Source organism: Acinetobacter sp. RW6 (assembly GCF_041956835.1).
GTDB classification, from domain to species: domain Bacteria; phylum Pseudomonadota; class Gammaproteobacteria; order Pseudomonadales; family Moraxellaceae; genus Acinetobacter; species Acinetobacter calcoaceticus.
Map to the genome: position 1 here is coordinate 576,715 of NZ_CP167121.1, position 57,671 is coordinate 634,385.

The following is a 57,671-nucleotide window of genomic DNA, read 5'->3' on the forward strand; positions in this document are numbered from 1 at the left end:
AACACACTTTAACGCTGCCTTACAACGATATTGCCGCACTAAAAGAATGTTTTGCTAAATTTGGTCATGAGATTGCGGGTGTAATCATTGAACCTGTCGCAGGTAACATGAATATGGTGAAACCAATTGATGGTTTCTTACAAGCCATTCGTGATGTGTGTGATGAATATAAATCTGTCTTTATTATTGATGAAGTCATGACAGGTTTCCGTGTTGCATTAGGTGGCGCTCAATCAGTTTATAACGTTAAGCCAGACTTAACGACCTTAGGTAAAATTATTGGTGCTGGCTTACCCGTAGGTGCATTTGGCGGTAAACGCGAAATCATGGAATGCATCGCACCTTTAGGTGGCGTATACCAAGCAGGTACTTTATCTGGGAATCCACTCGCTATGCGTGCTGGTATTGAGATGTTCAAACATCTTCGCCAACCAGACTTTTACAGTAACTTATCAGCTCAACTTGAAAAGTTACTTGCTGGTTTACAAGCAGCAGCTGATGAAGTGGGTATTCCATTTAAAACTCAGCAAGCTGGTGCAATGTTCGGATTGTATTTTACCGATCAAGAAGACATTACAAGCTTCGACTCTATGTTGGCGTGTGATATTGAAGCTTTCAAAAAGTTTTTCCATGGCATGTTAAAGCGTGGTGTAAACTTGGCACCGTCAGCATTTGAAGCAGGTTTTATTTCATCTGCTCATTCTGATGAAGATATCGAATATACGATTCAGGCTGCAAAAGAAACATTCGCTGAAATGAAGTAAGCAAAAAGGCCCGTTTAAAACGGGCTTTTTAATTTGAGCTATTTTTTATTTGTAGAGAACAATGTTTTATCCTTTACCTCGAAAAATCCAATTAGCAGCAAATACTTCAAATTGGCCGATTGAGTCTACGCAAAGTATTTTGTTGATGGTTGGGCTAAATGAATTTAAAGTTTTACCGGATTGGGCAGGGCAGCCACTAGCCGATCATTTAGAATTGCTAAGTAAAAGAGCACAGGCGCTCGAAATTCCAGTTATTTTTATTGATGCATCTCAGCTTCAGCAAACCATGTTGCAGCTTGGTCAGCGGCTGTCATCAAATAGTAAAGCCCAAGTTGTGATGGCAGGCAATTTGTCACCTCTTTTTAAACAGGTCATGCAGCTTGTTTTATCTATTACCGATTATGTAGCTATTGTAAATGATGCGATCTTGGCGGCTAATCTAGAGCAACATATCCAATGGGTTGAAAAGATAAGTTTTGACCATATAAAACATTTAAATACACAGACCTTAATGCGCTCATGGTCTTTAAGTGCGCCGTCTGAATATATTCTGTCGGATAAAGGAATTTTATTGGCAATTGCTGAACAGATTGGACGGCACCCTATGGAAATTCACCCTGAAATTGATCTAGGAAACTACGAATTAAATCAATCTGCTGTGAATTATCTAGTCGACCTATGGCGTGCGAACGGTGCAAGCCTGAGCGCTGAAGAGGTGATGCAAGCACCTACCTTGCAACATATTATGCAGTTATTGAAGCATTGACTCACCATAGACCCAACGTGCGCCATAATATTTGCAAATTATGCTGTTAATTTACCCGAACGGCATTGTAATTCGGACGTAAGCTTTTTATTATTGCCCGCTTGTTTTTCATCTTACCTTGGGAATACAACTTTGAGTGATTTTCTAAGTGAACATCTGATCTATCGTGATGATGATTTTATGGTGATTCATAAACCTTCGGACATCTTGAGTGTTCCGGGTAAGGGTGATTTACATGATAGCGTTTTGACAAGGTTGGTTGCGATTGAACCTAAAACTTTGCTCATTCACCGTCTAGATCGAGACACTTCCGGTATTTTAGTTTTTGGTTTATCCAAGCGTGGTCAAAGTGCGATTGCGCGTCAATTCCAAGACCGTCAGACTTCAAAAATATATGAAGCACTAGTTGCTGGTCATTTAGAGGGTGAGGGGACTGTAGATATTCCTGTTATCTATGATCCAAGCCGACCACCTTTACATATTGTCGATGCTTCTCACAATAAGCCTGCTTTAACCCATTGGCAGGTTCTAGAAAATTTTCAGATTCAGGGACAACCTGTAACGCGTGTGAAATTAACACCAATTACGGGTCGATCCCATCAACTCCGTGTACACATGCAATATCTTGGGCATCCAATTGTAGGTGACACGCTGTATGCAACACCGGAGCAGCAACTTGTTCCACGTTTGTGTTTGCATGCCAAACAGTTAAGTTTTAATCATCCTGTCACAGCAGAAACATTAACTTTTGACTGTCCTGTACCGTTTTAATGTAAAAAATTTTAATGCGTGATTTTTTGTAGCAAAACGATTTAATTGGTTTTTGCTTCAAAATTTTGCTTTAAAGACTACATAAAAAGATGCAAAAATAAGCTAATTTGCATCGTACAATATGTAGTGCGAACTTGAGAGAAAGGTGGAAAAATTGCAGCAGTATGCTATTGGTCAACGTTGGCTATCAGACACAGAGACTGAGCTCGGTTTAGGTGTACTTATTGATGTAGATGAAAGATCTGTCAGCATTTTATTCCCCAAAAGTGATGAGACACGTGTATATGCACGTAATAACGCTCCACTATCTCGTATCATCTTTAACACAAATGATGAAGTTCAAGATCAAGAAGGCAAGAAGTGGATTGTTGAATCTGTTGAAGACCGACATGGCGTTTTGCGTTACAACGTTGTTCGTACATTAGAAAATGGTGAACAAGATCGTAAAGCGCTGAATGAAACACGTATTGGTGCGCAAATTCAGTTGTCGAAACCTCTAGATCGTTTGCTTGCAAGTCAGGTTGATTATAAAGAGTGGTATGACCTGCGTATTGAAGCGATGCTTATGCAAGCACAAATGCAGAATAGCCCTCTACGTGGCATGGTTGGAGCGCGTGTTGGTTTAATTCCACATCAGCTTTATATCGCACACGAAGTTGGTAAACGTTTTGCACCTCGTGTTTTACTTGCTGATGAAGTGGGCTTGGGTAAAACAATTGAAGCTGGCTTAATCATCCACCAACAGCTTAAAACCGGACGCTCAGAACGAATTCTTATTTTAGTCCCTGATTCTCTACAGTATCAGTGGATGATTGAAATGCGCCGTCGTTTTAATTTGCAATTTTCTCTGTTCGATTTAACACGTACCGCATCTATTAAAGAACATGACCCAGAACTCAATCCATTCTTAACTGAGCAATGTATTATTGCGAGTGTTGACTTAATGGTTGACCATGATGATTTGCGCGAGCAAGCCATTGAAGCTGGGTTTGATTTACTCGTGGTCGATGAAGCACATCATTTGATGTGGAGCGAAGAAGAAGGCGGGAATGACCGCTACGATTTAATTGAAGAGCTAGCTGAAAATACGGCTGGGGTATTGTTGCTTACTGCAACACCTGAACAGCTTGGTGTAGAAAGTCATTTCGCACGTTTACGTTTACTTGATCCGCAGCGTTTTAGTAGTTTAGAGCGCTTCTTGGATGAAGAAACTCAGTACCAGCAGACTGCAAAAATTGCTGAAGTGCTGATGTCTGATCAGCCTTTAGCGCCTGAGCATTTATCTGCTTTAGAGGGCTTGTTAGGTCATAGTATTGAAGACCAGCCTGAACAGCGCTTTAGAGCAATTCACGAATTATTAGACCGTCACGGTACTGGACGTATTTTATTCCGTAATACGCGTGAAGCCATTCAAGGTTTCCCTGGGCGTGATTGTCAGCCAGCACCATTACCAGCACCAGAAGATTGGTCAAAAGATGGAAAGCTGCGTGAGCAAATGTGGCCAGAAGAAGCACATCTTGATGGTTCATGGATGCAAAATGATCCACGTGTGCTATGGGTAATGGAAGTTCTGCGTAAAGATCTCAAGCATAAAAAAGTGCTTTTAATTGCGCGTAGTGGGCCAGTTGTTGAAGCTTTAGAAAATGTGTTGCGTTTGCATGCGGGCATCCGTACAGCCATGTTCCATGAAGGCATGAGCTTACTTGAACGTGACCAAGCTGCTGCTTATTTTGCTGAAGAAAGCTATGGCGCACAAATTCTACTGTGTTCGGAAATTGGTTCGGAAGGCCGTAATTTCCAATTCGCCAGTGATCTAATTTTATTTGATCTACCAGCTAACCCAGATGTTTTAGAGCAACGTATCGGACGTCTAGACCGTATTGGTCAAGAAAACCGAATCCAGATTCATGTGCCATATCTTGTGGGAACAGCTCAAGAACGTATGTTCCGTTGGTACAATGAAGCACTTAATATTTTCAGCAATATTTCGCCAACAGCACAAACGTTGCAAGAAAACTTTATTGTTGAATTAAAAGATTGTTTGCTTGCCGACCAAGGCCAAACATTTGAAGATTTGCTTGAAGAAGTGAATGTTCAACGTCAAGCCTTAGAAGCTGAACTTCAAGCAGGGCGAGATCGTTTACTTGAATATAACTCATGTCGTCCAATCGTGGCGCAAGAGATTGTTCAGGCTTTAGAAGATTATGATGACAACACAACGCTTCCGATGTTTGTGAAGCGTTTCATGTCATCAACCAATATCGACTTTGATGAGCAAAGTAACGGTACTGTGATTATTCGTCCAACAGACCAAATGCAAGTGCAAGGTTTAGCGCTAGACGAAGAAGGCATGACAGCAACGTTCTATCGCGATCAAGCACAGCTTCGTGAAGATGCTCAATATTTAACTTTAGAGCATCCATTCATTGAAAGTGTAATGGAAATGATCCGTACACAATCATTTGGTAGTACCAATGTTGCTGTACTCAAATCTAATGCGTTAAAGCAGGGTTCAGTATTAATTGAAGTGTGGTTTAAAGTCGATGTAGTGGCACCTAAGGCGTTGAACTTACCATCGAGCTTGCCTAAGCAGCTTATTCGTGTACTGTTAAGCGAAAATGGTCAAGATTTGTCTGAGAAAATTGATCCGACTATCTTAAAACCATATTTACACCATTTAGATGGCAATAGCTGTCGTCAAGTGGTTAAAGCTCGCCGTGATATCATTGAGGAACGTTATAAACAAGCGTTAGATATCGCGAAAGTTGATTTGCCACAGCTTCAGCAGCAAGCAAAAGAACACTATGGTAATAAATGGCAATATGAAATTGACCGTTTAACTTATCTAAAACAGTTCAACCCAAGTATTCGTCAAGATGAAATTGAACGCTTACAAAAGTTGCAAAAAGAAGGCTTGAGCTTGCTTGATGGTTTAACTGTTACACCAGAAGCAATTCAAGTATTAGTTGTGGTTAAGCCATAATTAATTCTAAATAAAAAAGCGCCCTCTAGGCGCTTTTTTTATAGATCGATTTTGAATTAGATGAGACCAGCATCTTTTAGTTCTAGTTTTAAATATGCATAAAAAATTGGAGCCGCGATTAAACCGCCTAAGCCAAAAATTGACTCAAATACCAGCATTGCCAATAAAATCTCCCATGCATTTGCATTGATTTTATGGCCAATAATTTTAGCATTAATAAAATATTCAAGTTTATGAACGAGAACGAGATAAAGTAATGCTGCTCCTGCTAGTCCGAGTGAAACAGTAAGAGCGGCAATGAACGTTAATGTGTTGGAAATAAGATTACCTAAAATTGGAATCAGTCCAAACATGAAGGTCAAAATAGTGAGAGTTTTGGCAAAAGGAAGGTGGACTCCCCAAAGCGGTAGTAAAATAAACGCAAACAAAATAAAGAGCAGGGTATTAATTGCTGAAATTTTTATTTGTGCAAAAACAACATTTTTAAATGAAATTGATAATTTTTGAATACGTTGAATCAGAAGAGATTTAAAAACAGGCTGGGGCTTACGGTGGTGAAAACCATGTATAGCGACCAAAATACCGATAATGAGGCCCATCACCATAGTCACGAAGTTATGCAAAATATCGGAACTGGTATTTTTTAATATGGTCACGTTATCTTTCATAAACGCAAAGATTTCGTCTTTTAGTTCTGTCACGCTATCGGGAATATAGCCTGGAAGATATTTGCTAATTTCAGCTTGTAAATGTAGTAGGGTTTGATCGACTTTGCTGTTGATATTATGGATGCCTACACCTTTTAAATCATGAACTACAAAGCTAATCAGACTTGTAATGAAAAAACCAATAAGTGAAATAGTGACAATACTTAATAAAATACTAATAAAAATGCGGGCTCTTTGACCATCAATATAACGTTCTACAACCGAGCTTAAGCTAATAATAATTTCATAAATAAGAAAGCCTGCAAAAAAACTTGCTAATAGGTGTAATGGGATAACCGAAAGCAAAAAGATGCCCATAAGAATGTAGCTTGCAATCAGACTTTGACGATTATTCAAATTTTGCATGTTGATCCCTGAGATCGTTGGGAATATAGGAGAAAGAGCAAATGGAATAATTATTTATACTCTCGCAAGCTATTCGCTTCAATCGGTGAATTATATTTTTATTGGAAAATAGAGGAGTTAGATGTAAAAATGGCCTGTTCATCAACAAGCCATTCTTTAGATAATTTTAACGAATTTTTGCTTCATCCAAATGACGTGCACCCTCTAAAATCATTCGAATCATGATCATGGTCTGTTCGGCAAGTTCTGACCTTTGCTCAATAGGAAGGTCAATCGCTTTTGCCCCCATGTGAAACACAAGTTGAGTAATGGCTTTTGCAACAAGTTCAGGGTGGTAGAGGTGGTTGTTATTTAAGCGCTCCAACCGAATTAAATCTTCTTGCAGCTCTTGTTGAAAGAAATTTAATTGACGTTCAACTGCGGCTTTATAAGATGCAGAGCCTGTAAAGCCTTCACGTAGTAATAAACTTAAGTTACCCTCATCAGCATCGAGCTGCTGAAGAAAAATATCGACAGAACTACGAATAATACTTTCTTGTAAGGATGCGCGTAGGCGAGCGTGGCGAATAATTTTACGTAAGACAATACCAGCACGATCAATTAAAGAAATCGCTAACTCATCAATATCTTTAAAATGTCGATAGAAACTGTTTGGCGCAATTCCGGCCTCTCGTGCTACTTCACGTAAACTTAATGAAGCAATACTTTTTTGTGGACCAATAAGATTCAGAGCAGCCTGAAAAAGTTCTTCTTTAGTAATCGTCGCTTTTCTTCCTACAGAACGCGTAGCTGTTTTAATTTCAATGACATCTTGTTGTCGAGGTGTGTCATTTAGGCTCTGAGAAAGTGAAGATTGGGTCATGCTGTTCAATATATTTATAAACTGTCAGGATTATAGCCTTAAGAAGGTGAAATTGTGAAATTGTAATTAAAAGTACATGTGTATATACAAATATATATACATGTGTATAATAATTAAAAAAGAGCGATAGAGCCTCCAGCTATGCACGTAATCGAAAAGAGAAATTCTCTATTCAATTCATTGACACAAGCCATCTTTGATAGAGATACGGCTAACTTCTGGCTACAAAAAGTTAATCCTTTATGGTCTGTAAAACATGGGCTTGTTCAAATTGTAAAAAAAGAATTTGTCGCTCATGACATGGTGAGTCTTACACTAAAATGTAACCGTTTAGTGAAAATTGGTGTTGCTGGTCAACATCATCCTGTTATTGTTGAAATTGCTGGACGTCGTTATGAACGTACTTATAGCTTGACGCAAATTGACGAACAACATTTACGTTTAACGATTAAAAAAGTGGCTGATGGTATCGTTAGTAACTGGTTTATGACTGAAAGCCAAATTGGTGATGTTTTTGAGCTTGGTCAGCCTTATGGCGAGATGCAACAAAATATCAAAACACCAAAATTAATTATGCTTGCTGCGGGTAGTGGTATTACACCAATGTTGAGCTTAATCACTGCAATTAAACAGAGTCAGCAGTTAGATAAAGTTCAAGTACAACTTTTATATTGGGTAAAGCAACGCTCAGATGCAGCTTTTATTGAATATTTTGAACAAGTTGCACAGCAATTCCCAAATTTTAGTTATCAGATTTTTTATACACAAGAAACACCAAATGATGAGCGTTTAAATGCAGAGCATTTGGGATTAGTAGACGATTTAGAAAACAGCACCGTATATGCGTGTGGGCCTTCAGGTTTTGTGTCGACAGTGGAACAGCTTTTTGAAAAAGCACCGACTGTATTAACAGAAGCTTTTAGCTTAACTCAAGATAGTACGGCTGAAGTTGGTTATGTAAATGTCACATTAACCCAGTCTAATAAGGTCATTGCAATTCCAAAAGGCCAATCAATTTTGGTCAGTCTTGAACATGAAGGCATTAAGCCAACACATGGTTGCCGTATGGGAATTTGTAATAAGTGTGTTTGTAGCAAAGCTCAAGGTTTTACTCGTAACTTACTCAATGGTAGTGAAAATACAGAGCCAAGCCAATTACTCAAAATTTGTGTGAACTCAGCACAATCCGATCTAGTTATTGATCTTTAAGAGAGAACTTTTATGAATATGCCAGTGAAAGTCGAATATTTTAAAAATCCTAAAAATCGAGATTTGACGCCTGCAGAACTTGACGCATTTGCAAAAGAGCTCGATCAGATCAAACAAGAAGTATTGGATGATTTAGGTGAGAAAGATGCAAAATATATCCGCCGCGTCTATGCAGCGGTTCGCTATAGCAGCTTTTTAGGGCGCGCATGCTTGTTTGCAGGTTGGTTCCCGCCAGCATGGGTTTTAGGAACAGGTCTGTTAGGCTTTTCTAAAATTATGGAAAACATGGAATTGGGTCATAATGTCATGCATGGCCAATATGACTGGATGAATGACCCTAAATTTAATGGTCAAACTTACGAATGGGATACCGTTGGTACTTCTGATAACTGGCGTCAAACTCATAACTATAAACATCACACTTATACCAACATTAAAGGTATAGATGATGACATTGGTTATGGTTTGCTTCGCTTATTCCCAGAGCAACGTTGGAAACCAGGTTTCTTGCTTCAACCGGTTTATAGCATTCCATTTTGCTTATTGTTCCAATGGGGTGTAGCCATTCAGAACCTTGAAATTGGTCGTGTTCTCTACAAACGTAAGACCAAAGCAAAGTTTTTAGAAGAGTTAAAACCAGTGAATAAAAAGATTGGTACTCAGCTCTTCAAAGATTACGTTTTTTTCCCATTAATTGCAGGCCCAGCAGCTTTACCTGTATTTACTGGCAATCTGGTTGCGAATGGCCTTCGTAATATTTGGACGTTTACGATTATTTTCTGTGGTCACTTTACTAAAGATGCAGAAGTATTTCCAAAGTCTGTTTTACAGGACGAAAGCCGTGGTCATTGGTATATGCGCCAGATTCGTGGTTCTTCAAACTTAAAAGGTTCAGAAGCATTACATATCTTAAGCGGACATTTGAGTCATCAGATTGAGCATCATTTATATCCTGATGTTCCAGCGCGCCGTTATCGCCAAATGGCTCCAAAAGTTGAAGCTGTATGTAAAAAATATGGTCTGAACTATAACAACGCAAGTTTGACCAAACAGTTTGGTCAGGTTGTAGGTCGTATCTTGAAATATGCCTTACCATTTAAAAAATAAATAAAAAAGCCCTGATCAGTTCAGGGCTTTTTTTATTACTTCTTTTTAGAAATCCACATGGTAATCGTAGCTTGGAAGACTTTCTCTTTCTGAGAATCATAGACTTCTACATTCACTAAATATTCTCCAGCTTTATCCCAGTCATAATTTTTTTCTACAGGCGTTGCAACTGCAATTAAGTCTGTTTCTGCCTTTTTTAAATATTCGACAGTCATACCTTTGGGAATCCAGCGATGTGTGGAAGGCACAGTAACTTCTGTCATTGTGCCACCCGCAAGTTCAGCCATATTACACATCGCAATCGCATGAACTGTTCCAATATGATTGAGAACAGAACGCTTTTTCTTAATTGCTATTTCACAATAATTAGGTTTTAACTCGATAAATAGCGGTGAAATACTGCCGAAATAAGGTGCTTTTAAACATAGCATGCGTGAGAAAGTCCATTTTCCTTTTGGAAAAGCAGACACTTTGTTCCAAAGTTCTAAAGTAGTTGCCATGGTTTAAAGCTCCATATTAAGAAAACAGAATTTTGTTCTGTTAAAGAATATAATTCTGTTTACAAAAGAGAGTCAAGTCATTCAGAATATCTCCGATAACTGGTTAGGGAACAAACAATGCAATCTGCACAAGAGCTATTAGAACGGTTATATCCAGGCAGAAGGGCTGCTTTAAAAAGACAGATTTTATTAGATGCTTTGTCTTGTTTCTTAGAAAATGGAATTGAAACTACAAGCATTGAGATGATTCGTTCGAAATCTGACAGTAGTGTAGGAGCTATTTATCATCACTTTAAAAATAAAGAAGGGATTGTTGCGACTTTATTCTTTGCAGCTTTAGATGATCAAGCTGCACGAAGAGATGACTATCTGGAGGGCACAGAATCCCTTCAAGACGTTTTATATGCTTTTATTCATAGTTACATTGATTGGGTAAGTGAACAGCCAGAGTTTGCTAAATTTTTAATATCTGCTCGTTTTAGTGTGATGCAAGGTGAAGACCAAGAACGTCTTGTTCAGAAAAATAAATTAAGAAATCAAAAGATATTTGCCGAGATTTCAAATTATGCTGAGGCTGAGTTTTTAAAATCTATACCTCATGAGCTATTACTTTCATTAGTGATTGGATCTACAGAAAATTACTGTCGTGCATGGTTGTCCCAAAGAGTTCCTTCCAACCCTAAAATTTATAAAGATATTTTGGCAAAAGCTGCTTGGGATTCTTTGCAAAACTTGAGTTGAATATTTTGATCAGTAATAAAAAAAGCCGCATATTACATGCGGCTTTTTTTGATGAAAAGAAATTATTTAAATTGAATTGAACCGTTTGCATTTACAGTAATTTTAGACTCACCAGCTGCCATGTCTTGAGCAGGAGCCGCTTCGGCAGCAGCAAACTTAGCCATGCTTGCACGCATTACAGGCTGTGGGAAATAGTTGTTAGTGTTTAAGTTTAAGTTAACGAGCGAGTATTGGCTTTTATTCCATGCTTGCGTCAACATTTGAGCACGTTGTTGAAAGTTTTTAGAAGCTTCTACCATCAACTCGTTTTCAACTTTTTTACGTTGATCATCTGAAACTGTAAAATTAATTGATTGAGTTTGGAAGCCTTGCTGTAATTCATTTACTAGCTGGCTTGCTGCTTTAAAGTCTTTACTTTCAAGACGAATTTCAGCGCGACCACGCCATTCTTTTAGCTTATTACTATCGTTATCGTAAATTGGGTAAGTGCTTTGAGCACCAGTTTCCACTTTTACTTGCGGATATTTACGGGAAACCGCAAGTGCCTGATTCATGAGTTGATTAATTTGATTTGAAAGTTCAGCTGGTTGTTTGTTACTTTTTTCAATATATAAAGTTGCATGCATTTCATCATTAGAAACTTGACGAGAAGCTTCAGCTTGTACATTCACAATATTATAGTTCAGAGCATTATCATCCTGAGCAAAAACTAAAGGGCTAAGGAGGGAACCTAAAAGAAGGGTTGAGACAGCTAAAGTACGCATAAATTTTTCCTTTAAAAATTAATATGAATTTAATTTTTTTCATTAAGAAATGTTAAACATAACTTGTGCATAACTTTTGCAGATTTTGTGGCGTATTTGTAATATTTAGATCAGGTTTTTTAAATTTTGGTAAATATAAAGTTCTCTAAAAATAAAGACTTAAAATTAAAGTGTTTCAATGTAACTTAAAAAATCAAAGTAATATAAAAAAAGAATATTTTCTTTAGGTTGTCACATAGTATGATGATAATTCATCTTAACTATTGGGATGATACATTTTTTCAATAAGATTAGATGAGTAAAGTACATAAAAGACGTTTTTTTTCTTGTAAAATTAGGTATCATCGCGCTCCTAGTTACAAGATATAAAATAAGTGTCTTTACTAGTTCTATAAAGCACCGAGTCAAAGGACCCATCGTCACCAGACTTATTTCTTTCTACCCCTATCAGAGATGGTAATCCGATATGAGCGTTACTTCCGTTAACCCTGCCACTAATGCTACTAACGAATATTATTTGACTCGCCAAAGTCAAATGGAATCAAATGTTCGTAGCTATCCACGTAAATTACCGTTAGCGATAGCGAAAGCACAAGGATGCTGGGTTACTGATGTTGAAGGTACACAGTACCTTGATTGTTTAGCTGGGGCAGGTACATTGGCTTTAGGTCATAATCATCCTGCGGTGATTCAAAGTATTCAAGATACATTGGCAAGTGGTTTGCCATTGCATACTTTAGACTTAACCACACCTTTAAAAGATGCATTCACTGAAGCATTGTTAGCATATTTACCTGGTGGTAAAGAAGAATATTGCTTGCAGTTCTGTGGTCCTGCTGGTGCAGACGCAACTGAAGCAGCAATTAAACTTGCTAAGACTTACACTGGCCGTAGTTCAGTGATCAGTTTCTCTGGCGGTTACCATGGTATGACCCATGGTGCACTTGCTATGACTGGTAATTTAAGTGCGAAAAATGCAGTTAACGGTTTAATGCCAGGCGTACAATTCATGCCATATCCGCATGAATACCGCTGCCCACTTGGTTTAGGTGGTGAAGCTGGCGTTGACGCTTTAACTTACTACTTTGAAAACTTTATCGAAGATGTTGAAAGCGGTGTAACAAAACCGGCTGCTGTTATTCTTGAAGCGATTCAAGGTGAAGGCGGCGTAGTTACAGCTCCAGTAAAATGGTTGCAAAAAATCCGTGAAGTGACTGAAAAGCACAACATCGTTTTAATTTTAGACGAAGTTCAAGCTGGCTTTGCACGTTCAGGCAAAATGTTTGCATTTGAACATGCAGGTATTGAACCTGATGTTGTTGTAATGTCTAAAGCAGTGGGTGGTGGTTTACCACTTGCAGTATTAGGTATTAAACGTAAATTTGATGCTTGGCAACCTGCAGGTCACACGGGTACTTTCCGTGGTAACCAACTTGCTATGGGTACAGGCCTTGTTGTACTAAAAACGATTACTGAACAAAATCTTGCTCAAAATGCGCAAGAACGTGGTGACTATCTACAAGCTGAATTTAAAAAATTAGCTCAAGAATTCCCATGTATTGGTAACGTACGTGGTCGCGGTTTAATGATCGGTGTTGAGATTGTTGACGAGCGTAAACAAGCTGACCGTATTGGTTCGCTTCCTGCGGATTCTCAATTAGCTGCTGCAATTCAAACTGCTTGTTTCAACAATAAACTATTGCTTGAAAAAGGTGGCCGTAACGGTACAGTAATTCGTTTACTTTGCCCGCTTATCATCACTCAAGAAGAGTGTGTTGAAGTAATTGCTCGCTTTAAGAAAGCAATTGCAGAAGCATTGGTTGCAGTACGAGGCGCATAAGTATGGTGGATTTTGCAGAACATCGTAAAGCGTTACTCTGCAATGATGCACAATCCATTGCTGACTATGAGTCAGCAATGGGCGAAGCGGTAAAAGCCGTTTCAGCATGGTTGCAAAATGAAAAGATGTACACAGGCGGTAGCATTAAAGAATTGCGTTCAGCGATTTCTTTCCAGCCTTCAAAAGAAGGTATGGGTGTACAAGAATCACTTCAACGTATGATTGAGCTTTTCTTAAATAAAAGCTTAAAAGTACATCATCCGCACTCATTGGCACATTTGCATTGTCCAACGATGGTAATGAGCCAGATTGCGGAAGTACTGATCAATGCGACTAACCAGTCTATGGACTCATGGGATCAAAGCCCAGCCGGTTCATTAATGGAAGTTCAGCTTATTGATTGGTTACGCCAAAAAGTAGGTTATGGTTCTGGTCAGGCGGGTGTTTTCACTTCTGGCGGTACTCAATCTAACTTAATGGGTGTATTGCTTGCTCGTGACTGGTGCATTTCGAAAAACTGGAAAGACGAAAACGGTAATCCGTGGTCTGTACAGCGTGATGGTATTCCAGCTGATGCAATGAAAAACGTCAAAGTCATTTGTTCTGAAAATGCGCATTTCTCTGTGCAAAAGAACATGGCAATGATGGGCATGGGCTTCCAGTCAGTTGTCACTGTTCCTGTGAATGAAAATGCACAGATGGATGTAGATGCTCTCGAAAAAACGATGGCGCATTTGCAATCAGAAGGCAAAGTAGTTGCTTGTGTCGTTGCGACAGCAGGTACAACTGATGCTGGTGCAATTGATCCATTGAAGAAAATCCGTGAAATTACCAATAAATATGGTTCATGGATGCATATCGATGCGGCATGGGGTGGTGCATTAATTCTGTCAACAGACTATCGTGCAATGCTCGATGGTATTGAGTTGTCTGACTCGATTACCCTTGATTTCCATAAGCATTATTTCCAAAGCATTAGCTGTGGTGCGTTCTTGTTAAAAGACGAAGCGAACTATCGCTTTATGCACTACGAAGCTGAATATTTGAACTCTGCTTATGACGAAGAACATGGTGTACCAAACCTTGTTTCTAAGTCATTACAAACGACTCGTCGTTTTGATGCATTGAAATTGTGGATGACAATCGAATCACTTGGTGAAGACCTATATGGTTCAATGATTGACCATGGTGTAAAACTTACTCGTGAAGTTGCAGATTACATCAAGGCAACGACAGGCTTAGAGCTTTTAGTTGAACCACAATTTGCTTCTGTATTGTTCCGTGTTGTACCGCAAGGCTATCCAGCTGAGTTGATCGATAGCTTAAACCAAAACGTAGCGGACGAATTGTTTGCTCGTGGTGAAGCAAATATCGGTGTAACAAAAGTTGGTAATGTACAGTCATTGAAAATGACAACATTAAGCCCTGTTGTAACATTCGAAAACGTTAAAAATCTTTTAGGTCAAGTATTGGCTGAAGCTGACCGCATTAAAGATGCGATTGCTTCTGGTAACTATGTACCACCAATCGACTAATTGAGTTGATACTAAAAAAGCCCGGTTTATTGCCGGGCTTTTTTATTACATATTATTTTTATTAAAAGTGTGTATCAGAAGAGTTATATATGCACAAACCATGCATATTTTCAAAAAACAAAAATAATTATGCATGATTTATGGGGAGCAAATTTCTTATTGTATTGGTATGTTCCCGATTTTTTTGGTCGCATTGATATATCTATATCGTACTTACTTTAAATAATCCTGCTTTAACTGAAAATAAAGTAAGTGGCTGTAATTACAATTAAGACAAGGAAGAAGAAATGCAACAAGCGAATATGCTGAATGAATTTAAACTTATTATTGGCGGTCAACTTTGTTCAGGTGAACAAGGTGAACTAGAAATTATTAACCCTGCTAATGGCTTAACGGCTGCACGTTGTGCAAAAGCATCGGTTGAGCAAGTGAATCAAGCAGTGAGTGCGGCTAAACAGGCATCTAAAGCATGGCAAATGGTGTCGCACGATGAACGTAAATCAATTTTAAACAAGATAGCTGACGGTATTGAGAAGCACGCTGAAATGCTCGCAGAGCTGGTTGTGCTTGAACAGGGTAAGCCATTGGCACTCGCGCAAATGGAAGTGCAGGGCGCAATTGGTTGGACTCGTTATGCAGCTGCTATGGATTTACCTGTTGAAATTATCGAAGACAGTGAAGCCAAGCGTATTGAACGTCATCGTCAACCATTAGGTGTCGTGGCTTCAATTACCCCTTGGAACTGGCCACTCATGATTGCGGTCTGGCATATCATGCCTGCATTACGTGCCGGTAACGTTGTCATTAGTAAACCTTCTGAATACACACCACTATCAACTTTGCGTTTATGTGAAATCATTCAGCAAGAAGTTCCGGCTGGTGTTATTTCAATTGTGGTGGGTGCTGGCGAGATTGGCGAAGCATTATCTTCCCATCCTGATGTACAAAAAGTTGTGTTTACGGGTTCAACTCGAACTGGACAGCACATCATGACGGGTGCAGCTCAACAACTAAAACATTTAACTTTAGAGCTCGGTGGTAATGATGCGGGTATTGTATTACCTGATGCAAATATAGATGAAATTGCAGCTAAGATTTTCAATAGTGTATTTTTAAATGCGGGTCAAACGTGTGCTGCGTTAAAACGTTTATATGTACATGAAAGTCAATACGATGCTTTATCGCAAAAATTAGCTGACATTGCCAATGCTCAGATTGTTGGCGATGGAATGGAGCCTTCTACAACGTTTGGTCCAGTACAAAACCAAATGCAATATAACAAGGTGAAAGCTCTTATTGCAGAAGCAATTGAACAAGGTGCAAAAGCACTTTCAGGTCAACAGCAATTACCAGAGCAGGGTTATTTTATTGCGCCTACTATTTTGACTGAAGTTTCTGAATCTTGCCGTGTGGTCCAAGAAGAGCAATTTGGTCCAGTGTTACCTGTCTTAAAATATACAGATATCAACGATGCAATTGCTCGCGCCAATGATAGTGAATTTGGTTTAGGCGGATCAATTTGGTCTTCTGACATTAAAGCTGCTCAGGTTTATGCTACTCAGCTTCAATGCGGTACGGTTTGGGTCAATACACATGCAGAGGTTCTCCCTCATGCACCTTTTGGCGGCTGGAAAATGTCAGGCTTAGGTGCTGAGTTTGGTTTAGAAGGCTTGCTTGAAAACACAATTGGACAAACGCTACATATTAGTAAAGTCTAAATATTAATTTTAAGGCGGATGATAGATCCGCCTTTTTATTCTAAATTATTTTATTAAAAAGCCTAAGTTGCTTAAGTCGTGTGATGGTAGCCGTGACTTTTGGGTTTGATTAAAAAATGATTCTGTTCTTTGATTTTTTTTAGAACAATGTAAGACTTTATGTGGCCAATAAAATTATAAGAAAGCAATCTTTCAGTCACAAATTGAGAAAGCTGTTCTAAATTCTCTGCAACTACTTTTAAAATAAAATCAGCATCGCCACTAATTGAAAATGCATCCTGAATGTTGTCTTCAGCTTCAATTAACTCTTGAAAAGCCTGCTGCGATTTTGCCTCGTGTGTTCTTAAATTAATATGAATCATCGCTGTAACTTCCAGTCCTAGCGCTTGTTGCTGGATGCGGGCGGTGTAACCTAAAATTATGCCTTTTTGCTCAAGCAGCTGTCTTCTTCTAGAACATTGGGAAGCAGATAAACCGATTAAATCTCCAACTTCCTGATTGGTGAGCCGTCCATTCTTTTGTAATGCCTGAATGATTTGCCAGTCGAACTTATCCATTGCATAAAATCCTTTTATGATACACAAATCATGTATTTTTATTAAAATGCGTTTTCATTATGCACGAAATCTAAAAGGTAGATGAAATATTATTTTTCTATGGAATAAAAATTGGTCTCAAAGGATATAGAGCAATGTTCATAGAAATCGGTGACTTTTTAAATCTTCGTCTAAAACAAATGGGTATCCAACATCTCTTTGGTGTACCTGGTGATTTTAACCTCTCATATCTAGAACAAGTTGAAGCAGATCCAGAACTCGAATTTATTGGAAATTGTAATGAATTAAATGCTGCCTATGCAGCAGATGGTTATGCACGAATTAACGGTTTTTCTGCCTTGGCAACCACTTATGGTGTAGGTGACTTAAGCGCCATTAATGGTATTGCTGGTGCTTATGCAGAAAATGTACCTCTTATCCATATTTCTGGTATTCCGCCTTTACATGCAGTTCAAAAAGGTACTTTGATTCACCATACGTTGGTTGATGGCAATTACGACAATATTATGAACTGTATGAAAGAGTTCACAGTTGCTCAAACACGTTTAACTCCAGCAAATGCAGCCTTTGAAATTGATCGTGTATTACGTCAGTGTTTCCTTGATCGCCGCCCTGTACACATTCAATTACCTGGAGATATTACTCACGTTAAAATTGAAGTGTCTGAGCGTCCGCTCGACCTAAGTTATCCAGCTGTTGAACCTGAATTATTGCAAACTGTGGTGAGCAAACTCTGTGACATTATTGCGAATGCTCAAAGCCCAGCGCTTCTTATTGATAATGAAGCTTCAGTTTTTGGTGTAACTTCACTTTTAAATGATTTATCTCAAAAATGCTCAATTCCATTTGCTGGTATGAATACTGCAAAAAATATTATGGATGAGGGTTCACCTCGTTACATCGGTACTTATGTGGGTGGGGCAAGCCAGCCACATGTTAAAAATATCATTGAACAATCTGACTGCCTAATTGGTATTGGCGCACGTTTTACCGACGTCGGTTCAGCTGTATTTACTCATCAAATTGCGACCAAGAATTACATCGAAATTAAATCTTATGGCTTAAATATTTTTGGTCAGGATTTTCCAGGCATTGAGATTGGACAGTTACTTGTCGAGCTAAATAAAAAAGTTGCTCCACGTAAATCGTCAACGCCTCTTCTTGAAAAACAGCCACAGAAAGTAGTTGAAGCCCCAGCACAACAAAAGCTAAGCCAAGATGTACTTTGGAACTATATTGCAGGTTTCTTAAAAGAAGATGATGTAATTATTGGAGAGGTGGGAACTTCAAACTCAGCTTTGTCTGGTTTAAAACTTCCAGCTACAGCTAAATATATTGCTCAGCCACTTTGGGGTTCAATCGGTTATACCTTACCGGCTTTACTTGGTAGTTTGCTGGCTGCTCCCGAACGACGTCAAATTCTATTTATTGGTGATGGTTCATTCCAGCTTACGGTACAAGAGCTCTCTACAATTATTCGTCATGGTTTAAAACCCATTATTTTCTTGCTGAACAATGGCGGTTACACCATTGAGCGATTAATCATGGGCGAAAACGCTGCCTATAACGATGTACAAAACTGGAAATATACTGAAATTCCAGCCGTATTTAACGGTAAAAAAGGCCATACCACCTATGTGGTTGAAACTGCTGGACAGCTAAAGAGTGTTTTAGACAATGTTCATCAGAATGATCAATTAACGTTTATTGAATTAAAACTACCAGCAATGGATGCGCCGGTGAGTTTGAAAAAATTTGCTTCTGTGATTGCTCGTTTTGATTACGGTGATCGCGGTTACGAAATTTTAAAGGAGCGTTCCCAGCCTATTAAATGTAAGGATGCAAGCTCGTTTTAAATAGAAGACAGGACAAGTCTTCTCAAAAATTAAATGGACTCATATTAAAGCAAACTTATGTCCGAAGGTCGGTTTCTGATCTTCGGATATGGTGCTGAATAAAGGTGTACAGGAAGTGACACCAACATTGGAGATAATGTTATGGATTCAAACAATAAGCACGAGTTAAAACAAGGCTTATCCAATCGGCATATTCAACTCATCGCGCTCGGAGGTGCGATCGGAACAGGGTTATTCTTAGGTCTTTCTCAAACGATCAAACTGGCAGGTCCTTCAATTTTATTAGGATATGCAATTGCTGGAATTATCGCTTTCTTAATTATGCGTCATTTAGGTGAAATGGTTGTTGAAGAACCAGTAAGCGGTTCATTCAGTTATTTTGCAAACAAGTACTGGGGCAAAATGGCTGGTTTTATGTCTGGCTGGAACTACTGGGTGTTGTACGTACTGGTAAGCATGGCTGAACTCAGTGCAATTGGAACCTTCATTCAGTTTTGGTGGCCTGAAATTCCCACTTGGCTGACTGCTTTATTTTTCTTTATTTTAATTAACGGCATTAACTTGGTAAATGTCCGCTTTTTTGGGGAATCCGAATTTTTATTTTCCTGCATTAAGATTGTTGCAATTTTAAGCATGATTGGTTTTGGTACCTACCTCTTATTTACAGGTTCTGCTGGTCCGCAAGCAGGTATTGCAAATTTATGGCAACACGGTGGTTTCTTCCCGCACGGAATTCACGGTTTTGTCATGGCTTTGGCCGTCATTATGTTTGCATTTGGTGGCTTAGAGTTAATTGGTATTGCTGCGGCTGAAACTAAAAAACCTGAAACGACTATTCCAAAAGCAGTGAACCAGATTGTTTACCGTATTTTAATTTTCTATATCGGTGCGATTGGAATTTTACTATGCCTTTACCCTTGGAATATGGTTGCAGAAGGCGGTAGCCCATTTGTAATGATTTTCCAGTCATTAAATAGTAATGGTGTTGCGAACGTTTTAAACTTTGTGGTCTTGATTGCTGCCATTTCGGTTTATAACAGCTGTATTTATTGTAATAGCCGTATGTTGCATGGTTTAGCAGAGCAGGGTAATGCCCCAGCTATCTTGAAAAAAGTAAACAGTCGTGGCATTCCAGTTCCAGCAGCAGTAGTATCTGCATCGATTACAGCAATATGTGTGATCGTAAATTACCTAATTCCAGGTCAAGCTTTTCAGCTCTTTATGATGCTGGTTGTGGCGGCACTTGTCATTAATTGGCTTATGATTTCAGTGACTCATTTGAAATTCACTAAAGCAATGAAATTACAAAAACGTCAAACCAAATTTCAAAGTATTCTTAGCCCATGGAGTAATTATTTAACCATTAGCTTTGTATGCTTTATTCTTATTATTATGGCAATGACGCCAGATATGAGACTTGCCGTTATTTTAGGTCCAATCTGGTTGGCTGTTTTAGCGCTTACATATTTCTTAAAATATCGTAAAAAAATGGTTGCGATGCCAGAAGTACAATCGAGTTGATTGTTTAAATTGACAATGATATTGCGGTTACCTGACTTAGAGGAGGTAACCCTTTATCTTTTGTCATATTATTTTAATGTTACAAAGAAATTATTATTTTTAGAAATATTTTAATAAAAACTTCCTTAATCAAAAAATATTTTAATCATTAAACTAAAGATAACTAAATTATCGTTTTTTAATAAATTTATAACATCTTTATTTTTTATATTTTATAAATACAAAAATCTTATATTTTTAACGAGTGTAATAATACAGACTAATATACAAGGTAAAATACCTACTAGGATTGAATTAAATATTTGATAATAGATAAAAAATAATAATGTGACAATTAACAATATCGAAATCATTAAAGCGTCATCATACTGTAACTTAATTGTCATATTTTCTATTCACAATGCAGCTATCTAAGAGCGTACAAGCACTCAACAAAAAGTGACGTACAACCTATTGCATTAATGAGAGAGAACAGAATGCGCTTAAATCCACGTCAAATCGCAATTGCGTTAGCAGTAACTGGGGCAGCTGTAACAACGACTGCAAATGCAGCTCGTGATACGATTCAAATTGCTGGTTCTTCAACTGTATTACCATTTGCCAGCGTTGTAGCTGAAGAGTTTGGTAATACTTTCCCTCAATTTAAAACTCCTGTAGTTGGTTCTGGCGGTTCTTCTGCTGGTTTGAAACAATTCTGTCAAGGCGTTGGCGATAACACAATCGACGTTGCAAATGCTTCTCGTAAAATTAAAAGCACTGAAATCGAAGCTTGTAACAAAGCTGGTGTAAAACAAATTCAAGAAATCAAAATTGGTTACGACGGTATCGTATTTGCGTCTAACTCACACAAAGCAGCTTATAAATTAAAACCTTACCATGTGTTTGCTGCTTTAGCTGCACAGTTACCTTCAAAAGGTAAATTGGTTCCAAACCCATATACAAACTGGAACCAGATTGATAAATCTCTTCCAAATGAGCCAATTACACTTGTAATTCCTGCATCTAACCACGGTACTCGTGAAGTTTTCCAAGAGAAAATGGTTGATGCTGGTTGTGAATCGTATGAATACTTCAAGAATCTAGATAAAGATGCTCAGAAGAAAGCATGTTCTACTTTCCGTAAAGATGGTCGTGTAATTGAAATTGCTGGTGACTACACAGAAACATTGGCTCGCTTAAAGACTTCTCCAAGTGCAGTAGGCGTGTTTGGTTTAAGTTTCTATGACATGAACCGTGACAAGTTACGTGTGGCGACAGTAAACAATGTTGTTCCTTCTGAGAAAACTGTATTGAACGGTACATACCCTGTATCTCGTCCATTGTTCTTCTACGTGAAAGGCGAACATTTAAAATCAGTTAAAGGCTTACCGCAATATGTAGAATATTTCGTAAGCAAAAAAGCAACAGGTAAAGGTTCTAAAGCTGAGCGTGATGGCTTAATCGCAATGTCTGATGCTGAACGTGCAAAAGTTTTGGCTGACTTTAAAGCAGGTAAAACTGTTAAATAAGTTAGTTTGAATGGGGGCTGGTGATCTTGAGAGTTCATCAGCCTTTTTGTCTAACTTGTTTTTTCCAAATTATGACAATTGAGAAAACAGTGGAGAGTACATGAATCTGCTACTTATCGGTGTGTTGTTAGCCCTTGTGGCAATCGCATATCAACTTGGGCTAAGAAAGAGCCGTAGCCTAGCAGGTAAGGGAAGCAACTCGGCGACGTTACATTCTCGTCCTGGTTATTATGGTGCACTGGTTGGACTTTGGTGCGGTATCCCTGCTTTTTTAATTCTGATCATTTGGAGCTTGCTTGAACCAAGTATTTTAAACCATATTATTTTTAATAATATTCCTGCGTCTATAAGTGCTTCACTTGATGAAGCTGGCAGAAGTGTATTAGTTGACCGTGTTCAAGCGATTGCTTCAGGTTTTGGGGTAAGTGATAAACCAGCAGCCTATGAATTAGCGGCTGCTCAACAGTTCGCAAAATTTCAAACCATTGGCTCTTTTGCCAAATTCGCTGTTGTCGTTTGTGCAGCTTTATTGGGGTTAGTTTGGGCAAAGAAAAAAATTAATCAACAATATCGTGCGCGTAACCAAGTTGAACGTGCCATTAATGTTGCTTTGATTTTATGTTCTGGCGTTGCGATTTTAACAACCATCGGTATTGTGATGTCGATGTTTGGTGAAGCAATGCACTTCTTCCGTTTTGTAAGCCCACTTGATTTCTTCTTTGGGACAGAGTGGAACCCAGGCTTTAGTACTTCAGGTAATGTTGAAGGTAGTTATGGTTTACTGCCATTACTTTGGGGCACACTCATGGTCAGCGGCATCGCCTTATTGGTTGCCGTACCTGTAGGACTCATGATTGCTATTTATTTAGCTGAATATGCTTCGCCATGGTTACGTTCATGGGCAAAACCAACAATTGAAGTTTTAGCGGGTATTCCAACAATTGTTTATGGTGTTTTTGCCATGATGGTTATTGGACCATTTTTCAAGACAGCTGGTGCTTATGTGGGGCTTGAAATTAACGCGACCAGTGCTTTAACTGCTGGTTTCGTGATGGGGATTATGATTATTCCGTTTGTTTCTTCTTTATCAGACGACATTATTACCCAAGTACCTCGTGCATTACGTGACGGTTCTTTAGGACTTGGAGCAACTAAGTCGGAAACAATTCGTCAAGTCGTTTTACCCGCTGCGTTACCAGGTATTACGGGCGCCTTTTTATTAGCTGTCTCTCGTGCCGTAGGGGAAACCATGATTGTGGTTTTGGCAGCAGGGAACAGTCCACTTTTACATGCAAATCCATTTGAAGCTGTTTCGACAGTGACCGTTACGATCGTAAAACAGTTAACTGGTGATACTGACTTTGCCAGCCCACAAGCTTTGGTTGCATTCGCGTTAGGTCTAACACTCTTTGTGATTACCTTATGTTTAAACATTGTTGCACTGTACATTGTGCGTAAATACCGTGAGCAATACGAATGAGTACATCAAATACATCGTCTCCTATGGATCAGAACGTATTTGATCCAAAAGTTGCTGCTGAATTAAGTGAACGACGTAAACAAGTCATCGAAAAATCTTTGGCTAAACGTCATCGTAAAGAAAAAGCTTTTCGTTATGCTGGATTCTCGGCAGTCGTAATTGGACTTGCATTCGTTGCACTCTTGTTTAGCAGTATTTTGGCAAAAGGTTTACCTGCTTTTTGGCAAACGAGTATGAATGTTCCAATTTACTTTGATCCGAAAGTGATTGATGCAGGTCCGGTACCTGTTCGTGGGCAGGGGGAAACACCTGCACATTATCAAGAGCGTTATATCGACTGGCAAACCAAAATGGGTATGGTGGATTGGGATGGCATTATTGTAAATGGAATGATTGCCAAAGATCCTACACTTGCTAGCCAGCGTGATTACTTAAGTAGTCTTTATGCAAGTTCAGAAGCTTATCGTTTACGTGACATGGTGTTTGCAGACCCATCACTCATTGGTAAAAAAGAAACTCTTAATTTCTTGGGCGATGCTAATGTCGATGTCTGGTTAAAAGGTAATATTGACCGTTCATTACCAGATGATCAGCAGCAGCTTGATCCGGAAGTGCGTAAACTTGCAGATGAGCTAAAAGCAAAAGGTGTTCTTGAAAATACGTTCAATTTGAACTTGTTTAAGAATCCAGACTCGCGTAGTTCACCAGCAATTAGTGGTCTTGCAGGTGCATTCATGGGTTCATTATTCATGATGCTGATTGTGATCATTATTGCAATTCCAATTGGTGTTGCCAGCGCAATCTATCTTGAAGAATTTGCTCCAAAGAATCTTATTACAGACATTATTGAAGTCAACATTAATAACCTTGCTGCTGTTCCTTCAATTGTGTTTGGTTTACTCGGTGCGGCAATTTTTATTGGCTGGATGCATTTGCCTTTATCTGCTCCGTTAGTAGGTGGTTTAGTTCTCAGTTTAATGACATTACCAACAGTCATTATTACGACTCGTGCTTCATTAAAAGCAGTACCACCTTCTATTCGACAAGCTGCACTTGGTTTGGGAGCTTCTAAATTTCAGACCATTTTCCACCATGTTCTACCATTAGCGTTACCAGGCATTATGACTGGCGCAATTATTGGCGTTGCTCACGCACTTGGTGAAACAGCACCTTTACTTTTAATCGGAATGAGTGCATTCGTTGCAAGTATTCCAACAACCCCATTTGATCAAGCAACAGCGTTACCTGTCCAAGTTTATTTATGGCAAGGTAATGAGTTGCGTAACTTCTTCGAAGGCCGTACTGCCGCTGCGATTATCGTACTCCTTGCATTAATGATTGGTTTAAACAGTCTTGCAATTTGGTTACGTAAAAAGTTCGAAGTGCGTTGGTAATAGAGGATAAATCATGAATACTATTGATATTACGAATTCCTTAGAAAAGGATAAGTTAGTGAACACTGAACAATCTCAATTTACAGATAAATCGCAAAATCATGGCACTTCGTATGTTTCGCATTTTGAACCACATACTTCAAAAAAGCAGAACTCAACCGAAATCAAAATTAGTGCACAAGATGCCCATGTTTATTATGGTGATTTTGAAGCGATTAAGGGTATTGACCTCGATATTTACAAAAACGAAGTTATTGCCTTTATTGGACCGTCAGGCTGTGGTAAATCTACCTTTCTTCGTACGATAAACCGCATGAATGACACCATTGATGGTTGCCGTGTAACAGGTAAGATCACACTCGATAACCACAATATTTATGACCCAAACCTTGATGTCGTATTATTACGTGCTCAGGTTGGTATGGTGTTCCAGAAGCCAAATCCATTCCCTAAAACTATTTTTGATAACGTGGCGTATGGTCCAAAACTTCATGGTCTAGCACGTGATAAATATGATCTTGAAGAAATTGTTGAAAATAGTTTGCGTAAAGCGGGTTTATGGGACGAAGTGAAAGATCGTTTGAATCAACCGGGTACTGGTTTGTCAGGTGGTCAGCAGCAACGTTTATGTATTGCACGTACGATTGCAGTAAGTCCAGAAGTCATTTTAATGGATGAGCCATGTTCTGCGCTTGACCCAATTGCCACAGCAAAAATTGAAGAATTGATTTCTGAATTGTCGAATCAATATACAATTGTAATTGTGACTCACTCTATGCAACAAGCAGCACGTGTTTCAGATCGTACTGCCTATTTCCATTTAGGTGATTTGATTGAAGTCAACTCAACTGAAAAAGTCTTTACTCAACCTGACCATCAGTTGACGGAAGCCTATATTACTGGACGCTTCGGTTAATTAGTAATTCATACAAAAAAAGAGCCATGTGCTCTTTTTTTTATTTTATAAATGAAAATGACTCTATTTTGCAAAATCGCTATTGAATTTTAATCAAAAGGACCACATCTTAAGGCTATAAAAGATAACTTATGAGCTTAGAATTTTATGTTATTCCATTTGCCTAAACTCCCTGCAGAAATACGTGTTAGTCATTTAAATGCACGTGTAAATGAACAGAGAAAAAAAATTGCACAAACTACTGCAAGCCGTTTAGAACTTTTACAATTGGCTCAACAACTTGCTAAAGAAGCTAAAATCCGCCGTAAAAATAATCAGAAAATCTTTGTGTTGGATTTTAAAGGTGATATTCAAGCTTCAGCAGTTGAAAACATACGAGAAGAAATTACTCTCATTTTAGCAACTGCTAAAGCAGGGCGTGACCGTGTTGTCGTTCGCCTTGAAAGCCCCGGAGGCATGGTACATGGTTATGGTCTAGCAGCAGCTCAATTGGTGCGCTTACGCGATGCAGGGTTCCATCTGACCATTTGTGTAGACAAAGTGGCAGCAAGTGGCGGCTATATGATGGCATGTATCGCAAATGAAATTATTACTGCACCTTTTGCTATTGTCGGTTCAATTGGCGTAGTTGCTCAAGTTCCAAATTTTAATCGTCTTTTAAAACAACATAATGTTGATTTTGAGCTTTACACCGCAGGGCAGTATAAGCGTACTGTAACTATGTTTGGCGAAAACACCCCTGAAGGTAAAGCGAAGTTTGAAGAAGAGCTTCAACAAACTCATGTGTTATTTAAGCACTTTGTTGAAAAGTATCGACCACAGCTTAATGTTGATAAAGTCGCTACAGGTGAACATTGGTATGGTGAAGATGCGCTTAATCTTAACCTTGTTGATAAATTACAAACATCTGATGAGTATCTATTAGCTTTATTAGCACAGCATGATGTCTATGTGATTAACACTCGTAGAAAAGCGACCTTAGGTGAAAAGTTGGGTTTGCAAGCGGCACAAATGGCAGATAGTTTGATTCCAGCTGTAATGAATAAAGTGATGGAAAACCTTGCAAAAGCAAATGCGACGCTTGTGCAGATGCGTGATCCAAAACTATAAGTTTTTGTGATTCACATTTTGATAAAAAACCAGCTTAATATGCTGGTTTTTTTATTGAATTAATAAATAAATCCAGCTTTTTAAATATCTTTAGCTTTTTAATAAAAAGTCAAAAATAATTATTGATAAATATACTTTTTGAATTGTGATAAACACATGGTTTTGATATTTTAAACAGCAATAAAATAGCTTTTAGATGAATCATTTAAAAAGTTAAACATTTAAAAAATATAACTGAAACTCAGGGTAGGAAATAATGACAAGAATAATTGTGGCATCCAAAGAGGGTTTGGACGTTCTGCAAGATGGTCAGTTCAATAAGGTAGTTTTAAGCAAACCTACTATTATTCAAATTGGTGTAAGTCAAAAAGATATAGCATCGATGGAAAAGCAGGGGGGGAGTCTCGTCATCCATTTAAAAAATGGAGAGACCATTGTCTTAGAAAATTTCTTTAATGAAGCAACAAATACAACAGACCATTCACTTGTTTTTCCAACTGAACACGGAAAATTTGTTGAAGCACAATTTGATGCACAAGGTAAGGTTATAGATTATACAGGTCTAAACCATGTCACAGATTTAGCCTATACCAGTACTAGCCAGCCAGCCTCAACAATGGCGGTTGATGATTCTCCAACTTTTTCGATGGGCAATGTGCTAAAAGCAGGATTAGCAGTTTTAGCCGCTGAAGGTTTATACCTTTGGGCTTTTGATAAAGATGACAAAGATGATTCACCTGTAGATAACGTGGCTCCTGTTGCCCCGACTGCCACTGTGGGCGATGATACTGTTACTGTGACAGGAAAATCCGAAGCGAATGCAAAAATTTATATTAAAGATGCTGCTGATAATACGGTCGCAACGGGTGTTGCAGATGCAAGCGGAAATTTTACTATTAAACTTGATAAGCCTTTAGCAAATGGAAATAAACTAAAAGTTGTGGCTGAGGATGCGGCTGGTAATATTTCTAAATCAGGTGAGATCATTGGGAAGAAGGATACTATCGCTCCAGATGCTCCCCAAACTCAGCTGAGTGATGATGGCTCATTGGTAACTGGTAAAACTGAAGCAAATGCAAAAATCACTGTTTATGATGCTAGTGGTAATGTACTAGGCACTGTAACTGCGAATAAAGATGGTATTTTTTCTTTAAAGCTTACTCCTCCATTGACGAGTGACGCGGGTGGGAAAGTTATAGCTGAAGATGCTGCGGGCAATAAATCTGAACCAACTAAAATTATTGCTGGAAAGGATACTTTCGCTCCAGATATTCCTTTAGTTGAAGTGAATAAAGAAGGAACAGTGGTTGAAGGAAAAGCAGAGGCTAATACAAAAGTTCAAATAAAAGATGTAGATGGTAAGGTGATTGGAACTGGTACGGCCAATGCTCAAGGTGAATTTCAAATCACGCTTTCTCCAGCATTAAAAGAATCACAAAAGGCAACAGTTGTTGTTGAAGATGTAGCAGGTAATACGTCGAAGCCTTTAGAAATTTCTATAGGTTATGACACCATAGCGCCAGATAAACCAACTGCTCAAATTAATGCAGAGGGTACTACGATAACAGGAACTGCTGAAGCCAATGCGAAAGTACAAATAACAATGGGTACGAAGGTCATTGGTACAGGAACAGCAGATGCAGACGGAAAATTTACAATTACTATTTCGCCCGCTTTAACAGATAACAATAAAGCGACTGTTACGGCAATAGATGGTGCGGGTAATAGTTCTGAAACAGTTCAAATTACAGGTACAAAGGATACAACTCCTCCCGCTAAGCCTGTTTTAACAGGTTTGGATGATGATGTGGGGGCTTTAAAGGGGGGAATTACAGCAGGTTCTGAAACCGATGATGCCAAACCAAAATTTACTGTTCAAGTTGAATCCAATGCGACTTTAACTATTTATGATAATGGTGTAGCAATTTCGATTATTAAAATAGGTGATTTAGGTACTAGTAAGACTTGGTCATTTACACTTGATAAAGATTTAGCACTCGGGAAACATACCATTACTTTAATGCAGACAGATTCAGCAGGACTGACGAGTGAAGTGAGTTCACCCTTTACCTTTTATGTAGTCGCGCCAAAGACCGCCAGTTTAAGTGACGCAGTAGTTGATACTGCTCATACAGAAACTGTATCTGTTGCTGATAGTGTTGGGTTAAATACATTAAAGCTAGTACAAAGCACAACGAATGAAACAGATAGTCAGCAGCAGAAATCTGTGCAATTAGATGATTTGTTAAAAAGCTCTTCAACTAATGAATCAGACCCAATTGCAAAAATTTTATCTGCAACAGAGTCTATACCAGTGGTGAATGAGCAAAGTGATATAACTACTAATGTTAGTCAAACAACTGCCAATATTGAGCATCTTTTACCAAATACAACTTCTTCAGTTTTATCAAATCTTTTAGATCAGACTTATCCAGTAGTCTAAATATCCTTTAAAAAAAGCGCTCATTGAGCGCTTTTTCTATTTATGAATTATTTATTTTAGGTGCCTTTATAAGAGCAGCCACTCCATAAATTATTGCCCCAATAGTCGCTAATAGCATATCTTTATGAGCATCCCACATGTCGCCTTGTTGCCCATTATAATTTTCGGCTTCTTCTGGAGATAAACCAATTGCAATCACCCATTCAATGAGTTCATAAAAGACGCTAGATGCCATCACGAACTGGATCACAAGTAAAAACAGAGTAAAAGGTCGTGCTGTAGGCAACCAAACTTGAAAAACTCGATAAATAAGAGGGTAGAGTAAAACACCATATGCAAGATGTACTAAACGATCATACATATTACGGGACCACCCCATGTATTGATCTAGATTAAAATGGAACACCTGTTGAATCCAGTCATTGTAAGGAACATATGAATACAAGTAATGTGCACCGATAATGTGAATCAGTAAAAATAGTAAGTAGAGAGTAAAGCTTAAAAAATCGAGTCCAATCTTTTTAAAAATAATAAATAGTAGAACCAACATAAAAACAGTCCCTACCTGATGAAGTAAATAAGCTTCAAATTCAAGGGGGTGAATGCTTGAGAGTAAGATGGCAATAAATATGAGGACTAGAGCAACATAGTGTTTAAGTTTGAATTGTTTTTCGATCATTTTATAAATAGGACTTTATTGTGCTTTATATCAGTGTAATAAAAAAGCGAAGCCGAAGCTCCGCTTTTTTTAACTTTTCAATTAGATTTTGCTAATTAAGTCATTGATCTGTTTTGCTTGTTCAGCAGCATTACCTGTGTAAGTTCCAGGAGTAAGCTCTGCTAAACGTGCACGCTCTTCGCTTGGCACTTGAAGAAGTTCCTCACCATTTACGAAATTAACCATCATGTCGCGAGTCATTGCTTGACCACGAGTTAATGCTTTTAACTTTTCATATGGCTTTTCAACGTTATAACGACGCATAACAGTTTGAATTGGCTCTGCTAAAACTTCTTGAGCTTGGTCAAGATCTTCCAGTAAACGAGCTGCATTGAGCTCAAGTTTACCAACACCTTTTAAACACGCATCAAAAGCAATTAAACTTTGCGCAAAACCAACACCCATATTACGAAGTACAGTCGAGTCAGTTAAGTCACGCTGCCAGCGAGAAATTGGTAATTTTTCGCCTAAGTGAGCTAATACGGCATTCGCAATACCTAAGTTACCTTCAGAGTTTTCAAAGTCAATTGGGTTAACTTTGTGTGGCATAGTTGAAGAACCAACTTCACCATCTTTTAATCTTTGTTTGAAGTAACCTAAAGAGATGTAACCCCATACGTCACGGTTAAAGTCGATTAAAATCGTGTTGAAGCGACGTAACGCATCAAACAACTCTGCCATGTAGTCATGTGGTTCGATTTGTGTCGTGTACGGGTTGAATGCTAAACCTAAAGATTCAACAAAAGCTTGAGCATGTGCAGCCCAGTCAACATCTGGATAAGCAGAAAGGTGAGCATTGTAGTTACCTACAGCACCGTTGATTTTGCCTAGTAGCTCAACATTTTCAAATTGCTTGATTTGGCGAGCTAAACGGTATGCAACGTTCGCCATTTCTTTACCCAAAGTTGTTGGGCTTGCAGTTTGACCGTGTGTACGTGACAACATTGGTTGTTCAGCATGAGTCGTTGCTAAAGCAGAGATCGCATTTAAAATTTGCTTCATGCTTGATACTAAAACTTCGCGGCCGTTTTTAAGCATCAGTGCATGAGACAAGTTGTTAATGTCTTCTGATGTACAAGCAAAGTGAATAAACTCACCCGCATTTTGTAATTCAGTAATACCTGCAATTTTCTCTTTTAAGAAATACTCAACAGCTTTTACATCATGGTTCGTTGTACGTTCAATTTCTTTAATGCGGTTAGCATCTTCTTCAGAAAAGTTGCTAACAATTGCATCTAAAGCTGCATTTGTTTCATTTGAAAAAGGAGCAACTTCAACAATTTCTGGACGGTTAGAAAGCGCTTGTAACCAACGCACTTCTACAGTGACACGAGCATGAATTAAACCAAACTCAGAAAGAAAAGGGCGTAGCGCATCACATTTGCTGGCATAACGTCCATCTAATGGTGATAGTGCGGTTAAAGCGTTCATAACGATTCCTTAATGTTGGAATAAACATAAAACCAAAAATAATCTCTTTACAGCCTTAGATGACTTGGTACTGTAAACGAGCAAGTGCTTGAATATCTTGTAGCAACTTACGCTTGCTAAAAATCATGTTCCACGAACTACCACCGAGTTGTCGCCATAAATGGGCCATTTGCAAGCCAGTAAACAGACAAGCACGGATGCGGTTAGTATGGTTGGTATCTTTAAATGCTTCTGCATTACCACGAACGAGAATGCGGGGGTTAATCTGCCCAGCAGTATCGACATAAGTTTGAGCCAAATTGGCTAAAATGCTTGGGTGTAAATAGTTATTATCAAAAAAAGAAAGCTGTTTTAAAATCTTTTGCTGAGCTTTTTCAATGATTGCGACGTATTCTGGGTTGCTATAGACCTTCTTTTCTAATTGTAAAAGGGACATCGCGTATGACATCGGAAGCTTGGCAGTGCCCATTTTTGGAAGGCGAGATTTTGGCATATTTGTAAAAGGTTGGGTAATACAATTTTCGAGTGTTTTAAGCCCTAAAGAAATATCTGCCAACTGATTAAAAAAATCTAATGTTTGGACACCATTGTTGAGTGTAGGGCGAATATTTAAACTCGCTTTGATTAACAGCTCAAAATAGAAGTTACCACTTTCACCAATACTCTGTTGACCCGTTAGGGCTGTCATATGCGTGAGCTGGGTGGCCTGAAATACCCCAGCCAAGGCAAGGGCACGGTTTTGGCGAACATTCAAGGCTTGTGATTGTTGAAATGGTAACTCCACCATGCCATTCATTCCCTTAAATAAAATTTGGTGTAGGGGCATTTGTATGGTGAATGACACCCCCGCCTAAGCAAACTTCATCTGAATAAAATACAACGCTTTGACCTGGTGTAACAGCACGCTGAGGTTCATCAAACTCAACTCGTACACCGTGTTCACTATTTTCATCATTAAAAACTGTACATGCCTGATCAGGTTGGCGATAGCGTGTTTTAGCTGTACAGCGTAAACCTTCAGCTGGAATATTCTGTTCGCCCGCCACCCAGTCAATTGACTCACTCCAAAGCTGTGTGCTTTGCATGAGTGGGTGTTCATGTCCCTGACCAATAACTAGGCGGTTATTGGCAATATCTTTATGTAGTACGAACCATGCACCTTCAGCTGCACCTTTCAAACCACCTAGACCAATTCCGCCACGTTGACCGAGCGTATAGTACATCAGACCGTGATGTTCACCAACTTCTTTACCTGTATCAAGTACAATTTTTCCAGGTTGAGCGGGCAAATATTGTTTAAGGAAGTCATTAAATCGGCGTTCGCCAATAAAACAGATTCCTGTAGAGTCTTTTTTCTTGGCTGTAGCAAGATCAAGCTCTTCAGCAATTCTACGGACTTCTGGTTTTTCGATCTCACCTACCGGAAATAGGGTTTTGTTAATTTCTTTACCATGAACAGCATGCAAGAAATAAGTTTGATCTTTGTTATTGTCTACGCCACGCAATAATGGCGCGTATGCTTCGCCTTTCGAGTTATATGCGGTTTCACCACGACGTGCATAATGACCAGTCGCGATAAAATCTGCACCTAAAGTTATGGCATGATCTAAAAATGCACGGAACTTAATTTCTTTATTACATAAAATATCTGGGTTTGGCGTGCGTCCAGCTGCATATTCAGCTAAGAAAAGTTCAAATACACGATCCCAATATTCCATAGCAAAGTTTGCTGTGTGTAGCTTAATGCCTATTTTATCGGCTACTGCTTGAGCATCGGCTAAATCTTCCATTGCCGTACAGTATTCCGTGCCGTCGTCTTCCTCCCAGTTCTTCATGAAAAGACCTTCAACTTGATAACCCTGTTGAAGTAAAAGTGCTGCAGAAACAGAAGAGTCTACACCACCAGACATACCGACGATGACACGTTGTTGCATAGGACTAGGCATCCAAATGAGAAGTTAATGAGGGAGAGAAAGGGTGCTCATAAATAAGCGATAAAGGATAATGGTGGCCTTTCATGGCATCTTCAACTGCTTTTAGTACGAGCGGACTACGAGCACGAGCAGATTCTTTGAGCTCATCTTGTGTCATCCACACAGCAGCTACAATATCTGTATCGAGTTGAGGATTGCTTTCAACCTGAGTCACATGTGCTAGAAAACAGAAGCGGTAATAGGTACGATCCGGAAACATGGGCGGGGTATAAGTATAAATACCGAGCAAGGCATCAATTTCAACATGATGACCCGTTTCTTCAAGTGTTTCACGAATGGCTGCTTCTGTTAATGACTCACCGCATTCCACATGACCAGCAGGTTGGTTAAATACGGTGTGTACAAAACCTTCGCTATGCTCTTCAACAAATAGATAGCGTCCGTCTTTTTCTACGACTGTAGCAACAGTGACATGAGGAGTCCATGCGGCCATAAAAAAGCACCATGATTTAAAAGACGTATAATACGAAATTTAGGGGTTTTTGGCTACGGTGATCTGCTAAACGATATGAGCAATATCTACAAAACCATATCGTTTAAAAAATCAGAATTTTATTACTAGCAGTTAATAACGCTAATTAATCTTGGGCTGCTTTATGATTATTTTGTACTTTTACATAATGTCTTGCCGAATAAGGAAGAAATGCTAATTCTTTTTCGGTAAGAGGTCGTACTTGCTGTACAGGGCTTCCTACATATAGATAACCACTTTTTAAGACTTTACGCGGTGGAACCAAACTTCCTGCGCCAATCATCACATCATCCTCAATAATCACGTCATCTAGAACAACGGTATTGATCCCGATTAAAACACGGTTACCGATGGTACAGCCATGCAAGGTGACATGATGGCCAATCGTTACATCTTCACCAATAACAAGAGGTGAGCCATTAGGTTTTGCATCATTTTTGTGGCTAACGTGCAACATACAATGGTCTTGTACGTTACTATTTTTACCAATTTGAATACAATTTACGTCGCCGCGAATCACAGCAAAAGGCCAGACAGAAACATTTTCAGCTAAGCTCACTTCACCGACTACAACAGCCATATCATCGATATAGCACGTTGTATCAACTTGAGGGCGGTGTCCAAGATAAGGACGGATGTTCTTTGCCATGAGAGGTATCAACATAGAATTTAGACGAATTATAAAATAAAAAAGCACTCAGGCTAAATAGCATGAGTGCTTAATTCAACTATTCAAAAATTAGAATAAGTTGCTGAAGAATTGTTTAACATGGTCGATTAAGCGTGCAAAGAAACCTGCTTCTTCAACTGGCTTTAATGCAACTAATGGCTTTTCAGCAATTACTTTGCCATCTAAGCTAGCAACGAGTTTACCCACGACTTGGCCCTTTTGAAGTGGCGCATTTAAGTTAGGTTGAACCACTAACTGAGTTTTAATGCCGTCAGCTTTACCTTTAGGCATCGTCACACTAAAGTTTTCAGCTAAACCCACTTGAACTTCATCTTCTTTACCAAACCAGACTTTCGCTTTTGCAAGAACCTGATTGGCTGGCTGAACATTTGCTGTTTCAAAGTTTGCAAAGCCCCAAGCCAATAAAGCACGTGTTTGGTCTGCACGTTCAGCCATGCTTGGAGTACCAAAAATCACCGAAACTAAACGCATTGGACCGCGTTTACTTGAAGTAGTTAAGCAGTAACCAGCTTCATCTGTGTGGCCTGTTTTTAAACCATCTACACTTGGGTCTGTGTAAAGCAAGGCATTACGGTTACCTTGTTTAATACCATTAAAAGTAAATTCTTTTTCAGAGTAGATTGGGTAATATTTTGAGCTGTCTTTAATAATATGTTGTGCTAAAACTGCCATATCTTTTGCAGTTGAATAGTGGCCTTCAGCTGGCATACCAGTTGAGTTAACAAACTGGGTATTTACCATGCCGATACGTTTTGCTTCCTGATTCATCATGTGAGCAAAAGTGCCTTCATTTCCGGCAATATGTTCAGCCATTGCTTTTGATGCATCATTACCTGACTGAATAATAATACCGCGAAGCATTTCTAGAACAGTTGCTGTACCATTTAAAGGGACATACATACATGATTCAGAGCTACTTCCTTTACACCATGCAGACTCGTTCATACGAACCTGCTCATTTTCAGTCAGATCACCTTTTAATAATTTTTGTTCAATGATGTAACTAGTCATCATTTTAGTCATAGATGCAGGTGCAAGCTTTTCGTTTTCATTTTTAGAAGCAAGAATTTGTCCTGTCTCGTAATCCATTAATACATAAGACTTATTATTTAATTCTGGCGGAGCTGATAAGACAGTTGCTGCATAAGAAAAGCTTGGCAAGAGGAGTAGTGCAGCAATAGCGCTTTTTCGAGTCATTCTATGTAATTCCAATATCTTGTATGAAGCAGAAGAGCCTAGCATTTTAGGATAAAGCAAAGCCGACTTCTATGGGGGAAATCGGCTTTTTCAAACAGTATTGTAACTCAAGAGTTTTTTGCTAATTTAGTTTTGCGATTGATATGCTTTCACGTCTTGGCAAACCAATGTGTTTTGCTCATCGCCTGCTGCTTTCGCATCTTTACGCGCTTCTTTTAAGTATTTTTTGAAGCCTTTGTCTTTGCTACGTTTTTCTAACGCAGAGACAGCATCAGTTTCATTTGGTAGATAGTCTTTAACTAAACGTTCGTAACCTTGAGCAAAATCAGCATCTTTTTTGCCAATAAGATCTGGGCAAATTTCAGAAAGTACTTGAATCGCAGCTAATTCTTCAGGAGTTATACCCTGTTGTGGAGTCACTTCAACAACATTTTCATTTTCGGTTTTCTTTTCAGTTGTTTTCTTCTTATCAGCAGCAAAACCAACTGTTGCCATGCTCATAAGTAAAACCAAAGAGAGCGATTGAACTAAGCTTTTCTTCATAAACATCGATAACCCGAAATAAAAAATTTAAATATGTCGATAGCTTAACCAATTTGTAGGTTAAGAAAATGGAAAAAATGTATTGTTATGTTGGTTTTCTGCTTAATGCCAAACAGAAAACCAAAAATTAATAAATCTCTATTCTAAAAAGATTAAGACCTATTCCTTATAATTAACCATCTCTTCACAGAGCTCATGTTGTTCATGATGGTCCATTTGTTTTGCAGCCTGACGTGCTTCATTTAATAAAGTTTTAAATTCTGTGTCATTTTGCAGATTTGCTAAGGACATTGATTTATTTGAATAACCGTTTAGATACATCGCAATAATTTTTTGAGTATTTGACTCAAGTTTTTTATTTGTTCCCACGAAAGCTGGGCAGATTTCCTGCAAAACTTGTGTTGCGGCAATGTCATCTTTAATTAAGCTATCAGACTCTTGTGTTGAGATGTCCTCATCTGCAAAAACCGCTTGCGTACACAATGTGATACTGATCCCCAATACTTGAAAAAAAGGAGCGAAAGTTTTCATTTTTTCACAATTTTATAATGCTATGGAGGCATAAATATATATAATTCAACAAATAATTCAATTGTGAAAACCTTTAGGTTTATTTGTCGAGAAAGATTTTAGTGAATATTTTAATTGCGAATGATGACGGTGTTTTTGCGCCAGGTATACAGGCTTTAGCTGAAGCATTAAGACCACTTGGACGCGTGGTTGTAGTTGCACCAGAAAGCGAAAGAAGTGGTTTTTCAAGTGCATTGACATTGGATCGACCATTACGCCCAATTCAAATTGCCGAAGATGTTTGGGCAGTGAATGGTACGCCAGCAGATTGTGTTTATTTATCAATGAATGGTTTGTTCGATTTTGAATTTGACTTGGTCGTGAGTGGAATCAATAGCGGAGCAAACTTAGGTGATGATGTTTTATATTCTGGAACAGTAGGCGCAGCATTTGAAGGCCGGTTAATGAAGCAACCCGCAATTGCTGTGTCTTTAGCTGGTTCTGATGTACGCGCTTATAATAATAAAGAAGATTATGCTCAGGCTGCTCAGTGGGTTCATGATTTTATTGCAAGTGGACTGCCATCTTTGCCTCCAAGACATATCTTGAATATTAATATTCCAGACGTACCACAGTTAAAAGGAGCACAAATTACTTATCAGGGACGCCGTGCCCAATCTAAGCCAATTACTAGTCATGTCGACCCACGAGGACGTCAAGTTTACTGGATTGGACTAGCAGGGGAGGCTGTTACAGATCCACAGCGTGATCTAAGCCAGATTCAGTCTGACTTTTTTGCAGTGGCCAATGGATATGTAAGTGTTACCCCAATTCAGATGGACGCAACAAATTATGCTGTTTTAGAAGACCTACAGCTAAGTTTGAGCCAATAATTTACCTCGAATGTTATAACTTTGTGAATAAAGAAAAAGAGGAACGTGTTTCCTCTTACTTTTTTGGTACTCTTAGCCGAAATGATTTGTAGCATTTAGTGAGGGAGATCAATGCATTTAATTGGGCAACAAAGCAGAGTGAATATCCAAAAAGACAAAATAATGAAAATTATGCTGTTGTCTGTAGCTGTAGGTTTTACTGTGGCTATGGCTGGATGTGCTTCTAAACCGCAAATTAATAATAGTTCTCGCTATGCAATGGCTCCTAACTATTACACAGTTCGTTCAGGTGATACTTTAAGTGGTATCGCAATGCGTTATGGTCTGGACTATGTCAGTATTGCCGAAATGAATGATATTCCCGCACCATATCGCATTTATGTTAATCAGTCTTTGCGTTTGAAGAAAGGTTCTTCACCAAGAACGGTATCTACACAAGTCATGGCGCAACCTGAGCAAATCAAACGTCAAACCATTGCTTTACCAACAACACAGCCTGTTACACCAGTAACTCAGCCAGCAACTAGCGTACCATCAACAAACACGACAGTAGCTTCGGTTGCACCAAATTCGAGCTTACGTTGGATAAAACCAACCAATGGCCCAGTAATCCAAGGGTTTAATTTGGCAAATAATGTCAAAGGAATCCGTTATGGTGGAAATCAGGGTGACCCTATTTATGCCGCAGCCGATGGTCAAGTGGTCTATGCAGCAGATGGCTTAAAAGAATACGGAAATCTGGTTTTAGTTAAGCATATTGACGGTTACATCAGTGCGTATGCCCACAATAGCAAGATGTTGGTGAAAAGCGGTGATAATATAACCGCTGGACAAAAAATTGCCGAAATGGGATCTACTGGAGCATCTCAGGTCATGCTCGAGTTCCAGATTCGTTTGGATGGAAAACCGATTAATCCTATAAATCTTTTACCAAAATAGCTAATGCAAAAAACTTAGGTTTCCTCGTATAATGTAATTGGTTGCTTTCATTACAACAATAAGCATTTTTTATAAATTTAAAATTAGATTTGAGGAAACCTATGTTAGATCAGCTTCGTGCGATGGGTGTTTTTGCTTGTGTGGTTGAAAAAAGTTCATTCAGTGGTGCGGCACGTGAATTGGGAATTACAACAAGTGCGGTGAGCCAACAGATTCGCTCTCTTGAGAATGAAATGGATGTAATTTTATTACATCGCTCCACTCGTAAACTTAGTTTAACAGAAGCCGGTCAGGCTTTTTTTTCAAGCTGTCAAGAGATGTTGGCGGCTGCTGAAAGGGGAAAAATCAGAATTAATGAATTGAGGGATGATTTAATCGGGGATTTGCGTATTGCAACAACTCCTGATTTAGCAGTTCAACACCTCATTCCAGCATTATCTCACTGGATGTCAGCTCATCGCGGTTTATCTGTGCATTTCGAAGTTGGGCATCGCTATATCGATTTAATTGAAGAGCGAATTGATATTGCAGTACGCATGAGTTCCACTCCGGTAGAAGAGAGTAGCTCTATCATTCCGATGGCTTTTGTAGATCAAATTTTGGTAGCTTCTCCCAGTTATCTAAATCAATCTAGTCCAATTGTGCATCCTAATGATTTAAGAGATCATGAATTGTTGTCGATTAATGTCATGAATGACTCGCGCCATTTCAATTTTCAACATGTAAAAACAGGTGAAACGCTTAATATTGAAATGCAAAGCCGTTTGCAGAGCAATAATTTACAAGTTGCAAAAGCGTTATGTCAGCAAGGGCATGGTATTGCACGAATTTTATATTTGGACGCTCAAAAAGAATTAAAAAATGGTTCTTTGATTGAACTCATGCCAGATTGGAAATTACCAGCTTTTACATTGTATGCAGAGGTTGCCAAGCATGATCAACAACCAATGAAAATTCAACGTTGTGTTGAAGCACTTAAACAATATTTTAGCCAGTTAGCAGGAGGGCGAGCGATTCAGATCGTCCGTTAATTTTGCAAGTCTAAAAGTAAAAAGGGCCTGTATTTTACAGGCCCTTTTTTATTACTTCTGTTTTAATGTGGCAACTTCTTCTGCATTTTCTTGTGGCAGATCGTTAGCAGTAAGTTCTTCATGCTTCTTAATTTTTTTCTTATTTTTCTTTTTCTTTTTTGGCTCTTCTTCAATTTCAGCACCATCTTCAATGGCTTGCCAATATTCAAGTTGTTCCATCACTGCTGCATAAATTGAATTTTTGCTGTATTTACCCTTTTTATCGAGTGCACCAACCGGACGAGCCATTAAAATTTCAAGTGCCTGATCAATCGTATCAATTGCATGGATATGGAATTGACCGCTTCTAACAGCATCAATCACATCTTGACGTATCATTAGATGCTGCATGTTTTGACGAGGAATAATGACACCTTGCTTACCTGTGAAACCTTGTAATTTACATGCATCATAAAAGCCTTCAATTTTTGCATTTACGCCACCAATTGGCTGGACTTGTCCTAATTGGTTCATAGAGCCGGTAATCGCCCATGATTGATCAATTGGTATTTGGCTAATCGCAGAAATCAATGCTGAAAGCTCAGCAACAGTGGCACTATCGCCATCGACTTGACCATAGCTCTGTTCAAATGCAAGCGCAGCGGAGAAATGTAAAATCTGTTCACGGCCAAAGTGAGCTTTCAAGAAGCTAGACATGAGCAACACGCCTTTGGCATGAAGTGAACCACCAAGTTCTACACTACGTTCAATATCAAGAATATCACCACCACCTTGATAAACAGACGCTGTCAAACGTGAAGGCAAACCAAACTCAACATCTGCATAATGAATAACGGAAAGGGCATTGATCTGACCTAAACGGTATCCCGACGTTTCGATTAATTGTGTACCACGTGAAAGATCTTGCCAGTAAAGTTCTCTTAAATAGCCTAAACGGTATTGTCGATGTTGTAGAGCTAAATTGATATGCTGTTCAGTGACAATCTTGTCCTCGGCTTTAAACGCATGGTGGTGCGCTTCCCGAATGAGGTCACCTAAAGTCGATGCATGTAATGATAACGAGCTTTGATCTTCTGCTTGGCGGCTCGAATCAGTTAATAAAGCTGCTAAAGCGCTACGATCAAATGGTAGTAATTTATCGGCTTGAACATAGTCAGCAATCAACTGCATATAAGCCTGTTCATTCGTTTCATTACGTTGCAGAGTATCGGTAAAATCTGCACGAATTTTAAAGACGCTGCCAAGTTCTGGTTCAATCTCTAAAATTTCATAATAAATTTCAGGCTCAGCCATTAAGATCACTTTAATATCGAGCGGAATTGCAGCAGGTTCAATCGAAATGCTGCCAGTTAAAGTCAGCATGTGTTCAAGTGAAGATAATTTAAGCTGCCCAGATTTAAGCGCGCGTTTTAGACCTTGCCAAGCATAAGGTTGTTCTAATAACTGCTCAGCTTCAAGCATTAAAAAGCCGCCATTGGCTTGATGCAAAGAACCAGGACGAATCAAGGTGAAATCTGTGATAATTGTGCCGTTATGGGTAAGCTGTTCAACGTGACCAAGTAAATTATAGTGTGTTGGAAAGTCTTCAAAAATAACAGGAGCACCGCTATTTGGTTTGTTGGCCACAATTACATTGGCTTGATAACGTGCAGGAACACGATTGAACATTGATGGAGCATAATCATCTTCATCTTGTTCTAAAATCAGTTCAACATTATCAATAATATCTTGCGCATAGTGTTTTAAGTAATCTTCGAGCCCTTTAACCTGACCATATTTATTTAAAATAAGGTCCATTCTTGGCATAACGACTTGTGTTGCAATATCTCGATTTAACACAGACACTTTGTCACGTGCATCGTCTTCTAAATCACCTAAATGTAGGCCAAGGCGATCCAGCTTTTTATCCATATAGCGAATATTGGCCGCAATTTCAGCACGCTGTTTACTATTTAAAGCATCAATATCGTTTTGGGTAAGTTCTTGAACTTCATCATCTTTAACTTGTACAGGTACAAAACCATGTTTCTCATTACGAGAAATGAGTTTTAAGTCGAGTTCTTCGCCTTCTTTGGTCAGTTCAACAAGTGCTTGCTGTTGTACATCACCTGTTTCCTGACGGATGCGCTCAATACGGTTATGATAAGTCTCTGCACTAAAACGGCGTTCAAGTTGTTTTAAAATTATTTGCCAAGTTTGTTCATGTGCTTGTTGAAACTTAGTCCCTTGACCTGCTGGGAAACGTAGGGCAATAGGTTGACGTGCTTGTTTGAAATTATAGACATACACCCAGTCATCAGGCGTTGGCATTGTTTTGGCGTGCTGCTGTAACAAACGTTTGATCATGGTACGTTTGCCTAAACCAGCAGTTCCTACGGCAAAAATGTTATAGCCTGAGTAGGGCAAAGAAATTCCTGCTTCTACAGATGCTTTGGCACGATCTTGACCTAAAAAGTTATTAAGCGGTTTGATGCGTTTAGTTGAAGCTGGAATTTTTTCAAAATCTGGGATATGTGTAAGTTGTTCAGGTTTTAAAACGGTCTTATCTAAGGTCATTTTTATATCAGGTTGCTCAAAAGCTGAAGGAAATGCATTTACTGTGACGTTTGTGGTGGTTGTTTTAGCGAGTGATAAAGTTGAAATAGTCACTTGATCAAGTTTTTGTGTCACTGTTGATATCCAGCAAAAGAAAACGAAGGTTGAAGGCTAAAGGTATACAGGTTTAGCATAAAATATCAAGCAAACTTGCGGTTTTTATCGCCAAACCCAAAATGTTTGCATAAAGAATCTTGAAAGCAATTGTAAGAAGGGTTTGAATAGGCACATTTATAATTTATGGAAAATAAAAAACGAATGACCACACAAGCTTCGGGTTGGGTCTCGGCTTTTAAAGCATTTTTAGATCGCCGTGCATTAATTATGCTGTTCCTTGGTTTTTCTGCCGGAATTCCAATTTTATTAATTTTCTCTAGTCTCTCTTTATGGCTTGGAGAGGCAGGTATTGATAAAAGTGCAGTCACTTTTTTTAGTTGGGCGGCTCTAGGTTACTCTTTTAAGTTTGTTTGGGCTCCTCTCATTGATGAGTTACCTGTACCTGTTTTAACTAAAATGTTAGGCCGAAGACGTGCTTGGTTATTAATCGCACAGTGTTTGATTGTCCTAGCTATTTGTATTATGGCTTTTTCTGATCCGGCTTTAGGTCAGAGTTATCTTGTTCAAATGGCAGTAGGTGCGGTGTTGCTTGGTTTTTCAGCAGCAACACAAGATATTGTGATTGATGCCTACCGTATTGAATTAGCAGAAACAGAAATGCAAACAGTGTTGGCATCTACCTATAATGCTGGTTATCGAATCGGAATGATTGTGGCTGGAGCGGGGGCATTATTTCTAGCTGCACATTTGGGAACTGCTAAAGGTAATTACATTTACGAAGCTTGGAAAATGACTTACTTAACCATGGCAGCGGTTATGTTGGTCGGCATTGTAACGACTTTGCTCGTTCGTGAACCTCAGGTAAATCGTGTTTATAAAAACTATAAGAGTAGTGATTATTACCGCTTGGTGTTCGTATTTTTTGTTGCCGTTATTTCATTTGTAGTCACCTATATTTATTCTGGACAGATAACAGATGCAATCTCGCAAGCTGGAAGTATAAAAGACAACGCGGCATTATTTGGTTTAGAAGCTTTAAGATTTTTAACGGCTACAGCTTGTGCCATTTTTATGGGCTATTTACTGGTTAAATTTGGTGTAGTTAACCAACAAATGGCTAAAGAGACATGGATTGCACCAATCTTAGATTTCTTTAAACGTTATGGTGTCAAACTTGCATTAGTCTTATTACTCCTCATTGGTTTCTTCCGTATTTCAGACATTATTGCGGGTGTTATTTCCAATGTTTTTTATCAAGACCTTAACTTTAGCAAAGAACAAATTGCTGAAGCAGTCAAAATTTATGGGGTGATATTTAGTTTAATAGGTGGCTTCTTAGGTGGTCTTTTAGCACAGCGTATAAACATTATGAAGCTTATGTTTGTCGGTGCAGTTTTGGCAAGTTCTACCAATTTAATTTTTATTGGACTGGTAAAATCTGGACAGCCATTAGATGTAGTTGATGTAAAAGTTGGTGAGCAAAGCTACAAAGTTCAGCCCGATGAAGTAGGTTTGTGGAAGCTTGCGGTACCAAGTTCTAGCTTTAATGGAGTGAAACAAATTGAGGTGAAAGCTGCTTATGCCACACAAAATGGTGTAGCACCTGTGACTCGTACTCAACCATTACTCACTACTGAATTAGCCCAATCACCTCTACAAATTTTACCGATCATGGGTAATGATCAAATCTATTTGAAAGAGGGAGAAAGGAGTATTGTGATTCGAGGGCAATACTTCGGGCAAGCTTTAACCCCTACACAAAAAATCATAATTAGTCTTGATGGACAAAATTTTGATGCAAAAATGTCAGATGAAAAAGGTATTTTTAGTGCAGCAATTGATGCGAAAAAATTAGCTTCATCGGCAAGTAAAGAACTCAATGTAGCTGTAGTAGATGGTGAACGGAAAATACTTTCTGCATCTCATCCATATGCTGTTAGCTCAAATCTAAAAGCAGCAAGTGAATTAGATGTAAATATTGAACCTTTAGCTTACGTTGACCCGCTTTCAGGTCAATCAGTTGAAATCAGCGGTAAGGTGATTAAACCGTATAGTTCTTTATGGCTTTATTTTGCCATTATTGTCGATAATTTGGCTTCTGGCTTGGCTGGTGCAGCATTTATTGCATTCCTTTCAAGTTTAACCAGCGTGTCATTCACAGCTGTTCAATATGCGATCTTTAGTTCACTTATGACACTCACACCAAAACTTTTGGGTGGATATTCAGGTACCATTGTCAGTAATATTGGATATCCAAAATTCTTTTTGATGACCACTCTTATTGGTATTCCAATCTTGATTTTAGTGGTTTGGGTTGGAAAACTGCTAAAAGATCATCAAACACATGAATCAGAAAAGGCAGGTGAATAAACATGCGAATGCTTCATACAATGTTGCGAGTAGGCAATTTAGAACAATCTTTAAAGTTCTATACCGAAGTATTAGGAATGAAGTTACTTCGTAAGCGTGATTATGAAGAAGGGCGCTTTACTCTGGCATTTGTTGGTTATGGTGATGAAGAAACCAATACTGTGCTTGAACTCACTCATAACTGGGATACTTCAAGTTATGATTTAGGCAATGCGTACGGCCATATTGCCATTGGCGTTGATGATGCTTATAAAGCATGTGAAGAAATTAAAGCACGTGGTGGTAAAGTCGTGCGTGAAGCTGGCCCAATGAAAGGCGGCGTAACGGTTATTGCATTTGTTGAAGATCCAGATGGTTATAAAATCGAGTTGATTCAACAAGATGCTGATGCCAGAAATAACTAAATAAATGACTTAGGCGATTTAAGATTTAGGTCTTAAAAGTCTAGCTTTATTTTTAGAGCCCAGTATGATGAATATCCGACCGAATGGTCAATTTATCAACTGGGTTTTTTATTTATCTAAAATAATCATAGGATGTGGCTATGTTGAAGTTATTGGCACTTGATCGATTTACAATTTTGTTGGTTGGAATGGTACTACTAGCAACATTTTTTCCAGTCAGTGGTCAAGCAGCGCAATATTTCAATACACTCACCACGGTCGCGATTGCAATATTATTTTTTTTGCATGGTGCGAAGCTGTCTCGTGAGGCTGTAATTGAAGGCATTTTGCATTGGAAAATGCATTTACTTGTATTCGCATTTACTTTTTTTGTTTTTCCAGTGATTGGTTTGTTGGCTAAGCCGATTCTGTTACCTCTACTAGGTCAGCAGCTGTACTGGGGTTTTTTGTTTATGTGCTTTTTACCCTCTACGGTTCAATCTTCTATTGCATTTACATCAGTTGCAAAAGGGAATGTGGCGGGAGCGGTCTGTAGTGCATCTTTTTCAAATTTGATTGGTATGTTTATTACACCAGTGTTGGTTAGCTTTTTTATTTTAGGCCAAAGCCAACATGGGTTCGATCCGACTGCTTCAATTATACAAATTACCTTGTTGCTGTTAGTGCCATTTATTTTAGGGCAAATATTACGTCCTTATATTTTTCCTTATATGGCAAAAGTTCCAAGTATTGTTAAAGCTTTCGATCAAGGCTCAATTTTGATGGTGGTGTATGGTGCATTTAGTGGAGCAGTGGTCGCAGGGCTCTGGCATCAGGTGAGTTGGAAAACCTTACTTATTTTAACGGTTGCTTGTTCAGTTCTTTTAACCATCATTATGCTATTAGCACTTTATCTACCACGTGCTTTTGGATTTAATCGAGCAGATCAAGTTACGGTTTTCTTTTGTAGCTCAAAAAAGACACTGGCAAGTGGTGTGCCGATGGCGCAAATCTTATTTATTGGTCAACCCTTAGGCATGATTGTATTACCTATTATGATCTTTCACCAAATCCAATTAATGGTTTGTGGGGTAATTGCAAATTACTGGGCTAAATCTAAAGATTAATTCGCAAATAAAAATTATTTGACGTATAATCTTGTCCACTTGTTGTGCTTAGCTCTAACCCTAGAGGTTTCGGTGGGCCAAAAGAATGGTCTGTTGTGGTGTTGATCTGCTCATTTGAGCCTGTCCTCAACTTAGTTGAGAGTGATCAATTGCGATGACAGCTTAAGCCTTTCTAAATTAGGAGTAATCGACGATGCGCGCCGATATTCACCCAAAATATGCAACATTAGTAGCAACTTGTTCTTGCGGTAACGTAATCGAAACTCGTTCTGCTTTAGGTAAAGACACTATCTACCTTGACGTATGTTCAGCTTGCCACCCTTTCTACACTGGTAAGCAAAAGAATGTAGACACTGGTGGTCGTATCGACAAATTCAAACAACGTTTCTCTGGTATGTCTCGCTCTATCAAGCGTTAATACTGCAAAACGAAACAAAAAACGGGCTTTATGCCCGTTTTTTGTTTGTGGACGACAAGACCATTATTGGTCTTGTACGTCTGTTAATCGATCAAGTTTTTTCTGGAAATAACGCCCCTGTAAGAAACGTGCTTCCACATTCCAAGCATTAGCAAATAAGTTCATATCATCAAGATCGGCAAGCAAAATCCCTACTGGTTTTACAGTCAAATAGTTCAGAACCTTTTCTTGTAATTGCGCTAAACCAGCGTCTGAGTTTAATAGCTCTGTCTTCTTCGATTGCAATTTTAAATATTGAACCTCAAGTTGTTGCAATATCGATTCACTATAAATAGAAGATGTGAAATCCCGAATTGAAATTTCTGCGCCGTGTTGGTGTAAGCGAGCTATGTGTTGCTGCACAATTGCAAGATGTGGCTGAATCGCTTGTTCTGAAAATTGTAAAACCAATGGGCTTTCTTGCTTACTACCAATAATGGTGAGTAATTTCGAGATCAGTTCAGGGAATGATTTATCTTTGAGTAAGATATCAATATTCAAGTTAATAATCAGTTTAGCTTTCGGGTACTGCGTAATAAAATTATGTAGCTGCTTGCTAGCCTCAACCAAGATCCAACGGTCTAATTGAATAGAAAGTTCGCTATCATCTCTTAATGCGGCTAAATCGTTTAAGTCGTGCCACTGTTCATCTGCAATAAAACCGCTAGTCACTTCATAGTTATGGGTTTCTTGATCATGCTTATCATAAATCTGCTGATATTTTAAATGGATTTCACCCCGTGCTAACTGTTGCTTTAATTGTTGCAATAAAGAAGATTGCACAGGAGCATCAACATTTTGAAGGCTTAGATCAAGTGTGATAGAAGAACTAGTAGGCTCAGGAGATATAATATCGATAGTTGGCACTAACTCAATTTCTGACTTCACCTTAGGTAGCTCTTGCTGACTGGTTTGATCGAGTAGCTTTGCAAAACCTGCTTCATCTAAAGGTTCAGTAATTTGCGCATAACTCAGCTTAAACTGGATCGAGTAGTTAAGCTCATTAATCGGTAATAAATGTTCTTTTTGCAAACTTTGCAGACTAGCCAATTGGGAGTTAAGGACTGTACTGTTTTCGGCTTGCAAAACGCCAAGATATGCCCCAAGTTCAAGATTGAAAATCGGCATTTGTGCTTGTTCTTTCAGAAAACTTTGCAGCTGATTAAAATATTGTCCAGGAGTTTGCCAATCTAGTTGAAATATACGCTCTGGGCACTGACTTAATCTAAATAAAACCAACGCATTCGCTTGAGTAGGGTGGGTTGATAGCTGTCGATTAATCTGTTGCCAAGGTGTAATTAACCCATAACTCTTTTCAGAAAAGACTGTATTTGCGGGTGTTTGTAAATCCAGTTGATAGTCAATGGTTAACTGTACGGCGTCTTCTTCCTGACTAGGAATAAATTCAAGTTTTAAAGCATTATTGCCTGAAATTGCTGCATGTTGACTCTGGATTTCAAAACGCGCCTGATCAAATTGACCTAACGAAATCTTCTTAAATCTTTGTTTAAAAATATTTAAATCATTAGGTTGTAAAACATCTAATATCGGCAGGCCAATAATCTCTTCTTCTTGCTTAAAGCCAAAAAGGTTGAGGTATTCTGTATTTGCCTTAACGTGCATACCTTCTTGAAAAAGGGCAACTGCTTTATGGCTGTTATTGACCAATGTTTGTGTATGAGAGTGAATAGTCTCTAGTTCACTCGTCAGGCGTTGCTCGGTTTGCAATAAATGGCTATACGACAAGGTCCGAATAAGCGTGATATAAAAATAATCTAATGGTTCTAATGGAACTACATCATAAATACCTTTATGAATATAAGTCTGATATTGCTGAGGTTGATAGTCTTCAGGTTGCAATAATAAAACAGGTAAATGTGGCTGCTCAGATGCTTGAATAAGGGAGAGGGTTTGTTCAATTTTTAGGTCATAAGCACGACCAAAAATAATAGCATCCCAAGGAGTATTTAACTGTTTTTCAAAACTTTTTAGGTCATCAAGTAATAATGCCTGAACTTGATAATCATTCCCCAATAATAAATTTAAAATCTGGTTATAACGTAGCTGGTTGTCATCAATAATGAGTAAACGTGTTTCAGTACGTTTTAACTTTTTAGATAATAAAGAGTTTCTCACTTTAGTGCTTCCCATAAATCTTGACTGCTAGAGTTATTACCCTTTTTCATCATGAACTGATCAAGCAAACCTTGTTGCTGCTCATTCAAAAGTTCGAAATGAAATTGAATAAAACTTTGAGTAATGAGTTGTGCTTTGAGTAGATACACTTTGATTTCTTCTGTCCCCAATCGTAAATGAATTGTTTGTTGCTCTCTAAAAATTTGTGACCCCGGTAAAATCAGCGTATTTTGTATTTCTTCTAGGTTTTGTGTTTGTAGTAATAGTGCAGGATGATAATTGCGAGTATGACGCTCAGCTTGAATATGTACTGCGCAAGGGAACATCGCCTGTGACAAAATTTCTAAACCTAACTCTAGGCTTTTTTCTGTCGACTGTTTAATCCAGCGGATGACTCCACCACGCCATTGTCCATGCAAGGTTTCTTTAACTAAAATATATTCACCGGTTCTTAGATTTTTTGGTGCTTCTCCAGACCATTTAATACGATATCCATTGACGCTAATATCGAGAACAGTGGTTTGATAAATGGTTTTGCTTTCACGACTTAAGCGTTGATAGGATGACGTTTGTTGTTCTTTTTTCTCTAAATTGGATAAAACTTTAGACTCACTTTGTAAGTTGTAGTTATTGTTAAGTTGTAGCGTTTCTTCGAAGTTTTTTGCTTTCGATAGGTAAAAGTGGGCCGTGCTTAAACCAAAACAAATTTGTAGCTCTGCATTATATTCATAACGTTCATGACGACGTTGAGCCGTAGTACCTAAAATAGTTTGAACATGAAACTTTAAAGCTGGGCTTAAATAAAACTTTTCATTTTTAGAAATATATTGCGCATTTTTATGCATGGTTGCAGTGACATGCTCAAGTAAAGCCTGTGTGCCTATAAAAATGTTTGGGCTAAAGTTAGAGCTGCGTTTGGTGTTATAAACCGGCGGATGATCTTTATTTGGGTCAACCACATATTTCGTTAAGGCTGTGTCTTTCGGCAAAATATGAATCATTCTTGCCCAGTCAAAACTACATTGAAATAATGCTTGAATTTCTGACTGACGAATCTGATTCGTATTTAAAATATCGAGCAAAATCAGCTGAGCATAAGCTTGAGTAATATTTCCTAGAGGATGATGTACACCCTGAATATGGTTAATATTTACCAAATGATATTTATGCTGAACAGCAGTTTCATAGAGTTGATGCGCAATTAACCATTGCCCTTTGACCGGTTCACTATAGAGCATATGCTGCTGATATAAGAGACTGGTTAATTGTTGCAGTGCATGGAAAGTCGATAAAGTCCGTGCCGTTTGCAAATTCTTTTTTTGTTTATAGGCAAACAGTGAAAATTTTTGATGTTGTAATTGCTCATGGCTATTTTTAGCAATATTTAAATAAATACTGGCAAAATAGCAACGGAGCAACATTGCTAATTCAATAATGTGTTCATTACGGTCTGTGCTAATCACGCCTTGGTTAAAAAAGTTTTTTTCTAGGCTTGCAAGAACGTTATTAATGGTGGGATGAAGGGTTTGTATGAGATCAAAACGCAAGGTCTCACTACATTTTAATTCATTGAGCTCTAAAATAGCGGTGAATAATGCTTTTGACGTATCGCCGAGTTGCATAATAGAAAGGGTAGTGACCCATTCATTAAGATCTTTAATATTGGCTTCACAAAAGCTTAACCGTTCACGAGTGAGTGCGGTTTGATTGTGAAAAATGTCCGACAGTGCATTATTCATCATCACTTATTATATAACTCAAAATGTTGTAGCCCCAAAAAGCGGTGTTTTATTCTTTTCGCCCGCAATTTCCCTGACGAGTTTAGGAACCAAATACCCCGGTAGGTTCGCTAACACATCACGATATATATCATCTATCTCAGATGATATTAAATCAAAATGTTGTGCACCTTTTACTTTATCTAACACATGTAAGTAATAAGGCATAACGCGAGCTTCAAATAAACGATAACTTAAATCAATTAATGTTTGTGCCGAATCATTAACACCTTTAAGCAAAACTGCCTGATTAAGTACAGTAATGTGCTGGGCAGATAACTCTAACAATTTTGAACAGGTAAAGTCATCGAGTTCAGAAGCGTGGTTTGAGTGTACCACCAGAATAATACGCAGCCTACTGTTTTTTAATAAAGAAATAAGCTCTTCGTCGATACGGTTTGGAATAACAATTGGAACTCGTGAATGAATTCTCAGAATCTTAATTTGTTTGAGAGATGATAAACGTTCTAGCCAAAGTGCTAATTTACGATTAGAAAGCGTAAGGGGGTCTCCACCACTCAAAATAATTTCATTAATGTGCGGATTCGCTTCAATATAATTTTTAATATTTGGCCAATCGTCATTTTTGGGCAAATTTTCTTGATAGGGAAAATGACGACGGAAACAATAACGGCAATGTACAGCACACGCACCCGTCAAAGTCAGTAAAAAACGTGATTGATATTTATGTAATACGCCGGGTAATTGATTTGCTGCTTCTTCGCCTAAAGGGTCAGTTACAAATTCAGGATGTTCCTCAAGTTCTAAATGATGAGGTAAAACCTGTAGTAAAAGCGGGTCAAAAGGGTTTTTAACGTTCATTTTTCCGACGAACGCGCGAGGAACCCGTAATTTAAACTGTTCAGAAGCCAGAATCGCACCTGATAATAGCTGATCGGTGGATAACTCGAGTAGGTTTAGCAACTCCAAAGGATCTGTAATAAGGTCACTCAGTTGCGATTGCCAGTTTTGCTCTTGGTATAAATAGTTTATCATTTGACACGATTAAGATAATGCAACAACGCATTATATCGCATAGTTGACTTGTTAAGTTTGGAGTGTGCCAGTCATGGCCAATTATTCTACAAATGATTTCAAGCCGGGCCTTAAGGTCATGCTTGACAGTAACCCATGTTCAATCATGGAAAATGAATACGTAAAACCAGGTAAAGGTCAAGCGTTCAACCGCGTAAAATTACGTAACCTTAGAACTGGTAAAGTTTTAGAAAAAACTTTTAAGTCTGGCGATACTGTAGAAGCGGCTGACATCGTAGAAGTAGAAATGGACTACTTATACAATGATGGCGAGCTTTGGAACTTCATGGATCCTGTAACTTTTGAGCAAATCGCTGCAGACAAAACTGCAATGGGCGATGCTGCTAAATGGTTAAAAGACGATTCAAATGAAAAATGTACGATTATGTTGTTCAACGGTGTGCCTTTAACTGTAAGTGCACCGAACTTCGTAGTATTAAAAATTGTTGAAACTGATCCAGGTGTACGCGGTGATACATCTGGCGGTGGCGGTAAACCAGCTAAGCTTGAAACAGGTGCGGTTGTTCGTGTTCCGTTATTTGTTCAGCAAGAAGATAGCGTTCGTGTAGATACTCGTACTGGCGATTATTTAGAGCGTGCATAATAGTTAAAAAATAAACTATTATCGAAGGGATGATGTAAATCATCCCTTTTTTTATGCGAAAGTATAAGAGGAAAAAAATTAAAGGAGGAGTACAGTCACAAGGATTTGATAGAACAGTACATAACAATATAAAAATGCTGTAGTTATTTATTGAGAGGTTAAGAATGGACACAATGCAAGCGAAATCTACGCTTCCCTCCAAGCTGGTCTGGAGCCTAGTGGCAATTATAGGTGCAATTTCTTTTGGGATGCTGGCACTCAGTCGTGGTGAACATGTCAATGCGGTTTGGCTTGTACTTGCTGCAGCATGTGTATATAGCATCGCATATCGATTTTATAGTCTATTTATTGCAACTAAAGTATTTGAATTAAACCCAAGACGTTTAACCCCAGCACATCGTTTAGCCGATGGTCTGGATTATGTTCCCACCAATAAATATGTACTTTTTGGTCATCACTTTGCGGCAATTGCCGGAGCGGGACCATTAGTCGGGCCAATTTTGGCTGCACAAATGGGTTTTTTACCAGGGACAATCTGGCTACTGGTCGGTGTGGTTGTCGCGGGTGCAGTACAAGACTTCTTAGTTTTATTTATTTCAACGCGTCGAGACGGTCGTTCGCTTGGTGAAATGGCAAAACAGGAACTGGGTTCTTTTGCCGGTATTGTTGTAATGCTTGGTGCGCTTGGAGTAATGATTATTATCCTTGCGGTATTGGCTTTAGTTGTGGTTAAAGCACTTGCCCATAGTCCATGGGGTGTCTTTACTATTGCAGCAACTATTCCAATTGCATTATTTATGGGCATTTACATGCGATTTATTCGCCCGGGACGTATTGCTGAAGTTTCTATTATTGGCTTCGTCTTAATGATGCTTGCCATTGTTTATGGTGGACATGTTGCAGCAGATCCATACTGGGGTGAGTTTTTCACCTTAACTGGAACACAGCTTACATGGTGCTTAATCATTTATGGATTTATTGCCTCAGTATTACCTGTCTGGTTATTGTTAGCGCCACGTGATTATCTATCAACATTCCTTAAAATTGGTGTCATTCTCGGTTTAGCAGTCGGTATTATCATTGCATTACCTGAATTAAAAATGCCAGCAGTGACTCATTTTATTGATGGTACTGGTCCTGTTTTCTCAGGTAGTTTATTTCCATTCCTATTTATTACGATTGCCTGTGGTGCTATTTCTGGTTTCCATGCACTTGTATCAAGTGGTACAACACCAAAACTCATTGATAACGAAGCTGACATTCGCGTGATTGGGTATGGCGGCATGCTCATGGAGTCTTTCGTCGGTATTATGGCGATGATCTGTGCAACTGTCCTAGACCCAGGCGTGTACTTTGCAATTAATGCACCTGCGGCTGTGCTTGGTACAACTGTAGAATCAGCGGCAGAAGCTGTTCGTAATTTAGGATTTGTTGTTACCCCTGAAATGTTAACGCTGTTGGCACAGGAAGTCGGAGAAACTTCGATTTTATCGCGTACAGGTGGTGCGCCTACCTTTGCGATTGGTATGGCACATATCATTTCGGAAATTTTCAATAGCCGTTCAATGATGGCATTCTGGTATCACTTTGCGATTTTGTTTGAAGCATTATTCATTTTAACTGCTGTAGATGCGGGTACTCGTGCTTGTCGTTTCATGGTGCAAGATACAGTGGGTATTGTGATTCCTGCGGTTAAATCTTCTGGTTCATTCGTGGGTAACTTAGTGGGTACGGCAGTTGCCGTAGGTGGATGGGGATTCTTCGTCTATCAAGGTGTGATTGATCCACTGGGTGGTGTTAACTCCTTATGGCCTTTATTTGGTGTTGGTAACCAGATGCTGGCTTCAATGGCACTCATTTTAGGTACAGTCATTTTGTTTAAAATGAAAAAAGAAAAATATGTATGGGTGACAATCATCCCAACAATTTTCTTATTCGTGACCTGTATGACTGCGGGTTGGCAAAAGATTTTCCACGAAAATCCAAAGATTGGTTTCTTAGCGCAAGCAAATAGATTTTCAGATGCAATTGCTCGTGGTGAAATTCTTAAACCAGCCAAAACTATTGCTGAGATGCAAAACATTGTGATGTCTAATCAGATTAATGCTGCGCTTTGTGGCTTCTTTATGATTGTGTCGATTGTCATGATTATTGCTTCAATTGGTATTGTGCGCCGTGCTTTAGCCAGCCCAACACCGACTGTAAATGAATCCCCAGCTGTATATGCTGATCCTGAAGTGGTCACCACGCGAGGAGAGTAATGATGAATTTTAAATTTGCAAAAAATGGAACTGTCATTATTGCGAAAATCATCAAAATGACAGTGCTCTCACAAAAAGAGCTATTGCTCTCTCCAAAGAATTGGTCGCGTATTGCAACACTGTGGCAGCGTTTGCAGCAAAGCTTTCGCTTGATGGTTGGAGTGCCAGATTATCAAACTTATCTGGAACATATGAAGCTTCATCATTCTGATTTAACACCAATGGATGCTAAAACTTTCTATCGTTATTGTGTAGATGCGCGTTATCCATCGGCTGGCGGTACTTTAAAGAAATGCCCTTGTTAAGTTGAGATTGATATTCAGTTAAACAAAACGGTATGTGGTTAAACCATGTACCGTTTTTCTTTTTTAGAAAATGAAAAAAGTTTGCTTAAAGTCTGCTCAATTGTATTTTTTTCAATTGAAAATCACTTGTTTTGCTTTTGAAAAATGAATATTATGCTTTCCATCTTAGGTGTATAGCTCAGTTGGTTAGAGCGCTACGTTGACATCGTAGAGGTCTCCAGTTCGAGTCTGGATATACCTACCAAGACATTAAGTCATATGAACTCGAATAGCTTTACATGACTTAAAAAGCCCTAAACTATAATGGTTTAGGGCTTTTTTATTGGTTTTGTATTTATAAAGTATTATGTTTTATAAATTTATAGAATGATCCTAAATCATTTAATAATGTTTCTACAGCATGATCCTTTCTCTTGTATGAAGATGAACTCTAGTAGTCAATTATCATTATTAACCTATAAATTGTATTAAAAATCTATCATTTTATTTTAAAATTTCAGTATGCTTAGTTTTTTGATTAAGAAGTGAGACTATTAATCTATTCTTAAATAATATAAAATATAAAGCAATTATATAACTGTATACGTGTCTTGAAGCTAAACTAGTTACAATTTTTAAAAATAGGATTTTCATATGGGTGATTTTATTCTTGAACAGTTTTCTATTTATGGTTTAAATGGAGAGTATAAGGTCGATTTAGATATTGTTGATAATAAAAAAATATTAGTTTCTGAAAATGGTAGTGGAAAAACAACTATTTTGGGAATATTTTATTCTTTTTTTAAGAAAAATAATAATATAGACCAATATAATTTCGAATATATTAAATTGAAAATAAGAAATGATGAAAATGATTATATTTTTCATAAAGGGCTTTTGAAGGTAATTTTCGATGAAGAATTTTTTGAGGAAATTAATTCAATAGACTTGGATGATAGAATTAAGTTGGAAAAAAATATAACTGATCTAAAAGAAAAAATTAAGAAATTTAATGATCGGGATGAAAATGTTGATACATTAATAACTTCACTTTTTATTTATTATTTTTTTGATGATGAGTTTAGTAGTAGAAAAATATTTTATGGAAAAAAAACTGAAGCGAATGATGTTTTTAGAAAAAAGATAAATCACTATGTAGCTCAGAATTTTAAAAATATATTTAATGATATTTTTTCGTATTACAGAATGAAGGACATTACAATAGATTTTAATAATCTATATTCAAATATTGATAAGGTTTATAAGATGTCTTATAAGAAAAGCAGTGAAATATATTTTCTTATAAATTGGCTTAATAAACTACATGATCTTATGAATAGTTTTGATAATAAAGAAGTTTTATATTTAACTACATATCGAGTAATCGAAAAAAATATTAGTACTTTTGAACCTGAGGAAGATGATCCTTTTGGGTTTAGTGGTATGGAAGGAGCAAAGGAGTTATTTAAAGATAGTCCTTTAATCCAATTTGGTATGGAAAAAGTAAAGAATATTTGGATGGATTTATCTAATAAAATTAGAACATCTACTACTGAAGAGTTTTTAAAACTTTCAGGTACTCTTTTAAAAAATGTTGTAGAAAATAAGAAAGTTGAAGAGAAAGATATTCAGGATCTAAGAGATAGTAAGAATTCGATATCAAAAGTTCTTTCTAGGATTGATCAAAAAACTTTCGATTATAAAGATAAAAAAAGATTAATGGATATTATTGAAAGTAAAGAAGTTAATTTAAATAAAACAAATTTGGCTTTATTTTATATATTGCAAAATATGGTATCTATATATGAAAATCAAAAGCATATAGATCAAGCTATTAATAAATATTGCAATGCAATTAACTCATTTTTTGAAAATAAAAAAGTTATATTTAATGATATTACATCTGAAATTTATGTGGAAATTACTAAAAATAAAAAAATTATAGATATAGAGGATTTGTCATCGGGGGAAAAACAAATTATTTCTCTTTTTACAAAATTGTATTTAACAAATATTGAAAATAATGATTTAAAGTATTGGATTATATATGATGAACCTGAAATTTCATTGTCAATTGAATGGCAACAGTTACTTTTGCCTCAGATTTTAAATTCTGAAAGATGTGAGTTTTTATTAAGTGCTACTCATTCTCCATTTATTTTTAAAAACGAATTAAAGAAATACACTAGTGATTTAGCATTAGAGATTTCGGAGATTTAATGATGGAGGAGAAAAAAATAAGTCGTGTTGATTATATGGATAGTATGTTAACTGATGAGTCTGTGGTATTTAGAAAGTTCATAAAATTGTATGCAAAAAATCAAGAAAAAGTTTTTTTCTTATTAGAGGGTGAGGATGATATTGATTATTATCTAACGAAAATAGAAGATTATTTTGGTCGATATAATGAAAATTGGTTAGAAATGGTATGCTCTGGTAGAAGTAATGTAATAGATTTAATTAAAGATTTAAGTCTCCATACAAAAGAAGAGTATAGAGGTTCAATTCATTTTGGAATTATTGATAAAGATTACCATGAAGTTTTAGACAATCCGTTTCCTGAAAAAATATATATAACACCATGTTATTCTATTGAAAATTTTTATATATCTGAAAGTTTTATGAGGAAAATATTAAAATTTAAATTTTCATTAGATGAATTTGATGATTTTAATAAAGATTTTTCATCTTGTTTGTCAAATTATATTTCTAGACGGAATGACTTTATTGACGTTATTTTAGAATTG

At 38.0% G+C, this 57,671-nt stretch carries 48 protein-coding genes and 1 tRNA gene (2 of these 49 only partly in view); 31 read left to right on the forward strand and 18 right to left on the reverse strand.

The annotated features are described in order from the left end of the window. The 4 genes from hemL to rapA all read left to right on the forward strand — a co-directional run. Positions 1–764: the 3' portion of a glutamate-1-semialdehyde 2,1-aminomutase gene (hemL, locus tag ACB088_RS02635; RefSeq protein WP_375037925.1), read on the forward strand. 535 nt of this gene lie to the left of the window's left edge; only the last 764 of its 1,299 coding nucleotides appear in the window; the start codon falls outside the window, past its left edge; it ends in the stop codon at positions 762–764. A 61-nt stretch (positions 765–825) separates the two neighbouring features. Beyond that, a complete protein-coding gene (locus tag ACB088_RS02640) occupies positions 826–1,530 on the forward strand; it encodes an acyl carrier protein (protein ID WP_375037926.1) in 705 nt (234 codons plus the stop codon). Between the two features lie 132 nt (positions 1,531–1,662). Then, positions 1,663–2,301, forward strand: coding sequence for an RluA family pseudouridine synthase (locus ACB088_RS02645; protein ID WP_003650418.1), 639 nt, complete (start codon positions 1,663–1,665; stop codon positions 2,299–2,301). A gap of 145 nt (positions 2,302–2,446) precedes the next feature. Beyond that, the gene (gene rapA / locus ACB088_RS02650; RefSeq protein WP_003650420.1) at positions 2,447–5,284 is read left to right on the forward strand and encodes an RNA polymerase-associated protein RapA; all 2,838 of its coding nucleotides are present in this window, start codon (positions 2,447–2,449) and stop codon (positions 5,282–5,284) included. 56 nt (positions 5,285–5,340) lie between these two features. On the opposite strand, the gene ACB088_RS02655 is transcribed toward rapA, so the two are convergent. Together ACB088_RS02655 and fabR are read right to left on the reverse strand one after the other, a co-directional pair. Beyond that, entirely contained in the window at positions 5,341–6,357 is a 1,017-nt protein-coding gene (locus ACB088_RS02655) for an AI-2E family transporter (RefSeq protein WP_199990385.1), read from the reverse strand. 166 nt (positions 6,358–6,523) lie between these two features. After that, positions 6,524–7,219 carry an HTH-type transcriptional repressor FabR gene (fabR, locus tag ACB088_RS02660; protein ID WP_004643599.1) on the reverse strand — a complete coding sequence of 232 codons (696 nt, stop codon included), beginning with the start codon at positions 7,217–7,219 and terminating at the stop codon, positions 6,524–6,526. A gap of 141 nt (positions 7,220–7,360) precedes the next feature. On the opposite strand from fabR, the gene ACB088_RS02665 reads away from it, so the two are divergent. After that, positions 7,361–8,428, forward strand: a complete 1,068-nt coding sequence (locus tag ACB088_RS02665; protein WP_375037927.1) for a ferredoxin reductase — start codon at positions 7,361–7,363, stop codon at positions 8,426–8,428. Between the two features lie 12 nt (positions 8,429–8,440). Further along, on the forward strand, positions 8,441–9,535 hold the full coding sequence (locus tag ACB088_RS02670; RefSeq protein WP_375037928.1) for a fatty acid desaturase family protein: 1,095 nt from the start codon (positions 8,441–8,443) through the stop codon (positions 9,533–9,535). Positions 9,536–9,570: 35 nt separating this feature from the next. Here ACB088_RS02670 and ACB088_RS02675 read toward each other — a convergent pair whose 3' ends face one another. Next, on the reverse strand, positions 9,571–10,035 hold the full coding sequence (locus ACB088_RS02675) for a hotdog fold domain-containing protein (protein WP_092706457.1): 465 nt from the start codon (positions 10,033–10,035) through the stop codon (positions 9,571–9,573). A gap of 117 nt (positions 10,036–10,152) precedes the next feature. On the opposite strand from ACB088_RS02675, the gene ACB088_RS02680 reads away from it, so the two are divergent. Then, a complete protein-coding gene (locus ACB088_RS02680) occupies positions 10,153–10,776 on the forward strand; it encodes a TetR/AcrR family transcriptional regulator (RefSeq protein ID WP_092706455.1) in 624 nt (207 codons plus the stop codon). 62 nt (positions 10,777–10,838) lie between these two features. On the opposite strand, the gene ACB088_RS02685 is transcribed toward ACB088_RS02680, so the two are convergent. Further along, complete coding sequence (locus tag ACB088_RS02685) at positions 10,839–11,540, reverse strand: SIMPL domain-containing protein (protein ID WP_375037929.1); 702 nt, start codon at positions 11,538–11,540, stop codon at positions 10,839–10,841. A 466-nt stretch (positions 11,541–12,006) separates the two neighbouring features. On the opposite strand from ACB088_RS02685, the gene ACB088_RS02690 reads away from it, so the two are divergent. From ACB088_RS02690 to ACB088_RS02700, 3 genes are all read left to right on the forward strand, one after another. Then, on the forward strand, positions 12,007–13,380 hold the full coding sequence (locus ACB088_RS02690; RefSeq protein WP_017391890.1) for a diaminobutyrate--2-oxoglutarate transaminase: 1,374 nt from the start codon (positions 12,007–12,009) through the stop codon (positions 13,378–13,380). A gap of 2 nt (positions 13,381–13,382) precedes the next feature. Beyond that, positions 13,383–14,915: an aspartate aminotransferase family protein gene (locus ACB088_RS02695; protein WP_004643591.1), complete on the forward strand. Its 1,533-nt coding sequence runs from the start codon at positions 13,383–13,385 to the stop codon at positions 14,913–14,915. Positions 14,916–15,202: 287 nt separating this feature from the next. Beyond that, on the forward strand, positions 15,203–16,633 hold the full coding sequence (locus ACB088_RS02700) for an aldehyde dehydrogenase family protein (RefSeq protein ID WP_375037930.1): 1,431 nt from the start codon (positions 15,203–15,205) through the stop codon (positions 16,631–16,633). Positions 16,634–16,704: 71 nt separating this feature from the next. On the opposite strand, the gene ACB088_RS02705 is transcribed toward ACB088_RS02700, so the two are convergent. After that, on the reverse strand, positions 16,705–17,190 hold the full coding sequence (locus ACB088_RS02705) for an Lrp/AsnC family transcriptional regulator (RefSeq protein ID WP_017387914.1): 486 nt from the start codon (positions 17,188–17,190) through the stop codon (positions 16,705–16,707). Between the two features lie 134 nt (positions 17,191–17,324). On the opposite strand from ACB088_RS02705, the gene ACB088_RS02710 reads away from it, so the two are divergent. The 8 genes from ACB088_RS02710 to blp2 all read left to right on the forward strand — a co-directional run bounded on the left by ACB088_RS02710 (position 17,325) and on the right by blp2 (position 29,418). Continuing rightward, positions 17,325–19,046 (forward strand): alpha-keto acid decarboxylase family protein, encoded by a 1,722-nt coding sequence (locus tag ACB088_RS02710; protein ID WP_133747082.1) that lies wholly within the window; start codon positions 17,325–17,327, stop codon positions 19,044–19,046. A gap of 141 nt (positions 19,047–19,187) precedes the next feature. Then, on the forward strand, positions 19,188–20,567 hold the full coding sequence (locus ACB088_RS02715) for an amino acid permease (RefSeq protein ID WP_375037931.1): 1,380 nt from the start codon (positions 19,188–19,190) through the stop codon (positions 20,565–20,567). 476 nt (positions 20,568–21,043) lie between these two features. Beyond that, entirely contained in the window at positions 21,044–22,075 is a 1,032-nt protein-coding gene (locus ACB088_RS02720; RefSeq protein ID WP_004790863.1) for a substrate-binding domain-containing protein, read from the forward strand. Between the two features lie 100 nt (positions 22,076–22,175). After that, positions 22,176–23,555 (forward strand): phosphate ABC transporter permease subunit PstC, encoded by a 1,380-nt coding sequence (pstC, locus tag ACB088_RS02725; RefSeq protein WP_375037932.1) that lies wholly within the window; start codon positions 22,176–22,178, stop codon positions 23,553–23,555. Then, positions 23,552–24,949, forward strand: coding sequence for a phosphate ABC transporter permease PstA (gene pstA, locus ACB088_RS02730; protein ID WP_166645298.1), 1,398 nt, complete (start codon positions 23,552–23,554; stop codon positions 24,947–24,949). The genes pstC and pstA overlap by 4 nt, the downstream gene beginning before the upstream one ends. Positions 24,950–24,962: 13 nt before the next feature. Beyond that, positions 24,963–25,865: a phosphate ABC transporter ATP-binding protein PstB gene (gene pstB / locus ACB088_RS02735; protein ID WP_375037933.1), complete on the forward strand. Its 903-nt coding sequence runs from the start codon at positions 24,963–24,965 to the stop codon at positions 25,863–25,865. Between the two features lie 147 nt (positions 25,866–26,012). After that, the gene (sohB, locus tag ACB088_RS02740) at positions 26,013–26,975 is read left to right on the forward strand and encodes a protease SohB (protein WP_375037934.1); all 963 of its coding nucleotides are present in this window, start codon (positions 26,013–26,015) and stop codon (positions 26,973–26,975) included. A gap of 256 nt (positions 26,976–27,231) precedes the next feature. Next, entirely contained in the window at positions 27,232–29,418 is a 2,187-nt protein-coding gene (blp2, locus tag ACB088_RS02745; RefSeq protein WP_375037935.1) for an Ig-like repeat protein Blp2, read from the forward strand. 40 nt (positions 29,419–29,458) lie between these two features. Here the strand turns inward: blp2 and ACB088_RS02750 are convergent, their stop codons facing one another. The 9 genes from ACB088_RS02750 to ACB088_RS02790 all read right to left on the reverse strand — a co-directional run bounded on the left by ACB088_RS02750 (position 29,459) and on the right by ACB088_RS02790 (position 36,995). After that, entirely contained in the window at positions 29,459–30,097 is a 639-nt protein-coding gene (locus ACB088_RS02750; protein ID WP_375037936.1) for a DUF2238 domain-containing protein, read from the reverse strand. Positions 30,098–30,178: 81 nt separating this feature from the next. Beyond that, the gene (gene purB, locus ACB088_RS02755; RefSeq protein ID WP_375037937.1) at positions 30,179–31,567 is read right to left on the reverse strand and encodes an adenylosuccinate lyase; all 1,389 of its coding nucleotides are present in this window, start codon (positions 31,565–31,567) and stop codon (positions 30,179–30,181) included. A gap of 55 nt (positions 31,568–31,622) precedes the next feature. Continuing rightward, positions 31,623–32,354, reverse strand: coding sequence for a high frequency lysogenization protein HflD (gene hflD / locus ACB088_RS02760; protein WP_375037938.1), 732 nt, complete (start codon positions 32,352–32,354; stop codon positions 31,623–31,625). A gap of 13 nt (positions 32,355–32,367) precedes the next feature. Continuing rightward, complete coding sequence (gene mnmA, locus ACB088_RS02765) at positions 32,368–33,501, reverse strand: tRNA 2-thiouridine(34) synthase MnmA (protein WP_003650460.1); 1,134 nt, start codon at positions 33,499–33,501, stop codon at positions 32,368–32,370. Positions 33,502–33,505: 4 nt separating this feature from the next. Continuing rightward, positions 33,506–33,994, reverse strand: coding sequence for an NUDIX hydrolase (locus ACB088_RS02770; RefSeq protein ID WP_375037940.1), 489 nt, complete (start codon positions 33,992–33,994; stop codon positions 33,506–33,508). Between the two features lie 145 nt (positions 33,995–34,139). Continuing rightward, positions 34,140–34,682, reverse strand: a complete 543-nt coding sequence (locus ACB088_RS02775; RefSeq protein ID WP_375037941.1) for a gamma carbonic anhydrase family protein — start codon at positions 34,680–34,682, stop codon at positions 34,140–34,142. 90 nt (positions 34,683–34,772) lie between these two features. Beyond that, on the reverse strand, positions 34,773–35,921 hold the full coding sequence (gene dacC / locus ACB088_RS02780) for a D-alanyl-D-alanine carboxypeptidase PBP5/6 (protein WP_003650463.1): 1,149 nt from the start codon (positions 35,919–35,921) through the stop codon (positions 34,773–34,775). A gap of 126 nt (positions 35,922–36,047) precedes the next feature. Next, positions 36,048–36,470, reverse strand: a complete 423-nt coding sequence (locus ACB088_RS02785; RefSeq protein WP_004643570.1) for an MCR_0457 family protein — start codon at positions 36,468–36,470, stop codon at positions 36,048–36,050. A gap of 153 nt (positions 36,471–36,623) precedes the next feature. Beyond that, complete coding sequence (locus ACB088_RS02790) at positions 36,624–36,995, reverse strand: MCR_0457 family protein (protein ID WP_209734105.1); 372 nt, start codon at positions 36,993–36,995, stop codon at positions 36,624–36,626. Between the two features lie 101 nt (positions 36,996–37,096). On the opposite strand from ACB088_RS02790, the gene surE reads away from it, so the two are divergent. The 3 genes from surE to ACB088_RS02805 all read left to right on the forward strand — a co-directional run bounded on the left by surE (position 37,097) and on the right by ACB088_RS02805 (position 39,837). Next, the gene (surE, locus tag ACB088_RS02795) at positions 37,097–37,867 is read left to right on the forward strand and encodes a 5'/3'-nucleotidase SurE (protein WP_004643567.1); all 771 of its coding nucleotides are present in this window, start codon (positions 37,097–37,099) and stop codon (positions 37,865–37,867) included. Between the two features lie 111 nt (positions 37,868–37,978). Then, a complete protein-coding gene (locus ACB088_RS02800; RefSeq protein WP_003650467.1) occupies positions 37,979–38,806 on the forward strand; it encodes a peptidoglycan DD-metalloendopeptidase family protein in 828 nt (275 codons plus the stop codon). Between the two features lie 101 nt (positions 38,807–38,907). Then, complete coding sequence (locus ACB088_RS02805; RefSeq protein ID WP_003650468.1) at positions 38,908–39,837, forward strand: LysR family transcriptional regulator; 930 nt, start codon at positions 38,908–38,910, stop codon at positions 39,835–39,837. A 51-nt stretch (positions 39,838–39,888) separates the two neighbouring features. Here ACB088_RS02805 and ACB088_RS02810 read toward each other — a convergent pair whose 3' ends face one another. Beyond that, positions 39,889–42,507, reverse strand: a complete 2,619-nt coding sequence (locus tag ACB088_RS02810) for a Lon protease family protein (protein WP_133747073.1) — start codon at positions 42,505–42,507, stop codon at positions 39,889–39,891. Between the two features lie 165 nt (positions 42,508–42,672). Here ACB088_RS02810 and ACB088_RS02815 point away from each other — a divergent pair, with 165 nt between their 5' ends. The 4 genes from ACB088_RS02815 to rpmE all read left to right on the forward strand — a co-directional run bounded on the left by ACB088_RS02815 (position 42,673) and on the right by rpmE (position 46,787). After that, the gene (locus tag ACB088_RS02815) at positions 42,673–44,859 is read left to right on the forward strand and encodes an MFS transporter (protein WP_199990402.1); all 2,187 of its coding nucleotides are present in this window, start codon (positions 42,673–42,675) and stop codon (positions 44,857–44,859) included. Positions 44,860–44,861: 2 nt separating this feature from the next. Beyond that, on the forward strand, positions 44,862–45,263 hold the full coding sequence (gene gloA / locus ACB088_RS02820) for a lactoylglutathione lyase (RefSeq protein ID WP_003650472.1): 402 nt from the start codon (positions 44,862–44,864) through the stop codon (positions 45,261–45,263). 134 nt (positions 45,264–45,397) lie between these two features. After that, positions 45,398–46,369: a bile acid:sodium symporter family protein gene (locus ACB088_RS02825; RefSeq protein WP_170834038.1), complete on the forward strand. Its 972-nt coding sequence runs from the start codon at positions 45,398–45,400 to the stop codon at positions 46,367–46,369. Between the two features lie 193 nt (positions 46,370–46,562). After that, a complete protein-coding gene (rpmE, locus tag ACB088_RS02830) occupies positions 46,563–46,787 on the forward strand; it encodes a 50S ribosomal protein L31 (RefSeq protein ID WP_003650476.1) in 225 nt (74 codons plus the stop codon). A gap of 63 nt (positions 46,788–46,850) precedes the next feature. Here the strand turns inward: rpmE and ACB088_RS02835 are convergent, their stop codons facing one another. From ACB088_RS02835 to epmB, 3 genes are read right to left on the reverse strand one after another with little or no spacing between them, the layout of a single operon-like run. After that, positions 46,851–48,962, reverse strand: coding sequence for an EAL domain-containing protein (locus ACB088_RS02835; RefSeq protein WP_375037942.1), 2,112 nt, complete (start codon positions 48,960–48,962; stop codon positions 46,851–46,853). After that, entirely contained in the window at positions 48,959–50,704 is a 1,746-nt protein-coding gene (locus ACB088_RS02840; protein WP_092706429.1) for a GTPase, read from the reverse strand. Before ACB088_RS02840 ends, ACB088_RS02835 begins: the two co-directional genes overlap by 4 nt. A gap of 15 nt (positions 50,705–50,719) precedes the next feature. Beyond that, the gene (gene epmB / locus ACB088_RS02845; protein ID WP_375037943.1) at positions 50,720–51,736 is read right to left on the reverse strand and encodes an EF-P beta-lysylation protein EpmB; all 1,017 of its coding nucleotides are present in this window, start codon (positions 51,734–51,736) and stop codon (positions 50,720–50,722) included. 73 nt (positions 51,737–51,809) lie between these two features. On the opposite strand from epmB, the gene efp reads away from it, so the two are divergent. The 6 genes from efp to ACB088_RS02875 form a co-directional block, all read left to right on the forward strand. Beyond that, positions 51,810–52,379: an elongation factor P gene (efp, locus tag ACB088_RS02850; RefSeq protein ID WP_004643557.1), complete on the forward strand. Its 570-nt coding sequence runs from the start codon at positions 51,810–51,812 to the stop codon at positions 52,377–52,379. A gap of 164 nt (positions 52,380–52,543) precedes the next feature. Beyond that, a complete protein-coding gene (locus ACB088_RS02855) occupies positions 52,544–54,640 on the forward strand; it encodes a carbon starvation CstA family protein (RefSeq protein ID WP_375037944.1) in 2,097 nt (698 codons plus the stop codon). After that, a complete protein-coding gene (locus ACB088_RS02860) occupies positions 54,640–54,945 on the forward strand; it encodes a YbdD/YjiX family protein (RefSeq protein ID WP_004643555.1) in 306 nt (101 codons plus the stop codon). Before ACB088_RS02855 ends, ACB088_RS02860 begins: the two co-directional genes overlap by 1 nt. Before the next feature lie 167 nt (positions 54,946–55,112). Continuing rightward, a tRNA-Val gene (locus tag ACB088_RS02865) sits at positions 55,113–55,189 on the forward strand. Positions 55,190–55,578: 389 nt separating this feature from the next. Further along, a complete protein-coding gene (locus tag ACB088_RS02870) occupies positions 55,579–57,144 on the forward strand; it encodes a hypothetical protein (RefSeq protein ID WP_375037945.1) in 1,566 nt (521 codons plus the stop codon). After that, a protein-coding gene (locus ACB088_RS02875; RefSeq protein ID WP_375037946.1) for a DUF4435 domain-containing protein crosses the window boundary here: on the forward strand, positions 57,144–57,671 show its 5' portion. It continues 504 nt past the right edge of the window; 528 of the gene's 1,032 nt are visible here — the first part of the coding sequence; its start codon is at positions 57,144–57,146; its stop codon lies beyond the right edge, outside the window. The genes ACB088_RS02870 and ACB088_RS02875 overlap by 1 nt, the downstream gene beginning before the upstream one ends.

Excerpts from the sequence above, each read along its gene's own strand:
- ACB088_RS02640 (WP_375037926.1), top strand. The coding sequence starts at position 826 with ATGTTTTATCCTTTACCTCGAAAAATCCAATTAGCAGCAAATACTTCA.
- ACB088_RS02655 (WP_199990385.1), bottom strand. The coding sequence starts at position 6,357 with ATGCAAAATTTGAATAATCGTCAAAGTCTGATTGCAAGCTACATTCTT.
- fabR (WP_004643599.1), bottom strand. The coding sequence starts at position 7,219 with ATGACCCAATCTTCACTTTCTCAGAGCCTAAATGACACACCTCGACAA.
- ACB088_RS02665 (WP_375037927.1), top strand. The coding sequence starts at position 7,361 with ATGCACGTAATCGAAAAGAGAAATTCTCTATTCAATTCATTGACACAA.
- ACB088_RS02670 (WP_375037928.1), top strand. The coding sequence starts at position 8,441 with ATGAATATGCCAGTGAAAGTCGAATATTTTAAAAATCCTAAAAATCGA.
- ACB088_RS02675 (WP_092706457.1), bottom strand. The coding sequence starts at position 10,035 with ATGGCAACTACTTTAGAACTTTGGAACAAAGTGTCTGCTTTTCCAAAA.
- ACB088_RS02680 (WP_092706455.1), top strand. The coding sequence starts at position 10,153 with ATGCAATCTGCACAAGAGCTATTAGAACGGTTATATCCAGGCAGAAGG.
- ACB088_RS02685 (WP_375037929.1), bottom strand. The coding sequence starts at position 11,540 with ATGCGTACTTTAGCTGTCTCAACCCTTCTTTTAGGTTCCCTCCTTAGC.
- ACB088_RS02690 (WP_017391890.1), top strand. The coding sequence starts at position 12,007 with ATGAGCGTTACTTCCGTTAACCCTGCCACTAATGCTACTAACGAATAT.
- ACB088_RS02695 (WP_004643591.1), top strand. The coding sequence starts at position 13,383 with ATGGTGGATTTTGCAGAACATCGTAAAGCGTTACTCTGCAATGATGCA.
- ACB088_RS02700 (WP_375037930.1), top strand. The coding sequence starts at position 15,203 with ATGCAACAAGCGAATATGCTGAATGAATTTAAACTTATTATTGGCGGT.
- ACB088_RS02705 (WP_017387914.1), bottom strand. The coding sequence starts at position 17,190 with ATGGATAAGTTCGACTGGCAAATCATTCAGGCATTACAAAAGAATGGA.
- ACB088_RS02710 (WP_133747082.1), top strand. The coding sequence starts at position 17,325 with ATGTTCATAGAAATCGGTGACTTTTTAAATCTTCGTCTAAAACAAATG.
- ACB088_RS02715 (WP_375037931.1), top strand. The coding sequence starts at position 19,188 with ATGGATTCAAACAATAAGCACGAGTTAAAACAAGGCTTATCCAATCGG.
- ACB088_RS02720 (WP_004790863.1), top strand. The coding sequence starts at position 21,044 with ATGCGCTTAAATCCACGTCAAATCGCAATTGCGTTAGCAGTAACTGGG.
- pstC (WP_375037932.1), top strand. The coding sequence starts at position 22,176 with ATGAATCTGCTACTTATCGGTGTGTTGTTAGCCCTTGTGGCAATCGCA.
- pstA (WP_166645298.1), top strand. The coding sequence starts at position 23,552 with ATGAGTACATCAAATACATCGTCTCCTATGGATCAGAACGTATTTGAT.
- pstB (WP_375037933.1), top strand. The coding sequence starts at position 24,963 with ATGAATACTATTGATATTACGAATTCCTTAGAAAAGGATAAGTTAGTG.
- sohB (WP_375037934.1), top strand. The coding sequence starts at position 26,013 with ATGTTATTCCATTTGCCTAAACTCCCTGCAGAAATACGTGTTAGTCAT.
- blp2 (WP_375037935.1), top strand. The coding sequence starts at position 27,232 with ATGACAAGAATAATTGTGGCATCCAAAGAGGGTTTGGACGTTCTGCAA.
- ACB088_RS02750 (WP_375037936.1), bottom strand. The coding sequence starts at position 30,097 with ATGATCGAAAAACAATTCAAACTTAAACACTATGTTGCTCTAGTCCTC.
- purB (WP_375037937.1), bottom strand. The coding sequence starts at position 31,567 with ATGAACGCTTTAACCGCACTATCACCATTAGATGGACGTTATGCCAGC.
- hflD (WP_375037938.1), bottom strand. The coding sequence starts at position 32,354 with ATGGTGGAGTTACCATTTCAACAATCACAAGCCTTGAATGTTCGCCAA.
- mnmA (WP_003650460.1), bottom strand. The coding sequence starts at position 33,501 with ATGCAACAACGTGTCATCGTCGGTATGTCTGGTGGTGTAGACTCTTCT.
- ACB088_RS02770 (WP_375037940.1), bottom strand. The coding sequence starts at position 33,994 with ATGGCCGCATGGACTCCTCATGTCACTGTTGCTACAGTCGTAGAAAAA.
- ACB088_RS02775 (WP_375037941.1), bottom strand. The coding sequence starts at position 34,682 with ATGGCAAAGAACATCCGTCCTTATCTTGGACACCGCCCTCAAGTTGAT.
- dacC (WP_003650463.1), bottom strand. The coding sequence starts at position 35,921 with ATGACTCGAAAAAGCGCTATTGCTGCACTACTCCTCTTGCCAAGCTTT.
- ACB088_RS02785 (WP_004643570.1), bottom strand. The coding sequence starts at position 36,470 with ATGTTTATGAAGAAAAGCTTAGTTCAATCGCTCTCTTTGGTTTTACTT.
- ACB088_RS02790 (WP_209734105.1), bottom strand. The coding sequence starts at position 36,995 with ATGAAAACTTTCGCTCCTTTTTTTCAAGTATTGGGGATCAGTATCACA.
- ACB088_RS02800 (WP_003650467.1), top strand. The coding sequence starts at position 37,979 with ATGCATTTAATTGGGCAACAAAGCAGAGTGAATATCCAAAAAGACAAA.
- ACB088_RS02805 (WP_003650468.1), top strand. The coding sequence starts at position 38,908 with ATGTTAGATCAGCTTCGTGCGATGGGTGTTTTTGCTTGTGTGGTTGAA.
- ACB088_RS02815 (WP_199990402.1), top strand. The coding sequence starts at position 42,673 with ATGGAAAATAAAAAACGAATGACCACACAAGCTTCGGGTTGGGTCTCG.
- gloA (WP_003650472.1), top strand. The coding sequence starts at position 44,862 with ATGCGAATGCTTCATACAATGTTGCGAGTAGGCAATTTAGAACAATCT.
- rpmE (WP_003650476.1), top strand. The coding sequence starts at position 46,563 with ATGCGCGCCGATATTCACCCAAAATATGCAACATTAGTAGCAACTTGT.
- ACB088_RS02840 (WP_092706429.1), bottom strand. The coding sequence starts at position 50,704 with ATGATGAATAATGCACTGTCGGACATTTTTCACAATCAAACCGCACTC.
- epmB (WP_375037943.1), bottom strand. The coding sequence starts at position 51,736 with ATGATAAACTATTTATACCAAGAGCAAAACTGGCAATCGCAACTGAGT.
- efp (WP_004643557.1), top strand. The coding sequence starts at position 51,810 with ATGGCCAATTATTCTACAAATGATTTCAAGCCGGGCCTTAAGGTCATG.
- ACB088_RS02855 (WP_375037944.1), top strand. The coding sequence starts at position 52,544 with ATGGACACAATGCAAGCGAAATCTACGCTTCCCTCCAAGCTGGTCTGG.
- ACB088_RS02860 (WP_004643555.1), top strand. The coding sequence starts at position 54,640 with ATGATGAATTTTAAATTTGCAAAAAATGGAACTGTCATTATTGCGAAA.
- ACB088_RS02870 (WP_375037945.1), top strand. The coding sequence starts at position 55,579 with ATGGGTGATTTTATTCTTGAACAGTTTTCTATTTATGGTTTAAATGGA.